Genomic DNA, 57,671 nt, shown 5'->3' with positions numbered 1-57,671 from the left:
ATATAAGTGTACAGGAAAACAAGATTGCAAAAGGACAGTTGTACCCCGATATCTTCTTGAGTGCGGATTACAGCATTTCAAATGGAGGCAGGTCCATAGCCATTCCTTTGGGCGATTTATTGAACCCCATCCATTCCAGTCTGAACGATATCAATGGAAACAATCAGTTCCCCACCGATCTTGAGAACGTTGATGAACAATTTTTGCCAAACGATTTTCACGATACAAAAGTGAGAATCGTACAGCCCTTGTTGAACACGGATATTTATTACCAATACAAAGCTTCACAAGCCAATATCTCCGCCACCAAGGCAAGAGAAGAATCGTACAAGGCCCAGCTCAAGTTTGAAATTACCAGGGCATATTACGATTATTTAAAAAACCTTGAACAGAAAAAGATTTTGGACAGCACCCAAATCCTGCTGAAAGAATTGGCGAGGGTCAACTTAAAATTTGTCAAATATCACATAGCCACTAGGGATATCATTTATAATTCCGAAAGTCAAATTTTTGATGTGGACGCACAAATAGCAACAGCCGAGAGGGAAGTCTCCACCTCCAAAATGTACTTTAACACCTTGCTGAATAGAAATTTAAATGATTCTATACTGGTGGACAGTGAAATGACAACAAATTTCACACTGACAGGAGATCTTGAACAACAGGCACTTGACAACCGCTCAGAAATAAAGGCTGTTCAGAGTTCCATCGATTCGTTGCAATACCATCTGAAAAAAGACAAGAGTTACTTGATTCCTAACATTAATGTCATAGGCGATTTTGGGTATCAGGGCTATGGATATCACTTTGATGGGGAGCAAGAATATTACATGGTCAACCTTCGTCTTACCTGGCCACTATTTAAGGGAAATAGAAACAGAGCGGAGATTAAAAAAACACAGTTTTACAGAAATCAGGTGGAACTTCAACTTCAGGACTTGAAAAATTCCATCAAACTCCAGGTCAATTCGGCTTTATTACAGTTTGCCGAGAGTCAAAAAGTGTTCGATGCACAATTGGCAGGTCTTAAAAGCGCAGAGGAAAATTTTAAGATCGTTCAGAGCAGGTATCGGGAAAACCTTGTGCCACTGGTCGAATTCAACGAAGCAAGGATCAATTATACAAATACACAGTTAAAGGTTTCGATTGCAAAGTATAATATAAAAATAGCCGAGGCCAACCTAAAAAGAACTTTACAACTCTAACAATGAAAAAATCAAATTATCTCTTGATCATAATAGGTGTCATAACCTTTTTTGGATGCAAAAAAGAATATAGGACTGCTGAAAAATCACTGAAAACGAACAAAAAACCTGTTAGGGTTATTTCGCTCGAGCAGTCAAGATCCATAGATCCGATAACGGCTTCGGGGGTGTTGGTTTCAAATGAGGAAGCGATCTTATCTTTCAAAATCGGCGGGGTCGTTCAATCCCTGAATGTTTCTGCAGGTGAGACGGTAAATAAAAACCAAAGGCTTGCCAATTTAAATTTATCGGAGATCAATGCGCAAGTGGAAAGTGCCAAATATACCTATGAAAAGTCCATTCGTGATTTTGATAGGGCCACAAATCTTTACAGGGATACTGTGGGGACTTTGGAACAGGTCCAAAATATGGAAACCCTGAGTGAAATTGCAAAGAGCAATCTTACCACGGCCCGGTTCAACCGTCAGTTTGCCATAATCAATAGTCCATATCGTGGCAATATATTGAAGAAGTATGTGGAAGTAGGTGAGATTGTTTCTCCAGGCCAGCCCATTTATAAAATTGGGACATCCGGTTTTGATGGTTCGCAGGTTGTACGGATAGGATTGGCGGACAAGGATGTCATAAGGATAAAACTGAGTGATATGGCATTGGTGTCATTTGATGCAGTCCCCAATGAACAACTTAGGGGAATAGTGACAGAAATAGCAAGTTCTGCCAATGCCAGTACAGGTTTGTACAATGTGGAATTGACCTTGGAAGGATTTCACGAAGATCTAAAAAACGGGTTTATAGGCAAGGTGGAACTCTATCCGGGAGCTGACAGCAAAAAATATAAAATCCCTATTGATGCATTGGTTGAAGGCAATGGAACAATTGGGAAAGTCTTTATATCGGAGAATGGTCTTACCGCTATCGAAAAAGAGGTGGAGGTTTCAAATTTTGGAAAGGATTATATGGTGGTGGATACGGAAAGTCTTCCCCCGAATGCTTCTGTTGTTATAGAAGGTGCCGCATATCTAAGGTCTAACGATTCAATACAAATAGTAAAATGAGATTACCCCATTTAGCCATTTCAAACAGGCTGTTTGTAATTACCAGTATAGTCCTTCTGGTCTTCATCGGATACAAATCTTTCAAGTCCATGCCAAGATCTGAAGATCCTTTTTTGGAGTTGCCCAAATATTCCATTATCGCAGTTTACCCCGGAGCTAGCCCAGAGGATATGGAAGAGCTTATTGTAGATCCCATTGAAGAATTGATTGACGAACTGGATGACATCGATGAAATAAAAACAGAGGTTACCAATGGTCTGGCCGTTATCAATGTTGATGCAGAATTTGGTATCGATTATGATGGAAAATACGATGATATAGTTACGGAAATCGGTAAAATAAGAAACGAACTCCCGTCCGGTATCTTGGAGCTCGATATCAATCAATACAAACCTGAGGATAGGAATGTTGTCCATCAATACGCACTGGTTTCGAAAGATGTGGAGTTCAGGACACTTTATGATTTGGCGGAAGACCTTGAAAAGGATCTTGAAAAATCCAACGTGGTAAAAAAAGTGGAGATTGAAGCTTATCCCCACGAAGAGATAAGGATAAGTTTGGATTTTCAAAAAATGTCCCAAGTGGGCATTAGCCTCAAACAGGTCGTCAATGTCCTGAAGTCCAACAATGCAAACATTCCAGGAGGTAGCTTAAAGTCCGGTAAGTTGACATTCAACATAAAATCATCGGGAAGCTATGAATCGCTGGATGAGATAAGGAACATAGCCATTACGTCCCAAGACAATCAAATTGTATATCTAAAAAATATTGCAAATATCAATTACGATTATGAGGATCCTAGATGGATTGCCCGTTTCAATGGCGAAAAGGCGATCTATCTGTCGGTTTATCAAAAAAAGGGGGGCAATATTTTAACGCTTTCAGAAGAAATCGGCCAAAAAGCGAAAGATTTCAAGAAAAAACTTCCGGCATCGATTCAATTGGAAACCCCATTTGAACAGGCTCCGGCGGTTAAATCAAGAATAAACGATTTTTTGAACAACCTATTACAGGGTGTGTTTCTTGTGGGAATCATAATCCTTGTTTTTTTGGGATGGCGACCTGCATCCATAGTGGTTACGGTAATTCCGTTGTCGATACTGATTGCCATAATCCTTCTTGATTTTACCGGATATGCCCTGCATCAAATAAGTATTTCTTCATTGGTGATAGCCTTGGGGCTTTTGGTGGACAACGCCATTGTGGTAGTGGAGAACATTATTCGGTTCAAAAAGGAAGGATTCGGTATAGGTAAGGCGGCTGCCATGGGTACCGCAGAAGTGGGCTATGCCATTGTAAGTTCCACCATTACCACGGTCTTGGCCTTTGCCCCCTTGGCCTTATTGGAAAGTGGGCCGGGCGTATTTCTTCGCAGTTTGCCCCTCACTGTCATATTTGTCTTGGTCGGTTCATTGGTTCTGGCATTGGTATTTACCCCAATTTTGGCCCAAAAACTGTTAAAGGACAAAAACACCACAAAGTCATCCGTTATTATTGAGAAACTAGAGGACTTTATAGAGAAAAAATATTCCAAGACGTTGGATTTTGCCCTCGAAAAAGGATGGTTGATCATGCTCATCGGAGTCCTTACCATGATCGGTTCCATACTATTGTTCCCAAAAATCGGCGTCAGTTTTTTCCCTACGGCCGATAAGCCCATGCTGTTACTGAGTGTGGAACAACCGTATTCCAGTAACATTGACCATACGGATGAAACCTTACGTTTTATAGAATCCGTTTTGGACACAACGGATTATGTGCAAAGTTACACAACCAATGCGGGGCATGGTAATCCACAGGTCTATTACAATAGGATTCCAGAGGAGTACAAAACATATCATGGTGAGGTATTGATCAATTTCAAGGAATGGGATGAGGAAAGGTTCCACAATACATTGAACGGTTTCCGAAAGGCTTTCAATAGTAATCCCAATGGGAAAATCTCTTTTAGGGAATTGCAGAATGGAGCTCCTTTCGAGGCCCCTGTGGAAATTCTTCTTATAGGTGAAGACCTCAAAACACTTAAAAGAATATCATACGATATAGAAAACCTGATTGCCGAAACACCCGGGGTCATTGATGTGGAAAATCCCCTGGCAAGGGCCAAAACGGATATCAAAGTTGATATAAACCGTGATAAAGCAGCAATGTACAATGTCTCATTGTTTGATATTGACCAAACTGTCCGGGCCAGTTTAAACGGACTGAGTATTGATAAAATCAAAATAAGCGAAGAGGATGAGGAATATCCCTTGGTATTGAGAATACCTTTTAAAGACAGGCCTTCCATCAGGGATTTTGGTAAAGTATCCGTACCAAACGCCAGAGGAGAGAATATTTTATTGAGTCAACTTGCTTCCATCAAATTTGATCAAGACTATGCAAAGATCAATCATTACAATACCGATAGGAATACGGCAATAACATCTAATGTGACGAATCCTGAGGAAACCAGAAAAATTACGGAATCCATAATAGAAAAACTCAAGGATTATAAATGGCCCAATGGCTATACTTACCATGTGGGCGGGGAATATGAAACCCAATCTGAAAGTTTTGGGGATTTGGGAACGTTGCTCATGGTAGCATTGATACTGATTTTTGCAGTGTTGGTTTTGCAGTTTAGGAGCATTCGACAGCCCCTTATCATATTCTCTGCAATTCCATTGGCCATAAGTGGGTCTTTCATTGCCCTTTTTATTACGGGATGGTCTTTTTCATTTTTTGCATTTGTCGGGTTTATCAGCCTTGTGGGGATTGTGGTGAACAATTCCATTATCCTTGTTGATTATACCAACCAACTCCTGAAAGAGGGGCTTTCCAAAATAGAAGCCATCAAAACTGCTGCAAAAAGAAGGTTTACACCCATCATACTTACAACATTGACAACTATTGTGGGATTGCTTCCCTTGACAGCTTCGGGAACATCGCTTTGGTCCCCTTTGGGATGGACACTGATCGGAGGAATGATTTCATCGACCTTATTGACCCTTTTGGTTGTTCCCATTTTGTACAAATGGTTGACCGTAACATATAAGCAAAGGATTTAATATGAAGAAGAACCAATTTGATATCATGGTAATAGGCTCGGGTCCAGGAGGATATGTCGCTGCGATCCGAGCCTCACAATTGGGCTACCGAACCGCAATTGTGGAGAAGTATGGTTCCTTGGGAGGCACATGTACCAATGTTGGTTGTATTCCTTCCAAGGCATTGTTGGATACTTCCAAAAAATTTTATCAAGCAAGGGGGAAGTTCAAGGAATTTGGAATAGACATCAATCCACCACAGCTAAATGTCGGGCAGGTGTTTCATCGTAAGGACAAGGTTGTCGATGCCAATACCAAAGGTATCGATTACCTCATGTCAAAAAACAATATTGAGGTGATCACGGGTAAAGCATCATTTTTAAACAATGAATCTGTGAAAATTGAAAACGATAAGGGCATTGTTACCATCCCATCATCCAGATTTATTATAGCAACAGGCTCCAAGCCCGCTTCAATACCCGGAGTTGTATTCGATAAGAAAAGAATTATTACTTCTACAGAGGCGTTGAGCCTAAATGAAATTCCTGAAAGTCTCATAATTATAGGTGGTGGTGTCATCGGCTGTGAAATGGCATCCATATTCGCAAGGTTCGGATCAAAAGTTACTGTTCTGGAGTATGCAGATTCCTTGGTGTCGGGCATGGATGGTGATTTGGGCAAAGGGCTCAAGAAGGTCTTGACAAAGGAAGGGGTACAAGTTTTGTTAGGGCAAAGAGTCAAAGAGGTCAAAAATGAAGGGGGCCGTACCGTTGTAATTTACCAAAACCAGAAAGGGGAAAATATAAGATCCGTTTCATCGTATGTTCTGGTTGCTGTTGGAAGAAAAGCCTATACGAAAGGATTGGGTTTGGAGAACACCAATGTTCAAGTTGATGAAAACGGTAGAATAAAGGTCGATGAAAACCTTGCCACACATGAGTCCAACATATATGCCATTGGAGATGTGATAAGAGGTCCAATGTTGGCACACAAAGCTGAGGAGGAGGGTGTTTTTGTTGTGGAAAGGATAGATGGTCAAAAACCGCATATCAATTACAATGCAATCCCCAAGGTGGTCTACACATGGCCCGAAGTGGCATCCGTGGGGCAAACCGAAGAGGAACTCAAATGGCGGAACATTCCTTACAATACAGGAAAGTTTCCTTTTTCGGCGAGTTCCAGAGCAAGGGCTGCAGGGGAAAAGGATGGTTTTGTAAAAGTATTGTCAGAGCCTGTATATGGCGAGATATTGGGAATACACATTATTGGACCAAGAGCGGCCGATTTGATTGCTCAAGCGGTAGTGGCCATGGAGTATGAGGTCACTGCAAAGGATATGTTTTCCATTTCGTATGCGCACCCCACCTATTCGGAAGCATTAAAAGATGCTTTTAGGCTCTCATATAATGATCAAGCCATCAATTTGTAAGTGAAGGATCGGTTAAGGGGGTGGGGTAAAGATTTTTTGGTATGGCGGTTTCGAGCCCCTATGGATTTTTAACTTGGTATATCATCATTCTTGTGCTGTTTAGAGGGAAATTCAATTCCCTCTTCTTTGATCAATTCATAGCCAAATTTCATGATGGTTTCAATAACAGGGATTGCTTGCATTCCTTTATCGGTAAGGCTGTATTCTACCTTTGGGGGAACTACGGCATAGACTTTTCGATTTATCATGCCCTTTGCTTCCAATTCCCGTAACTGGCTTGTGAGCATTTTATCCGTTATGTGGGGAATATCTTTTTTAAGTTCGTTAAAACGTTGGACAGATTCTTGCAAGCGCCATAAAATTGGCATTTTCCATGTACCTCCAATATGGCTCAACGCAAACTCTATTGGGGTATAATATAATTTTCTATCATGAAAAAATTCCGGCATACTACTACTTTTTATAAACAGCTATTTTATTGTTTTGAACGCAACCTACCCAGTATAGGTTATTGGCCTCCATGGCTACCGTGGCATTTGCAAAATCCGCACCACCTCCCTTTATCAACTCTTCAAATTTTAAGGTCTCGGGAGACATTTCCACAATACTAAAGTACATGTTTTTGATAGAAATTCCCTTGCTTTCAAAAACCTCGACAGGGCGGCCATTTTGGCCTGCAATCAAAAGATTGCCCTCTATGGACCAGCGGATATTGTCCGGTAAAAAACCAACTGTCGCCGATGCCGTAATATTTTTTTTCGCCAATGAGATTTTATGGACTTTTCGCCTTGCCCATTCAGATACATATAGGTTTTCTCCATTGGGCGAGATTGCTATGCCATTTGCTCCGGAAAAAAAGGTGGGGAGCAATGGTTGCCACTCAAGTTTTGTTTTGTGCCATTTCCATATTTGACCGGTAGGGTTCCCTTTATCAAATTTTTGAAGAAAATCACTTTCGGTCGGATCATACATACTTGTTGCATATATGCTTCCGTCTCCATCCACAACAAGCCCATTCGCCCAGACGTTTTTTGGAAAGTCGATATGCCTTTTCCATTTCAATTTTGGTAATTTATCGACAATGATCAAGTCAAAGATTTCGATTGCCTCCCTACTTCCATGATTGATGACATAAAGTTGGTAGTTGCCAACGGAAGATTGTGTCAGGTATATTCCATGGGGCGAAAAGTGGGTCAAACCATCATAATTGTCTTGTTCATTGATTAAGCGGAACAGTAGCATAATGGATTCGCTCTTTGTATTCAATGCAAAAATGGCTCCGGATGATTGTTTTGTGGAAACCATGGAACTAACAATTGCCCAATCGGTACCATTTACTTTTATTAAATCCTCCGGATTGTCGATGCCCTTGATGAAATAATCAGGGGCATTGTTGTTCTGGGAATAAAATTCGGAACTTAAGAGTAGGAAAACCACCAATAACAGGATGGTTAAAACAGAGAAGGGTTTCATTTTATTTTTTTGACAAATCTACGAGCATAACAAGGATGTTTTTCATACTTACAAAAAGGTAAGTATAGGACCAAAATGTAAGTATGGACAATTTCAAAACCCAAATTCCAATCTTTGTCCCAAAACTGGGAAAATGGAAAAAAACAGGATTTTGATCGCTTTGGCCGTGGGTGTTTTTGGAATCACCACAACAGAATTTGGCGTAATCGGAATATTGCCGGACCTGGCAGCCTACTTTAACGTGACCATAGATACGGCTGGACTGATGTTAAGTGCATTTGCCATTGTTGTGGCCTTTTCTGGTCCGTTCATGGTCCAATGGTTGTCATCTTACAATAGAAAAAACCTTATGATTTTTTCTTTGGTAATATTTGTTGTATCCAATTTGCTTTCGGTCATATCCGAACACTTTTATGTTTTGGTATTTGTACGGATGGTACCGGCATTTTTTCATCCGGTCTATTGGTCCATTGCACTTTCCATTGCGGCCCGACAATCAACTCATGGGGACTCTTCCAAATCGGTCAGCATGGTTTTTTCGGGTTTGACCATTGCAACCGTTCTCGGTGTACCCATGGCCACTTATATTTCCGATTTATTTGGTTGGCAGGCTTCCTTTTTGTTGTCGGCCCTAATAAATCTTGTATCTGTTCTGGGACTTTGGTTTTTCATGCCACCGATCGAGACGGAGAAGAAAGTTGCCCAAAAAAGGGATTTGGGCATTTTAAAGAACAATGTTCTATGGGTCAATTTTCTGATTACGTTTCTAATAATCACGGCAATGTATTCCACCTATGCCTATATGGCCGAATTTTTAGGGTCGGTTTCCAAGATGGATGGAACGGATATTAGCCTAATGCTTTTGGTGTTTGGTGCAATGGGGATATATGGTAACCGGTTGGCTGGAAAATATATGGGAAAATACCCAAAGAAAGCAACTGTCCTTTTTATTGTGTTATTGATCAGTGTACACCTTTTGGTGTATTGGTTTGGAATGTATTATTGGCTTATAGTCTTAATAACGGCTATTTGGGGATTGATCCATACGGGAGGGTTTGTGATCGGCAATTTAAATTTGACTTCTTCCATATCCGGTACATCCGAATTGATAAATAGCTTGTTTACCTCATGTGGGAACCTTGCAGTAACGATTGGTACACTACTTGGTGGGTTTTGGATTGCAAGTTACGGTGTACACAATGTAATATGGTCAAGTATTGTTTGCTTACTGATGTGCTTGTTCACGATTTTTATGAAAGTGAAATTTGTGAAAGAAATGCGAGTGTGAATTTCATGCGGTCAATTGGGCGTGGAAAAACTTAAAGCAACCATTCAATGGATAAGCCGGATAATCTGAGCCACCTATGCGGGATTCAAGTAACCTGGATAAATGAACTACTCGGATTTTTTTAATTCATAGCCAAATTTCATTATGGTTTTACTAATGGTCAATCTGTATTGATAAATAGTTTGTTTGCTCAAGAGGAAATCTTGCAAAAACAGTAAGTTCATAGCATAGCTGGTTGTATTTTGTATTACCTAATATGGTTTACTGTTTTTGCATGTTTCCCATTTGGATGAAAGTTGGAATTTGAGATGAATCAAGAGCCTTGTCTCATTGGATTTTACCCAAGATATGATGATTTGACTTGGTCAAACACAATGACTTGGCTAAGTCAATGTTGATTTAAAAGAAAAGCAATGAGTTCGTCAGGAGACAATTTGTTATAATCAATGATGATATCCGGTGTTACGGGTTCGGTGGTTTTCCCCCCATTGGGCCTTTCCAAATAAAATCGTGGCGAGACAGCTGTAAGTCCTGTGTTTGGCATCTTAAAGAATTGGATAGAACCTGTTTGCCCGCTCTTGCCTCCTGTTGGTTCTCCTACCAGTTGCCCAAACGTATAATCTTGAACAGTATTGGCGAACAAAATGGCAGATGAATAGGTATATGGGCCAATCAGTATGGATACTTTTCCTTTGAATGTGTTGGTTGCTGTGGTGTCAACAGGAATCAATGTATCTATTTCCCCTTCTTTAATGGAGCCAATGACCTCACCAGGGTCCCTGAATTTGGCAATAATTTTCTTTTTGTAGTTTGATCCCCAACGGTAGGGTTTGTCCGCAATATATCTTAATATGCCCTTCATCCAAAATTGATCATCACCGCCTCCGTTCTTACGTATATCGATTATCAAATGGGATATCCCATGGCTTTGAAGAGCGGAAAAAGATGTATCCATGAAGGAGTAATACCTTTCCGGGTCATCCCACCAAAAGCTATTGACTGTGAGCACCGCATTTTCATGGTCCAGGATCTTTAAATCAAAATTGTCTTCAAAGGTTTCTTCCCGATAAAGTTTGGGAAGGCCGCATATACCATTTATGGAAATCACCTGCGTTTTTTTATCATACAGTACTTCAATGTCGAACTTCTGCTGTTCTCCATACATCAACATATAAAATATGGAGAACTTTGTTTGCAATATGGCTTTCCGGTGCTCTTCTGAATCACCATTTATTCTTGACAATAGGGAAGATGTTATGGTCTCTATGGGAATGTTGTTGATTTTTACTATTTGATGTCCCATATATTCGGAAGGTTTTCCATCAATCAGAGAATGGATGACCAGATCGTCTTTGTTGAAGATGACTTCAAAAGGAAATAAATTTCCTCCATTTAAAATATAATCTTCAACAATGGTACTGTTGATATATCCAACAAATGTATGTCCGTCAGATAATTGACTGTTTAAGGGCGATATACGTTTCCAAAACTCTAAAATTTCCATAGGATGGATAATACTATCCCTTATTTGTGCCACACTTTGATATAACCTGTCTATATCTTTTACGGTATAGGATAAATCGGGGTGGGTGGCATGCAACCAATCAAACCAAGTGTCAATATCCGACTTTAGATCTTCGGGCGGCAACTGTGTCTTTAAATGTTCATAAGGACTCTTTTGTGCAGTTAATGGGGGAAAAGTCAAAACCATTAATAGTAACAGAATTGTTGATTTCATGATTGTTCTTTTAAGATTTACTAAACTTAGTTTTTGATGATGAATTCATGTATGGATATCTTTACATGAAGATACTTTGGTGAATATATTCAATTTTATCTTTATATAAAGATAGTTTTCTGTAATTTTAGTGAAATGGAGAATAAAAATGACATTATCGATACTTTGATTTCGGATTGGAATCGAGAACGACCGGATTTAGATGCTACTGCCATGCACATAGTCGGAAGATTACTGATTTTGGGTAAAGGCTTGGAAAAAAGAGCCAATCAATCTTTGGGTGAGTTTGAGATTCATTATACAGATTTGGATGTATTGGCCACATTGAGACGCAGTGGATCGCCCTTTGAATTGTCTCCCAAAGAACTCATGCAATCCGTCTTGATAACCTCAGGGGCCATGACCGCTTTACTTGATAGGTTAACCAAATTAGGTCTTATTTATAGATCTCCTGATGCAATGGATGGTCGGGTCAAGAAAGCTGGACTGACAGAAAAGGGAAAGGATATAATAGATAGAGCAATTAAAATTCGGTTCAATGAAGCAAAGGATTCCATCGCTTGCCTTACCAAAAAGGAGAAGGAAGCGTTTCTTCCATTGTTGAAAAAGTTGATGGGAACACTCAGCTAATTTCATAGGTCGGTTTTACACATTTCTAAAAGATGGTTGACTTTCATTAAATACTCAAAATTAAATGGATTATCCTAATAGGGTCCTTGTCATTACTTTTTGAGTACCTCAAAATAAAAGGTCACACTGGAGAACCCGGTAAAGATTCCCAGCCCATTTTTTACATTAGTGAATGGTTCGTACAGGTCACGGGAATCTTGACTGGTCGTCTCATACAACTGGGCATATTCCTCGTTTACATGGAAAAGTGTTACCCGGTGCAGGCCAAATTGATTATAGTGAACCGTGGCCCTTAAGGAAAAAATGTTGGATTGTGTTGGCGAACTGACATATTCAAAATTCTCCCCGATTCCCGCTAGGGCCTCCAATTGGTTGATTGGCTCTGGATTTGCTTCAATGTTTTCGATTAAAAGGTAGTGATAGTCATCATTTTCATTGTTCCATGTTATATCGATTGTTTCTTGAAAGGACTCGGTAAAATCCCTCAATTCAGATGGGGTGTCAATCAATGGAATGTATATTTCATCATGTGAAATATTACCATTTTCTGGAAGTGGGGGGATAGTGGTTTCTGCGTGAACGGTTTCTCCCTCATGCTCAAATTCAATTCTGTATGTCTCACCTATTTTGATCGTAAGATCATCTCCCGTGTATTCGTAACGACCTGCTTCCCCTGGCATCATGGATAATTCATAACTTTCACTATCAAGGATTATATGAACATTGGCATTGGTTAGGTAGGTTGTTTGATCATTGTCCTCCTCGTTGTATAAACTCGATTTTTTTAATATAATATCGTCAACTGGGTCACCTTCGTACAAGTAGGCTTCAATTACGGGTTCACTTTGTACCTTATAATCAGGGACATCCTCACATGCTGTTAGAGGTATAATCGACGTAATCATTATATATTTTAATAGTCTCATTGTTTTTGGATTAAAATTTAACATTGAAGAATATACTTGGGGTAAATCCAATATAGTTCACGTTGGTCTCGATGACATTGTCTTCTACCACCTCGAACTCTTTGTACCAAATGTTTGTCCTATTGTAAAGGTTGAAGAGGGATAGCCCCGCGTTTCCAGTGCCCCCTCCCAATTTAAAAGAGTAGGTGGCACTCAGGTCCAACCGGTGGTATGGGGGGAGGCGAAGCCCATTTTTATCACCTACACTCACATACTCATAGGTGGTGCCGTCCAATAAAGTGATGGTATATTCACCATCGGGGGCAGTATAGGGTTTACCACTGCCGTAGACCCAAGTGGCTCCGAGATCCCACTTTCCTATTTTTAACATGTTCACCCATTTAAGCTCATGGCGTTGGTCGTGCAGTGCATAATATGGATTGTCGCTGATATCGGGAAAGGTATGTACCACTTCGCTCAATGTATATCCCAACCAACCCGTATAGGCACCGACCTTTTTTTGAAGCAGGAATTCCACTCCACGGGCAATGCCCGTTCCTTCAAAAAAGTATTGGTCATCGGAACCAGATCTTAGTGCAGATTGAAACCGAAGGGAAAATTCGGACAGTCCGGTCATGTCCTTTTCAAAATATTCGACATCCAATAGCCAACCATCGTTTTCATAGCTTATGCCGAATATCCTATGTTCTGAGGAGCTAATGGGATTGGTCTCGTCATTGGCCAATAGCCAAAAATCCCTACTGCCCTGGGTAACATCTTCTCGAACTATTCGGTTTACAAATTGATAGTATTTGCCCCAAGCAGCTTTAAGTTTTATTTCATCGGACAATTGATATGTGCCTGAAATCCTGGGTTCATAGTAGATTTCTTCTGTAATATCAAAATGTGAAACCCTTATTCCTCCCAAAAGATCTAATTTCGAGGTTGCGCTCCAATTATCCTGAACAAATAAAGATGCCAAATTACCGTCGTTGTCCCGTGTAATGATTTCCAAAGAATCGTTCATGATATAATCGTACTTAACCTGATTGGAAGTGTACTGGCCGCCAAACTCCAACATATGATCGGAATTGATCTGATATTCGGCATGGAGGCGAGCCGTCAAGTCCTTGAGTTCGTTGTCCTCTATTATTCCCAGTACGCTGTTTGTGGTGCTGTCGGTGCGTTGTACGGTTACATCACTTAGTCTGTCCCTTTTGGAAAAATAATTGGAGTAGGCAACAATTGTTTTGGTATAGAGTTTTTCGTTCCATTTTCTTGCCCATCTGAGACTGCTCCCCAAATTCCCCCAATTCAACACATCACTTATGTTCGTGTCCACACTGCCTTCATTGTCTTGCCCAAAAGTGTTTTGGGATTCCCGGGAATTATCCAAATTGTCTTCCCCATTGTATAGGGATAGGGAAATAATATCTTGGTCACTTGGCCGATAACTGAGTTTTGCATTAAGGTCATAGAAATGAAAAGTGGGCTCTGTCTCGTTCCGTTGGTTTTGAAAATCACCTCCCATATTTTGGTCGTCCGATCCAAAGGAACTGTCATCGTTATAAAGGTCGAATATGTCCTGGTAGAGACCACTTTGAATGATGTCGGTATATGATCTCCTGCCCGCAATTAAAAGATTGGCTTTTTTCCCCAAAGGAATTTCCATGGCAATATTGGCACTCAATAAGCTTGCCCCTGCGGATAAAGTAAATTTATTGTTATTGCCGGTCTTTCCAGTGAGTTCCATTATGCTGGAAATTCTTCCACCAAATTCTGCTGGAAACCCGCCTTTGTAAAGTTGAATGTCTTTAAGCGCCTCGCTATTGAAAGCGCTGAAAAATCCATAAAAATGGTCCACATGATAAACGGTAAACCCATCTAACAGAATCAGGTTTTGATCGGGTGTCCCACCGCGCACATACAATCCCGCAGATGACTCGTTGGTCCCGCTCACCCCGGGCAACAATTGCAGGGCCCTGAAAATGTCTTTTTCACCAAGGTTCGGGATAGACGCCAATTCCTTGGGAGACAATGCCACTTGGCTGACTTTTTTGTTGAACCGAACCACCTGTTGTTCGGTTTCAGCGGAAAGTACAACTTCATCCAATTGTTCTGTGGTGGGTGTGAGGAATATTTCAATATTGGTATTGGCCATCGTTGACGCTACTTTTATGGTCTTGGCCTCATATCCGATGTATTTTACCCGAATGCTTGTGTTTTCAACAGGAACATCGAACAAGGTAAAATACCCATCAATATTGGTGGTTGTCCCATTGTTTGTTCCTACTACAAAAACATTTGCAAAAGGAAGTGTCTCACCTGTTGCTAGATCTTTGACAATACCGCTTATTGTTATTTTCTCCGGTGACCCACTTTGGTTGAATAGTCTTTTTAGTTCCAAACTGTGGGCATAAAACCCCATAAAAATGAAACAAAATAGGATTGCTGTTTTTTTCATGTAAATCGATAAGATTGATTTACTGCGAAAGAAATCCAAATACCCTGGGATTTTTGGGCTTTTCATGTGAAAGGGTCAATAATCTGATTGAAGCGGACTTTTTTATTCCCCCAAGTTTTTAATGGAAGGGTAGGAGTAGGTGTGCATCTTTAGAATTGGTATAGTCTGCAATTGTTATGGGTAAGTGATTGAGGTTTGAAGTTATTTCTGTATTGATTGAAAGGAATCCATATCTCTTTGGACTAAACTGAGAGTTGTTCACTAATTATTTAGCAATGAAGAGATTTTTATTGTTGGCTTTATTGATGATGGGAGCTTTCGGTTTTGCCCAAACCATGGATTACAATACCAAAAACGGATATGCTGTCCATGGATATGATGTAGTATCGTATTTTGGCGATAGGCCATTGGAAGGAAAGAAAGAGTTCTCCACAACCTATGATGGAGTCGGGTTTAAGTTTTACAACCAAGAAAATTTAGAAAAGTTCAGGGAAAGCCCATCCTCTTATCTTCCAAAGTATGGAGGCTATTGCGCCTATGCAGTGGCTACCAGCGGTAAAAAGGTAAATGTGGATCCAGAGACTTACGAAATCAGGGACGGAAAACTTTATCTGTTCTACAACAAAGGAAAGAATAACACCCTGCAGTTTTGGCTTGATGCCTCTCCAAATGATTTGGTTTCCGAAGCAGATAAAAACTGGGAGAAAATAAAGAATTGATTATTCTTTCTATCTTAATGCTCAAATTCATCGAAATACGAATTAAATAACCTATAACTAAACATCATGTTCAAATCTTCCTTGGAAACTTTGGAGCAGTTTAAGCAGGTACTGTCTGAACTATCCAAAGATTGTTATTCCCAACCATGCGAGATATTGTCCAATGCCACCATTGGGCAGCACACGCGACACATCATCGAGCTTTACCTTTGTTTGATCAAAGGGTATGAGCTTTCCGATGTTTCCTATGATCGCAGGGAGCGCAACCTCCAAATTGAGGAGGATTTGGCTTATGCATTGGATAGGTTGACATATATTCAGGAGCATTTGAACAAACCCAATAAGACCATAAAAATCAGTTATGAGCTAGCAGGAGAGGAAAACTGTATGGACTCCAATTACTTTAGGGAAGTGATGTACAATTTGGAGCATACCATCCATCACCAAGCTTTGATCAAAGTCGGGATTAGGCACCTTTCCACACAAGAAATCCCTGAGTCTTTTGGAGTGGCGCCATCTACCATACAATACAGAAAGGCATGTGCACAGTAAGTTTTATATCTTCAGGTGGCAAGCGGGTTATTACCTCCAACCGCGATGAACATATTTCAAGGCCTTTGGCCTTGCGGCCGCAAGAGGAAACCATAGGTTCGGTAAAGGTGCTTTTTCCGAAAGACCCCAAAGCAGGGGGCACATGGTTCGCTCTTAACGAGTACGGTTCGGTGGCCGTGCTCCTCAATGGTGGTTTTGTGAATCATGTTCCAAAGGGGAATTATGCCCGTAGTCGGGGATTGGTGCTTCTGGATGTTGTCGCATCCGAGCAACCTTATGATCTGCTTCAGGAAATGCAACTCCTGAACATAGAACCTTTTACCTTGATTTTGTTCAATGGTAAATTATTGGAGTTTAGATGGGATGGCCATCAAAAATATTTTAGACCGTTGGATGCGACAAAAAGCCATATTTGGTCCTCTGCCACACTTTATAAAGATGAGGTGATCGAACATCGAAGAAAATTGTTTCAAAAGTTCATGGACGGAAATTCCCAAATTTCCACAGGTGGGGTGGTTGACTTTCATTCCAATAACCATGATGATTTTGAGAACGGTTTTATAATTGATCGGGATTCTGGTCTAAAAACCTTTAGCGTTACCCAAGCTGTTTTGGATGACGAGGAAATTGTGATGCGCCACTTGGATTTGCTGAACGATAGATTTTTCGAAGTTCCTTTTTCGCCTAGCGAACTCACTTTGTAACTGAAATGGATGCACTGAAACTTATATGGCATCGAATCTCTCATTGGGAATATTGGCCGTTTTGGCTGATTTATTACCCCATGTTTCCCGTTTGGCTGTACTATTCCATCAAGGCGCGTTCCTTTTTCTTTTTTAACGCCGCCAATCCTGGAATGAAAAATGGGGGGATGGCCATGATTTCCAAAATGGAAATATACAATATGATTCCAGATCGGTTTATTCCCCAAACACTTTTTGTTGATAAAGATGAATCCCCTGAAATGGCTTTGGAACGGGTGCTGGATGAAGGTATCAATTTTCCTTTTATCGCCAAACCGGACATTGGAATGAAGGCCTTTGGGGTAGAAAAAATCCATAATAAAGATGAATTTCAGAAATATGTGAATTGGACGCCCTCGAACTTTTTGGTGCAAGAACTTATCCCATACCAAAAAGAGGTGGGTATCTTTTACGTTCGCAAGCCAGATGAAGCTCACGGCACAATTACAGGTATAGTGTCCAAGGAATTTTTGTCCATCACAGGCGATGGGCAGTGTACCATGTTGGAACTCATCAAAAGGAATCCTCGTAGCCACTTGCAGTTAAAGGTGTTGGAACAGAAGTTTGGCAGCCAGCTTCAAAATGTATTGGAAAAGAACGAAGAATTTGTCTTGGTGCCCTACGGAAGCCATACCCGAGGCGCCAAGTTCGTGGATATCAGCCATAAGATCAATGAGGAGTTGATGCAAACAATTGATCATATCTGCTCCCAAATGGAAGGTTTCCATTATGGCCGATTGGATGTTCTTTACAATACCATTGAGGAACTTTGTCAAGGAAAGAACTTTAGCATTATCGAAGTGAATGGAGCAGGGGGAGAGGCTACCCATATTTACGATCCCAAACATTCATTGTTTTGGGCTTGGCGAGAGGTTGCCCGTCATTGGGGCATGTTGTGCGACATCAGTATTACCAACAAGAGGGCAGGTTGCACGTATTTAAGTTTTAAGGATGGCAGGACCATGCTCAAGGAAACTGGGGCTTTGCAGTCTCGTTTAAAGGTAGTTTGAAGTGGTCAGAACCCTTCTGGCAGAAACAATGTCATATTCGCTATCTCCATTTCATCCAAATGTCCCATTTTGCTTAGGTCCTTGGTAATCAGGTGCATGTGTAAATAAGAATCATGATGGGTAAAGACACCTTGGTGTTTTGTGGAGAAGAACCCGATTACCTCTACCTTCTCATCAATTAGAGAGTAATTGGTCTGGCCTTGGTGGGCTTCTGCTGGGGAAGATACTTTGGTTCCCATGGGCAGATTTTGAATATGGATGATAGCATTTGAAATATCCCCCACCAATTTAAAGGCAAAAGGAGTACCCTGTTCTGTGGTCATGGAACTTAAGAAGTTTTCTACATCTTTAATGTCCTTTATATCTTGTGGTAGTTTTATTTGTTTCCATTCTGTAACATTGGTGTAAACGAAGAAAGGCGCGGAAACTTGAAAATTTCGTTCAACGGACATGGTGGAATCCGAAGTGACTTTGGACAAATAGCTCACACCATCATTAATCAATATTTCCCCGGTCAGAAAACTTTGAGGGCCAATTCCATAAAGGCCAGACTTGTTTTGTATGGAATCCAGTTCGATTTTGCCATCCAAATCACCACTCCACATTACATTTTTCATGGCACCGACTATTTGTAAATTTGTCGGGTTGTTTGGGGTCTCTTTTTGTGGTGATTTACATTGAATGAATAAGAAAATCGTCAAAGCCCATAAAATTCTATAATTGATCATCAGCGATATGATTTACCTAGATTATTTTTAGGATAAATGCCTCCATTTTGGCAGGTTCTGTGGTCGGCGCAAACCGTTTTACAGGCTTACCGGTTTTATCAATGACAAATTTTGTGAAGTTCCATTTGATTTTACTCCCCAACAAACCACTTAATTCCGATTTCAGGTACTTGAAAATAGGATGGGCATCGCTTCCGTTGACATCGATTTTGGCAAACAAGGGAAAGCTGACACCATAATTGACTTGACAAAATTCTTGAATATCATTGGTGGTTCCAGGTTCTTGATTGCCAAATTGATTGCAGGGAAATCCCAAAACCACTAATCCTTGCTCTTTGTATGTCTTATAAAGTGATTCCAGACCTTCATATTGAGGTGTAAGGCCACATTTGCTGGCGGTATTGACCACGATAATTGTTTTGCCCTTGTATTTTTCCATGGATTCAGGAGTACCATCCAATCGTTCTGCTTCAAAATCGTAAAAGTTCATTTGGGAAAGTTGTTTCTAGGATGATTTAGAAATGTAAAATAGTATGTTGAGATATGTACCCATTATAAGATAAGCTTATCTATTGATTTTTTGGGGTTTCAGCTCCTCAAAAAAGAAATCGTCATTGGGTACATCAAAATCAAAACCGGTCACATTTAAATTGTTGTCCGTTTCAATCTTGATGGTTCCAAAACTGAACCATGCATGGGGGTGGTCCCAGTGGATTTGCCATACATCAAAATTCCAATGCGTCAAGGTGGCAGAGAGTAACGGCGAATGGGAGAAATCCAACTTCAGCTCATTGTTCTTTTTCAAAATATCGATTTTGCCGTAGACTTTGGATTCATACTCGCCTACGAAATCCTCTGGTTTGATGATGGGCTCGGTATTTAAAACCCTGTTTTTCTTCCTGTCGGCAATGCGGGTATCCTTTTCCTGGGCTTCATCTTTCAATTTCAGATAATCTGCGGACCAATCCTTTTCAGTGGTTACACCCAAAAAATTGTCCAAAGCGTAGTATGTTGCTGCCATAATGGGGCTTTTGGGGCCGTTGGTCAGAACAACAACGCCCAATTTTTCATCTGGAATCATGGTGATGGCCGTAATCATACCATCATATCCACCGGTATGACCGACCTTTAATCGACCTTGATAATCGCTCAAGCCCCATCCTAGTCCATAAGCGTTAAAATGTTGGTTGAAGTCGTTGGGGACGGTATGGTCCACATAATGATTGTTGTGAGGGGTCCAGACCATATTTCTTGTACGTTTTGCCAAAAGCGTATCCTTCCCGATTATTCCATGGTTCAAATTGAAGATCATCCATTTGGAAATATCGGAAACGCTGGAAATCAGTCCGCCTGTTGCCGCTACATTGTCCCAATTGGCCCATGGGATGGCGTAGTTTTGATTGTCTTTTCTGGCGTGTGGGGTTGCATAATTCCCTTTACTGTCCAAATCATTGATGGATGAAATGGTCCGATGCATTTTCAGAGGTTCCAAAATACGTTCTTTCACATTGGTTCCCCAGCTTTTTCCGGTAACGGTTTCAATGAGTTCTCCTGCCGTAATGAACATTAAATTGGAATACCCATAGCCAGCCCTGAAATCGTATGCCTTTGGAACATATTTAAAATGCTTTATGAGTTCTTTGGCGGGCAAATTGGATTTGTACCAAATATTGTCACCACTATATGTGCCCAAACCAACCCGGTGGCTCAGAATATCCCTGATTGTGGTATTGTCGCTGACCCAAGGATCATACAATTCAAAATAGGGCAAATATTTTTTAACCTTGTCGTTCCAATCCAACTTACCTTCTTGTACCAGCATCCCAATAATAGCTGTGGTAAAAGCCTTGGAATTGGATGCGATGGCATATAGGGTGTTTTCGTTGGGTTTTTCGCTTTCTCCAACTTCCAGTACGCCGTAATTTCCCGTAAAGACCAGTTGACCGTCTTTAACAATTCCGATGGATGCACTCGGCACATCCCAATCCTTTACCATTTTGGCAAAATAGGCATCCACTGCCTCTAGGTCGACATTGGTGGTCGATTGAGCCTGTGTGTAGTGGAAAATCAGGAAAAGGGCAACAAGGGAAAATCTAATTTTAAGCATGGGAGTGAATTTATGAAAACCGGTACCTTTCAGGTGGTTTGATTGTTTTCATAAATATAGTGGATAAATTCCCAGTTTCCGCAATCAAATGATTTCCAGATGTATTGTTTGGGTATATACGATTGGTCCGTTACAGTTTTTTCTGCTTGATGGCTTTCATGATAATGGGGGCATGAATGCGCGAGTTTTCGATAAACCATTTATGGGTTTCCATACCTCCGCAGATGACACCTGCCAAAAATAGACCGTCTACATTGGTCTCCATGGTTTCAGGGTCATAGTTGGGCAATCTTTTGGAATCGTCCGACAATGTGATGCCCAGTTTTTCCAGAAAAGCAAAATTGGGTTTGTAGCCTGTTAGTGCCAGCACAAAATCATTTTCCAAGGTCACTTCCCCTTCTGGTGAATTGATGACGATTTCATGAGGTTTTATTTCCTTGACGGTTGAATTGTAATACACTTTGATGCTACCCTCATCAATACGATTGATGATATCTGGTCGTACCCAATATTTTACGCGTGGCCCCACTTCAGGACCACGAATCACAAGGGTTACCTCTGCGCCTTTCCGCCAACATTCCAAAGCGGCATCTATGGCAGAATTACTGGCGCCGACCACTACCAATTTTTGACTGGCATAAAAGTGTGGGTCATTATAGTAATGGGATACCTTTGGTAGATTCTCACCTGGAATATCCATGGTGTTGGGCAGGTCGTAGAATCCGGTTGCAACGACTACGTTTTTGGCCTGGTATTCATCTTTATCTGTCTTGACCAAGAAGTTTTCTCCTTGCTTTTCGGTATCCAGCACTTTTTCAAAAAGATGGATGTTGAGCTGGTTTGAGGTCACGATCCTACGGTAATATTCCAAGGCCTCGTTACGTTTCGGCTTGGCCTCTTTACTGATGAAAGGGATTTCGTTAATCTCCAACTTTTCGGAAGAGGAGAAGAACTGCATGTTCACGGGATAGTTGAACAAGGAATTTACAATAGGTCCTTTTTCAATAATGATATAAGAAATGCCCTGTTTTTTGGCTTCTAGGCCACAGGCGATTCCGATGGGGCCACCCCCAATGATGACAACATCAAATTGCTGCATTATGCTATCTCTTCTTTTAATTTTTTAATGGTTTCGGTCGGGTTGTCGCTTTTAAAAACAAAACTGCCGGCAACCAAAACATCCGCTCCATGATCCATCAATTTTTTGGCATTGTCCGCATTTACGCCACCGTCAATTTCAATTAATGTATTTGCATTTTTTCGATTGATGAGCTCCTTTAGGTCGGCAACTTTTTGATAGGTGTTCTCGATAAAAGATTGACCTCCAAAACCTGGGTTAACGCTCATCACGATAACAATGTCAATATCCTGAATGGTATCTTCCAATAATTTTATGGAAGTATGTGGGTTGATGGCCACCCCTGCTTTCATCCCCTCTGCTTTTATAGCTTGAAGGGTTCTGTGCAAATGGGGGCATGCTTCGTAATGAACGGTTAAATGATCTACTCCCAAATTGGCGAAAGTTTTAATGTACCTGTCCGGGTCAACAATCATAAGGTGGGTGTCCAATGGCTTTTTGGCATGCTTGGCGATAGCTTGTATCACTGGCATTCCAAAGGAAATGTTCGGAACAAAAACACCATCCATGATATCCAAATGAAACCAATCGGCATCACTTTGGTTCACCATTTCTATTTCTTGTTGAAGATTGGCAAAGTCGGATGCCAAGAGCGAAGGGGCAATCATTGATTTGTTCATAGTACAAAGTTAGCCAATTACAGCCATCCTTAAACGAAAAAAACTCCGGTAATCAGCCGGAGTTTATTCATCAATCAAAAAACGAACAGTCATGATAAACTGTTATATCTTACTAAATTACAACTTTCCTGCCAAAAATCAAATTTAAGGATAGTTTAACTGTAATTTATGGAGTGTTTTTCACACTTTATCCCAAATATGTTTTCAAAATCTTACTTCTGGAAGTATGTTTTAACCTACGGATTGCTTTTTCCTTGATTTGACGAACTCTTTCTCTGGTAAGATCAAAAGTTTCACCGATTTCTTCCAAGGTCATGGAATGTTGACCCGCTAAACCAAAGTAAAGCCTGATGACGTCAGCTTCTCGAGGGGTAAGGGTTTCCAATGCACGCTCGATTTCAGTACGAAGGGAATCGTGCAAAAGTTCCTTGTCCGGGTTTGGAGATTCACCACTGCGCAATACATCATAAAGGTTGGAATCTTCACCATCGATTAAAGGTGCATCCATGGATACGTGGCGACCTGAGTTTTTCAAGGATTGCTTCACGTCTTCCACTGTCATGTCCAATTCTTTGGCAATTTCCTCTGCGGATGGTGGACGCTCGTGTGCTTGCTCCAAGAAAGCAAATGTTTTGTTGATCTTGTTAATGGAGCCGATCTTGTTCAAAGGCAAACGAACAATACGGGATTGCTCTGCCAAAGCTTGAAGAATAGATTGACGAATCCACCAAACAGCGTATGAAATAAATTTAAATCCACGGGTTTCATCAAAACGTTGTGCTGCTTTGATAAGTCCCAAGTTTCCTTCATTGATCAAATCAGGAAGTGTCAACCCTTGGTTTTGGTACTGTTTTGCCACAGAAACAACGAACCTAAGGTTGGCTTTAGTTAATTTTTCCAAGGCTACTTGGTCTCCCGCTTTAATTCGCTGTGCCAATTCCACTTCTTCATCAGCGGTAATCAAATCCACTTTACCGATTTCCTGCAAATACTTGTCCAACGAAGCGGTTTCCCTATTGGTAACCTGTTTTGTAATCTTTAACTGTCTCATCTAAAAAATCCCTTCAAATTAAATTTGTGAACCGGAGCTCATTAGGTTATACGTTCAAAAAACCGAAAAGTTACATTTTGGTTACATTTTTTTTAAAAACAAAACCCCGAGGTGTTTTCCCGGGGTTGTTTTTATAGTGTGGGACTGTGTTGAAACTAATCCCTTCTTGGCTTTCTGTCTCGGTTGCCCCCTCTACGGTCGCCACCACCTCTGCGATCACCACGGTCACCGCCTCTATCATTTCTAGGAGGACGTTCTTTGTAACCTTCAGGTTTTGGCAACAAGGCTTTTCTTGATACTTTTTCCTTTTTGGTTCTTGGGTCAAGACCAAAGTACTTTACATCAAAAACATCTCCCATATTCACTACATCGGAAACATTTTCGGTGCGTTCCCATGCCAATTCGGATACATGAAGCAATACTTCATTACCGGGTGCCTCGGTGTATTCCACTACGGCTCCAAAGTCAAGCATCTTGATTACTTTCACTTCGTAAACACTTCCAACCTCAGGCTTGAACATCAAAGCATCGATTTTGGCCAATACGGCATCGATACCATCCTGATCTGTACCAAGAATTTCCACGATACCTTCTTCGGTTTCAGGATCCTCGTTGATAACAATCGTAGTGTTGGTTGTTTTCTGGAGCTCTTGAATCACTTCACCACCTTTTCCAATAAGTGCGCCAATATATTCGCCAGGAATAATTCTGGTCACAATTTTTGGAGCATAAGATTTAACTTCTTCTCTTGGCTCGGCAATCGTGTCGGTAAGTTTGCCCAAAATGTGCATTCTACCGTCTTTGGCCTGCATTAAAGCTTTTACCAAGATCTCATACGAAAGACCTTTTACCTTAATATCCATTTGGCAAGCTGTGATACCATCTGCTGTACCGGTAACTTTAAAGTCCATATCTCCCAAGTGGTCTTCATCACCCAAGATGTCGGAAAGAACGGCATATTTTCCGGTTTCCGTATCGGTGATCAATCCCATTGCGATACCAGACACAGGTTTTTTCAATTGAACACCGGCATCCATCAATGCCATGGTACCAGAACATACGGTAGCCATGGAAGAAGAACCATTGGACTCCAATACTTCGGATACGACACGCACGGTATATGGACAATCCTCAGGAATCATCCCTTTAAGGGCACGTTGTGCCAAGTTACCGTGTCCTACCTCTCTACGGGAAGTACCACGGATTGGTCGTGCTTCACCAGTTGAGAAAGGAGGGAAGTTGTAGTGCAAATAGAATGTTTCCTCACCTTCGTAAGATGGCATGTCTATTTGGTTTGCTTCTCTAGAGGTACCTAAAGTTACGGTTGCCAAAGCTTGCGTTTCACCACGAGTAAATATGGCTGAACCGTGTACAGATGGTAAATAATCAGTTTCACACCAGATAGGTCTAACATCTGTTGTTTTACGACCGTCTAAACGAAGCCCTTCTTCCAAAGTAAGGTTTCTAACTGCTTCTTTTTCAGCTTTGTGGTAGTATTTGGAAACCAAGTCGCCTATTTCTTCCAATTCCTCTTCGGAGAAGGACTCCTTGATTTCTTCTTTGATAGCAGCAAATGCCTCGCTGCGTTCTTTTTTGGATGAACCTGCTTTGGCCACTTCATATACCTTATCGTAGGCCATGTCGTGTACTTTTTTCTGAAGATCTTCATCCTCAGCTTCAGGTTCGTACTCACGAACTTCTTTTTTACCGAAAGCTTCGGCCAATTTTTCCTGTGCAGCACATTGTACTTTAATGGCTTCGTGGGCAAATTTGATGGCTTCTACCATTTCCTCTTCGGAAATCTCGTCCATTTCACCTTCTACCATCATTACAGAATCTGCTGAGGCACCGATCATCATATCAATGTCGGACTCTTTCAATTGTTCCCTTGTTGGGTTGATGATGAACTCACCGTTTACCCTACCTACACGAACTTCGGAAATAGCACATTCGAATGGAAAATCCGAAAGTTGAATGGCAGCCGAAGCAGCCAATCCGGCCATAGCATCAGGCATAACATCTTCGTCATGCGACATCAACTGAATCATTACCTGTGTTTCGGAATGATAATCTTTAGGGAACAAAGGTCTCAACACCCTGTCCACCAAACGCATGGTCAATACTTCGCCATCGCTTGGTCTTGCCTCTCTCTTAAAGAAACCACCTGGATAACGTCCAGCAGCAGCAAATTTTTCGCGATAATCCACAGTAAGTGGCAAAAAGTCCACATCTGCAGCTTTGTAATTTGAGACAACTGTACACAATAGCATACACTTGCCAGATTGGACAACAACAGAGCCATGGGCCTGTTTTGCCAGTTTTCCGGTTTCGATAGAAATCTCTCTACCGTCACCAAGGTCTATGACCTCTTTGAATGTCTTTGGAATCATAAAATTAATCTTACCCAACCCTATTGGTCGGGTCGTTAAACATTTGGTCTACCGCCATCCGGGCGGTCGGGTTGTGTTGTTGTTGTGTGTGCCCTGGGGCACTTGACCAATGAAAAACTATTTTGTAGCTTTTTGTGTTTGCCCAGTTTATGCCGGGACTTTTTGTTGAAACACGTTCAACCAAAACAAAGGGGAAGCCAATGCCTCCCCTTATGTTTTTATTTTCTGATACCTAGTTCCTTGATTAAGGTACGGTATTTTGCAATATCTTTTTTCTTTAGGTAATCCAAAAGACTACGTCTTTTACCTACCAATGCCACCAAAGAACGCTCAGTGTTGTAATCTTTGTGGTTCTTTTTAAGGTGTCCTGTCAAGTGGTTGATACGGTGCGTGAACAAGGCAATTTGTCCTTCCGTAGAACCGGTGTTGCTCTCAGAGCCGCCGTGTTTCTTGAAAATCTCGGCTTTAACTTCTTTTGTTAAATACATTCCAATATTATTTAAATGATTTTTATGTATTGATTGTCCTTCAATCAGCGTGCAAAGATAGTTTTTTATTTGAAACCAAAAGACTTATTGGAAATAAACTTTGGATGCTGGTGCGATGTGTAATTTTCTTACTCAACAAAAAAGCCCCGAATTCGGGGCTTTTTTTAATTTCTTACAGGTTGATTGGTAATCAAATCTATATATAGATTGATTTTTTTCTTCAAGTCCCTGCGATGGGTTATGAAGTCCAAAAAGCCGTGTTCTTTTAAAAACTCAGATGTTTGGAAACCATCGGGAAGGTCTTTCCCTGTCGTATCCTTTACAACCCTTGGTCCGGCAAAACCAATCAGCGCACCGGGTTCGGCAATGTTGATGTCCCCCAACATAGCGTACGAAGCGGTGGTGCCTCCTGTGGTTGGGTCCGTACATAATGAAATGTATGGTATTTTTGCTTCGGCCAACTGCGCTAATTTAGCGGATGTTTTGGCCAACTGCATCAAGGATAGGGCGGCTTCCATCATACGTGCACCTCCTGACTTGGAGATCATGACAAATGGGACCTTCTTTCTTTTGGCCACATCAATGGCACGCGATATTTTTTCGCCTACCACGCTTCCCATCGAGCCTCCAATGAAGGCAAAATCCATACAGGCCACAACAATGTCCTTTCCTTGTGATTTGCCAACTGCGGTTCTCACGGCATCTTTTAGCCCTGTTTTTTTCTGGGCTGCTTTTAGACGGTCGGAATATTTTTTGGTATCCTCGAACTTCAAAGGGTCCTTGGATGTCATTTTTGTGTCAAGTTCGCGGAACTTGTTGTCATCAAAAAGGATTTCAAAATATTCTTTACTGCCTATGCGTACGTGATAATCATCTTCTGGACTTACATAGAAGTTTTTGGCCAAATCCTCGGCTTCGACAATCTTACCGGTCGGGGATTTGTACCATAGCCCCTTGGGGGTGTCTTTTTTCTCCTCGGTAGCTGTCTGTATTCCTTTTTCCTTTCTTTTAAACCAAGACGACATGCAATCAATATTTAGTTAGACTAAAGGCTTACAAAGTGTTTACGTTGTTCAGGTCTTCGAAGGCTTTTTTCAAACGGGCGATGAAAGTTTTTTCGCCTTCGCGAAGCCAAACACGTGGATCGTAGAATTTTTTGTTGGGTTGGTCATCCCCATCAGGATTGCCAATTTGTGTCTGCAAATAATCCGCTTTACCTTGGATATAATCCCGTACACCTTCCAAGAATGCATACTGCAAATCGGTGTCGATGTTCATTTTGATGACACCGTAACCAATGGCTTCCCTAATCTCTTCCAAAGTGGAACCGGAACCTCCGTGAAATACAAAATCGATATGATTGTGCTCCACACCATATTTCTCGGTAATGAACTCTTGGGAGTTCTTAAGGATTTTTGGAGTCAATTTTACGTTACCTGGTTTGTATACCCCGTGAACGTTACCAAATGCAGCTGCGATGGTAAATTTTGGACTAACTTTTGAAAGTTCTTCGTAAGCGAAGGCCACTTCTTCGGGCTGGGTGTACAATTTGGAATCGTCAACATCGGTGTTGTCAACACCATCTTCTTCACCTCCGGTGATTCCCAATTCAATCTCCAAAGTCATGTCCATTTTGCTCATGCGCTCCAAGTACCCTTTGCAGATTTCAATGTTTTCCTCGATCGGCTCTTCGGAAAGGTCGATCATGTGCGAACTGAACAATGATTTGCCAGTTTCTTTATAATGCTTTTCACTAGCGTCCAATAGCCCGTCGATCCAAGGCAATAATTTTTTGGCACAGTGGTCTGTGTGAAGGATTACGGTTGCTCCGTAAGCTTCGGCCAATTGATGGACATGTTTTGCGCCGGCAACTGCTCCCAAGATGGCAGCTTTTTGATTTTCATTGGAAAGTCCTTTACCTGCGTTGAACTGTGCTCCTCCATTGGAGAATTGAATGATTACGGGAGAATTCAATGTGGCAGCGGTTTCCATTACGGCGTTGATACTGTCCGAGCCAATTACGTTCACGGCCGGAAGTGCATATCCGTTTTCTTTTGCGTGGTTGAAGATTGTTTGTACTTCATCACCGGTAGCAACCCCGGGCTTGATATTGTGGGACATAGTTATATTGGTTTCAAATTAAATAGGAGACAAAAGTAATAAAATATTTGCTCTAGAAGGGATAATTGATACCTATGTTGAAGACTGCCTGTTTGAAGCTGTAGCCATCGAACCAGCGATTGGACCCGACTTTGGCAGGATTATAGGTCTTGAAGCCTACATCCAACCTGAAAACAAAATATGTAAAATCGTACCGAAGCCCAAGTCCAGTGCCCAATGCTATGTCGCCCAGTGAGGAAAAACCACTGAATACGGCCTCCGGATTTGTCTCATTATCGAATACGTTCCAGATGTTGCCGGCATCGGCAAATAGAGCACCTTTTACATCCCCAGCTATTGGGAATCGGTATTCGAGATTCATAGCAAGCTTTAGGTTGGCTTCGTTAAAATCATTGATGTTGTCCGTACTTCCCGGCCCTAGTTCGTAGGCGTTCCAGGCACGATTATCGTTGGACCCTCCTGCAAAATAACTGCGAACAAAAGGAACGTTGTCGGAGTTTCCATAGGGAATGGCCAATCCGGAGAAGCTTCGAAATGCAATTACCTGTCCGCCGCCTATGCTCCAATGACGGATATAGTCGAACTCTGTTTTTACATATTGCGAATATGGAACGCTGAAGACCAGATTTTGTCCGTTGGGGTTTTTGTTGAAAGGTATCACATTGGTCAGTAGGGAGAGCATGCCCCCGGCACTTTCCAGTTTTATACGGTATTGATAAAAATCAAGGTCGTTTATCCCTGACTTGCTGTTTTTGGTATGGGTAAAATTGGTGGCGAAAATGAGGTTGTTCTCCGTTAACCTTATACGTCTTTCTTCAATGCTGTTCACCAATTCCTTATCTTCCGGACTCACGGGAATTGAATCATTCAAAACATTTCGAACGAAATTATTTGCTCCTGTGGGGATGCTCAATCTAGGGTCTTCCCCTTCCTCTTGAATAGGCTCAAAATAGGAGGAATATTCGGGATCATCCTGAAAATCATCCGCAATTTCATCCAAGTTGGAAAAAGTGTTTCGGTACACATTGTAGAAATTGTTGGTGTTTACATTGCGTACAAATTCGACGTTCAACAGTTCAATATTGTTCTTGAGCCTTGTTGTGGGAGACCAATTATAGGATAAAATGGAGTTCAGCGACTGTTTATCCAATCCAATGTTCCGCTGGAAGTTGGTACCTACGGACAATCGGCTTTGGGGAAGCATATAATAAGGTATGATGCGTTCCGTGCTGAATGGTAACCAAATCCGAGGGAATGTGATGTTGATGTCCCCACCGAGCTCGGAAGTGAATGTTTCATCCGATAGTGACGCATCGCTCAAGAGACCAATGGACCCCCTGGCCGAAACATTCAATGTTTCGGCTCCTCCAAAAACATTCCGTGTAATGACAGAGGCACTAAAGGCTGTGCCTACTTGTTGGATATTGGAGTGGGTAACATCGAAATTCAAGTTCAGCGAATATTTGGGTTTTGCGGCCAAATAAATGTTTGTCTCCAGTTTTGTTTGTGTGGAATCGGGCACAAAATCAATGTTGGGGTATTTAAAGGTATTGAGGTTGGTGATTTGCCTATAGGTTCGAATCCTATCCAAATCACGGTATATGCTGTCTTTCTCAAAGAAAATGGCATCGGTAAGTGCCTTGGGCCTATACCTGAGTTTGCCGCTGTAGTAAATATTGTAATTTTCGTGCTGCACGCTTTTCAAAGTGTCCGTGGCTCCATTAATGTCATAATCTGCATAAATGTTGATTTGCTTATGTCGGGCCACTTTGTAGGGCATGTTGGTATCCGTACTATCATTCGTGCTTCGGAATTTTTTGATGTTCAGTTGTACATCCATCAATTGATCGTCCGATGCGATGGTCGTATCCCTGAGAATGGTATAGTTGATGGAGCTTTCCTGAAAATTATAAACCCCCGAGTTCCTGAACAGGGTTGTAAGGCGCTCCCGCTCCATGGTAAATTTCTCCAAGTCAAATTGTTCGCCTTGCTTTACAAAGCTTTGCCTGTTGGCTTGGTCGTAAATGGAGTCCAACTCCGGGGATGTGATGTTCTTTTGGATGGTATCCACGATGTAGGGCGAGTTTAAGGTAATATTGTACTCGATTTGTGCCCTTTTCTTTCTTTTGCCGTTCACAATTTCATATGCTCCGGTATTGTTGAAGTATCCCTTGGTGTTATAATAGGATTTCAGTTTGCTAAGGGATTTATTGGTTTCCGAAGTATCGATGATTACAGGAGGTTCCCCGATTCTTTTCAGAAATTCGCTGTATCCTTTTATAAGGAATGATTCACTTAGCCTATTGACCTGCTTCTGCGACAGTAAGTTGTTCAATCGTTTTTCCCTTTTTTCTTTTTTGTGCAGCCAATCTTGGAAAGATGAATCGGGATTTTCTTTGGCAAGATTATAAAGGTTCAGTTTTAGAGGATAACCCAGAACACTGCTGTTGGGTTTTTGGGATATTAGGCCTTTTACTTCGCTATCGGTAACCTTTTCGTCATTGATCAAAATGGTGTTTTTGGTGAGCAATAATTCATCCTCCCCAACCTTTTTTAAGGTATTGCAACCCAAAATGCTTAGCAAAAGCAACAATAATCCTATTTTTGCCCAGTTGCATGTTACACCAAAAGAACCATTCATAGAAGCCAAAAATACACGATTTAGATGGTTACAAAAAACCAAATTAAACTAGTTGTTAGCCTAAAGCAAAAAAAGTACCGATCTCAACATGGGCTCTTTGTGGTCGAAGGAAAAAAGGTGGTAAATGAATTGTTGGGGGCGGGAATGAAGCCCTTTAAGGTCTTTGTTGATGATGTTGGGCTTTCGGAGAGTATCAAAGAAGCGGAAGTCATATCCAAAAAGGACTTGAAGCAAATGAGCAGTTTAAAACAACCGAACGGTGTGTTGGGGGTTTTTCATATGGTCGAACCCAAGGAAGACATAGTCGATGATTGGGTAGTGGTTTTGGATGCCGTTAGGGATCCAGGTAATTTGGGAACCATCATTCGTCTTTGTGATTGGTTTGGGGTAAAACAACTTGTATGCTCGGCAGATACTGTGGACTGTTATAACCCCAAAGTGCTTCAGGCCACCATGGGTTCCATTGCAAGAGTACATATCCCATATTTGGATTTGGAGGAGTTTTTGGGCAATACGAAGCTTCCTATCTATGGGGCCTATATGGATGGCGAACCGGTTTATAAAGCTGATTTGGGTGGAAAAGGAATTTTGGTAATGGGCAACGAGGCCAATGGGATTTCCGATCGGGTCGAAAAATTTATCTCTGAAAGGATTTCCATTCCACAATACGGATCAGCTACTACGGAAAGTCTCAATGTGGCCACAGCAACCGCAATCTTACTGAACGAGATACGCAGGGGATAGTTTATTCAAAAGTGAAATTGATGAAAATGCCCCGGGTACGCATGGCAGCGATGTTTCCTGTCCAAGGACTGTTTGGGTCCACATCGGGAACCAATTCGTCCGTAAGGGCAAATACCCCTCGTATGGATGGGGTGAACTTGAAATATTCGGTATAAAAATCGATTCCAAAGCCAAGTTCGTAGCCATAAACATTCTGCTTCATCCTAAATTGGCCACTGCTATTGTCGTCCAAGCTATCTTCGTTGCTTCCCAAATTGATGGATGTATAAACTCCACCGATAATAAAAGGCTTCCAATTTCCTATTCTGCGGGTGCTGGCCTTGATCAGAAATGGAAAACGGATATAGGTGGAACGAACTTCCCGCAAGGCATCGACCTGAGTGGTAAACCCAGGAAAACCCAAAGTCCTGGAGGTGTAGAGTAGACCTGGTTCAAAACGGGCGTCCAAAAACTCGTTGATTCGGAGTTCGCCGATCAGACCCACATTGAAACCCAAGCTTTTGTCGACCAAAATATCTTGACCTATATCATCCTTGTACTCAAACTGAAAGTCATATTGGTTAAAACCGAGATAATACCCCCAGTTCAAAAATTTCTTATCCTCGTTCTGAAGGTTTAAAATGGGGTCCCCACCAAATTGGGCTAGGGCAGCGGTGTTTGACAATGCTAGAAGTCCAAAAAGGATAAGGAGATTTTTCATCAATCTATTTTGAAGCGACGTAAATGGATGCTACACCCATGGTCTGTGGTTTGTTCTCTACACCTATAAACCCAATTTTCTTCAAAATATTGTTGAAAGCCTCCCCGTGAGGGAAAACTGAGGCGGATTCACTCAAATAATTGTAGGCGGATTTATCCTTGGAAAAAACTTTGCCAATGGCTGGTAAAATATATTTTGTGTAGAGCTTGTACCCTTGCTTAAAGGGTGTTTTGGTCGGAACCGAAGTCTCAAGAACCACAAAATGCCCTCCAGGTTTCAGTACTCTGTAGATTTCCTCGAGTCCTTTTTCCAGATTTTCAAAATTCCGTACCCCGAACGCCACAGTAATGGCATCAAATGAATTGTCATCGAAAGGGAGGTTTTCACTATCGCCCAACACCATTTCAATGGTGTCTTGGAGGCTTTTGTTGGAAACCTTGGTTTTGCCAACTTCCAACATGCCAGGGGAAAGGTCCAGGCCGACTATCTTTTCGGCACCAGTCTTTATCATCGCAATGGCAAGGTCGCCTGTCCCGGTAGCTATATCCAAAATGGATTCAGGGGATTTCTCCTTTAAAAAGGCCACTATTTTTTTGCGCCATTTTACATCCGTTCCCAAGGAAATAACCCGATTGAGACCATCGTAATTGCCGGAAATGTTATCGAACATCTGTTTTACCTGCTCCTTCTTGCCGAGCTCAGACTCTTTGTAGGGCGTTACCTTTTTTGACATCGCTTCAATTTGCTGGCAAATATACAACTTAGCTAAAGGGATGCAGACAAAAATATTTGTGTAATTTTGCCCTCCAAAGGGATTTATTTTCCGTATTTGGTTAAAAGTATGGAGTTTAAGTATAGCGTACCATTCTTAGTGTCATTTGTAGCGTACAAATGGAGTTTATTTAAGAACACATCCTATTCTAATCAATGAGAATCATTATTGCAGGTGCTGGTGAAGTGGGGTTCCACTTGGCGAAATTGTTGTCCTACGAAGCACAGGAAATCACTTTGATTGATACCGACAAGGAAAGATTGTCCTATGCGGATAACCATTTGGATATTCGGGTGCTTCGAGGTGATGCCACATCCATTCAGGTATTGCAGGATGCACAGGTGGATAGCTCCGATCTTGTTATAGGGGTCACTGCTTCGGAAACCACCAATTTGACCCTTTGTGTTCTTGCCAAGCAATTGGGTTGTAAACGTACCATGGCCAGAATCTCCAACACGGAGTTCATGGACAATCGTGAACTTATCAAATTTGATCAGTTGGGGATTGATGAATTGATTTCCCCAGAGCGACTCGCAGCCATGGAAATCCAGTTGATGCTCAATCAGTCGGCTTTTAACGACACCTATCAATTTGAAGAAGGATTATTGACCATGTTCGGGGTAATTCTGCCTAAGACCGCTCCTTTTGTAGGGAAGATGGTCAAAGAGGCCGCGAGAATTTTTCCCGAACTCAATTTTATGCCCATTGCCCTTCAGCGAACTGGAACCCAGTTTACTTTAATCCCAAGGGGGGATACCATTTTTAAAGAGGGCGATCAAGTGTACTTCATTACTTCCGATAAGGGAGTTGAGGAATTGTACAAGCTTTCAGGAATGCAAAAGCAGGACATCAAGAATGTGATGATCCTGGGAGGAAGTAAGGTCGGCTATAAAACAGCACGGGACCTTTGCAACAAAAAGTTCAATGTGAAATTGATCGAAAAGAACAAGGAAAAAGCATTCGATATCGCGGATGAACTGCCCCATGCGCTTGTGATTAATGGGGATGGACGGAATGTGGAGCTGTTGGAAGAGGAAAACTTGGAGGCCATGGATGCTTTTATCGCTGTAACGGGAAATTCAGAGACCAACATTATGTCTTGTTTGGTGGCCAAAAACAAAAAAATCAAGAAAACCATTGCTTTGGTGGAAAACATGGACTATTTCCAGTTGTCCCATTCCATTGGGGTGGATACACTCATCAATAAAAAACTACTTGCTGCCAACAGTATCTTTAGGTATATCCGAAAAGGAGAGGTACTTGCCCTGACCCGTTTGAACAATTTGAACGCTGAGATTTTGGAGTTTGAGGTAAAAGCATCCTCACTTGTCAATGGTGAAATCATCAAAGAACTCAATTTTCCAAGGGAAGCAAGTATCGGTGGCGTGATCAGAAACGGGGAGGGTATCATTGCCTTGGGGGATTTTAGGATTGCCGAAGGGGATAAGGTCGTGGTCTGTTGCTTGCCCAAGGCCATACCAAGGATAGAAAAGCTGTTCCTCTAATGAAACTCAATACACGAATCATCATCCATATCATGGGACTCTTGTTGCTTTGCAACGGCTCTTTTATGCTATTGGCGGCACTTGCCAGTGGCATTTATAAGGATGGTGCCACTATGGATATCATGTTAGCTGCCATTGTGACCATGCTTTTTGGGATGATGGCCATGTTCTACACACGGGGACATAAAAAAGAAGTCAAAAGGAAAGAAGGATACATTGTTGTGACCTTTGGTTGGATCGTGATGTCCATATCAGGAATGTTGCCCTATCTTTTTTCTGGTTCGATACCTTCCATTACTGATGCTTTTTTTGAAACGATGTCGGGCTATACCACCACGGGAGCTTCCATTTTAGATGATATAGAAGCACTGCCCGAAGGAATTCTGCTCTGGCGAAGCCTTACCCATTGGATCGGTGGAATGGGGATTATCGTGTTGGCCATTGCCATTCTACCACTTTTAGGTATAGGGGGAATGCAGTTGTTCGCAGCCGAGGCACCTGGCCCGGGAGGGGATAAGCTCCACCCAAGGATTACGGATACCGCCAAAAGGTTATGGCTTATCTATTTTGGATATACGGTTTTGGAAACCTTATTGTTGAAGTTTGCGGGCATGTCGTTTTTTGATGCCATCAACCATGCTTTGGCAACCATGTCAACCGGAGGATTCTCCACCAAAAATGCAAGTTTGGCTTTTTGGAACGATCAGCCATTGATTCAATATATCATCATCCTGTTCATGTTTTTGGCGGGAAGCAATTTCGTACTCAGTTATTTTGCCTTGACAGGACGGGTAAAACGTGTTTTTAAGGACGAGGAGTTCAAGTATTACTTCGGATTTATAGTGGTTTTTGCCATTATTGCTGCACTGGGCGTTTATTTTAGGGCCGATGTTCCTGTGTCGGATTTTCATCCCATGGTTTTGGGAAAAGCGGAAAGTGCCTTTAGGCACACCTTGTTTCAGGTCATCGCCGTGATTACCACAACAGGCTTTGTTTCGGCTGATTTTACCTCATGGACCCCCTTTTTGACCGTGTTCTTTTTTGGTTTGATGTTTTTAGGAGGGTCTGCTGGTTCAACAGCCGGTGGGATCAAGGTAATGCGTCACCTGCTGATTATCAAAAACGGTATTTTGGAATTTAAACGAACCTTGCATCCCAATGCGGTGATTCCCGTCCGTTACAATCAAAAAACGGTAACGGAACATATCGTGTACAACGTGGTGGCTTTTTTCGTGCTGTACATGTTGCTTTTTATCATTGGGTCTTTGGTTCTCGGATTCTTGGGCTTGGACTTTGTGTCGGCCGTTGGTGGTTCTGCCTCTTCGTTGGGTAATGTGGGACCGGCTTTGGGTAGTTTGAACCCTGTGAGCAATTATAACAGCCTTCCCGATGCAGGAAAGTGGTGGTGTAGTTTCTTGATGCTTTTGGGGCGTCTTGAACTTTTCACTGTACTGATCGTACTTACCCCATATTTCTGGAAAAAGACGTAAAAAAACCTCTCAAAGTAAACTCCAAGAGGTTTTGCATTTATTATCAGGAGATGCTGAAACAAATCCAGCATGACTTGTAATTTTTATGGATTAAAGAACGGCCTTTATTCTCGAAATGGCTTCTTTCAATTCTTTTTCTGATGCCGCGTAGGATATACGAATGCAATTCGGGTTTCCGAATGCTTCGCCCGTAACCGTGGCCACATTGGCATGTTCCAATAAATACAATGAAAAATCAGAAGCATTGTTAATGGTAACACCGTTCAAGGTTTTTCCAAAGAATGCCGAAATATCGGGGAAAACATAAAATGCACCTTCGGGCACGTTGAGGTTAAATCCTTCTATTTCTCCCAAAAGACCAAGGACAAGGTCCCTTCTTTCGTGAAACTTATCGATCATGAACTGGATTTTGCTCACGGGAGCCTCCAATGCGGTAATAACGGCACGTTGTGCAATGGCATTGGTGCCACTGGTAACCTGACCTTGTAATTTGGTGCATCCTTTGGCAATCCATTCGGGGGCGCCAATGTAGCCGATACGCCATCCGGTCATGGCAAAAGCTTTGGACACCCCATTCACGGTAACGGTTCTATCGTACATGCCATCGATGCCGGCGATGCTTACATGACCGCCTGCAAAATTGATGTGCTCGTAGATTTCATCCGATACCACATAAATGTCCGGGTGTTTTTTAAGTACCTCGGCCAAACCTTCCAATTCCTCCTTGCTATATACGGAACCACTGGGGTTACAAGGAGAACTGAACCAAAGCATTTTGGTTTTAGGCGTAATGGCCGCTTCCAATTGCTCTGGCGTCATCTTAAAATCGGTATCGATTTGCGTAAGAACTTCAACGGGAACTCCTTCTGCCAATTTTACGATATCGCTATAGCTTACCCAATAAGGTGCAGGAAGGATTACTTCATCACCTGGGTTGAGCACTACCATGGCCACATTGAAGAGCGATTGTTTCGCCCCCGTGGAGACCACGATCTGGTTCGGGCCGTAATTAAGATTATTGTCTCTTTTGAACTTGTTGGAGATAGCGGTTTTGAGCTCTGCGTAACCATCAACAGGTGTATAGCTGCTATAATTTTCGTCAATGGCCTGTTTTGCGGCCTCTTTGATGAAATCAGGAATGTTGAAATCGGGCTCCCCCAAGCTCAAACCGATAATATCCTTTCCTTCGTTTCGTAATTCCCGTGCTTTGGCGGCCATGGCCAAAGTTGCTGACGTGGACATGTTCTTGATCCTGTCAGATAGATGGTTGCTCATTGATATTTCGTTTTTACTGATACTGAAGCGCTGGGTTTTTACCTAGCTCTTTTAAGTGTTTGAAGTGCGAAATTATGGCTTTTCTGGTAGTTTTATATTCGTGATAAGGTAAATTGAACTCCTGCGCAGTCTGTTTCACAATTTTTGAAATATTTGTGTAATGAATGTGACTGATGTTCGGGAAGATATGGTGCTCTACCTGATGGTTCAATCCGCCGGTAAACCAGTTGACGATCCTGTTCTTAGTGCCAAAATTCACAGTGGTGAACAGCTGGTGGATGGCCCAGGTGTTTTTCATGTTTCCTTCTTCGTCGGGCAACGGTGTCTCTGCATGGTCCACGATATGCGCCAATTGGAATACCACACTTAGGATTACCCCGGCAACATAGTGCATAATGAAGAATCCAAGCAATACTTGCCACCAAGCGATATCAACAAAAATCAATGGTAGCACGATCCAAATGGTCAAATAGATGATTTTGGTAATCACCAAAGTGCTCCAGTTGATCACAGGGTTTGGAAGTTTTCCGTAGCTCAATTTCCTTTTCATGTAACGGTACATCTGTTGGAAGTCCGTTGTGATGGCCCAGTTGAAAGTCAATAGACCGTATAGGAAAATAGAGTAGTAGTGTTGGAACTTATGGTGTTTTCTCCACTCTGCATGTTTGGAGAATCTTAGGATTCTTCCTGCTTCCATATCTTCATCGTGCTCGTGGATATTGGTATAGGTATGGTGCAGCACATTGTGTTGTACTTGCCAGTTGTAAACATTTCCTGCCAAGATGTAAATACTGCTTCCCATGAGCTTGTTCACCCATTTTTTATTTGAGTATGCACCATGGTTCCCATCGTGCATTACGTTCATCCCAACTCCGGCCATCCCAACTCCCATGGTAATGGAAAGTAGTAAATAGCCCCAGAAAGGCAGGTTCAAGGTCAACATTAAAAAATAAGGGGTCAAAAAAATGGCAAACATCACCATGGTTTTCAAGTGAAGTTTCCAGTTCCCGGTTTTCTTAAGGTTGTTTTCTTTGAAGTATTCGTTTACTCTTTTGTTCAACGTTCTGAAAAATTGTGCGGAATCTCTTCTGGAAAACCGGATGGTATTCTTATCCATAAAAAAAGTTTTTACAAAGGTAACTAAAATGCTTCTTTAGAGTTAACAAGGTTTTGTTAGAACGGTGTTAAGGTCGTCAAAAGTATTAGCTTTGTCAAAAATAATGTTTGGAACATGAAAGCGGAACTTATCTTTAAATATTTTACGACGCTCAACGACGAACAGAAAGCCCAGTTTATAAAGTTGGAAACGTTGTACCAAGATTGGAACCAAAAAATCAATGTGGTTTCCAGAAAGGATATTGATGAGTTGTATCTGCGCCATGTGCTTCACTCTCTGGGGATTGCCCGAATACAGGTGTTCAACGAAGGTTCTGAAATTTTGGATGTTGGAACCGGTGGTGGATTTCCTGGTATTCCGTTGGCTATCTTGTTTCCAAACGTGAAATTTACCCTTGTTGATGCCATAGGTAAAAAAATAAAAGTGGTCAATGAGGTGGTCGAAGGCTTGGGGTTAACGAATGTCAAAACCTATCATTCCCGTGTGGAGGAAATCCCCGGACAGTTTGATTTTATTGTGAGCCGTGCGGTTGCGGCTATGCCCACATTCGTACATTGGACCAAGGGGAAAATCAAAAAGGAGTCTGCGCATCAGCGCAAAAACGGCATACTTTACCTTAAAGGTGGAGACCTTACGGAAGAACTGAAGGGATACGAAACCGTTCAGGTCTTTGATTTGAACGAGTATTTTGAAGAGGAATTCTTTGAGACCAAAAAAGTTGTCTATTTGCCCCAGAAGTACAAGGGCTAAACTATATGCTATACATGCGCTTATACACCAATCTACACTTTCTAGCGTAGTCCTTGGCATATTGCCATAATTGCTGATATTTTTTAATCATCAATTTCCTCCATGCATTGATTCGGACTGTCATAACTAACTGATTTAATGTAACAAATATAATTATGTTACATTTAGTTTACAATTAGTTAACGTTAAATTTACATATAAATTATGTTTTGATTCTTTTTTAGGTTGTTAATCTATTGGTTTTCAGTGATTTATTTGCTATTTATATATATTTTTCATGTCAGCCTCGGCGATATCCACTAATAGCTGTCCCATTTTGGCACAAACCAGATTGAAGAACACTTCGCCTTTTTCCTTGGAAGCTTTGCTCGGGTCCCCAACTCCAGTGTCCTTGGTTATTTTTGACCAAGGTCGTTCCGTCCAGGCCCAACCTTCGGAAAAGGCTTTTATTTTGTTTTTGAACTCTTTGCCATCGCCCCAATCTTCTCGTGGCAATACCAATTCTGGAGTTAAATGTAGGATAAGACTGGTCTCCATTTCATCGGCATGGTCACCCAGAAGGTCAAAAACACCTGATTCACTGCCGAGTTTGAACCAATTCGTGACGCAAAGGAACATATCGGGGAAAAGTAGCCCCAGTTCCCTTACAATGGCCTTCCAGTTATTTCCTCCATGGCTGTTCAAGATCACAAACTTTTTTACGCCTTGACGGTCCAATACGGTAATCAGGTCTTTCAATATGGCGAATTGTGTGCTCGGGTTTAGGTTCATGTCCAGATATATATCCGATTGCCCGGTGTTTACTCCAAAGGGAATGGTTGGTAGTACCACTACTTTGCTTCCTTGTTCCCAGGCTATTCTGGCAGATTCTTCAGCTATTGAAGTACCTTCTATAACATCGGTGGCGTAGGGGAGGTGATAGTTGTGGGCTTCGGTGGCTCCCCAGGGCAAAACGGCCAAATCGAAAGATTCATCCTTGAGGTGTTTCCAGTTGGTTTCGGCCAAAATATAGGGTCTGGGCATGGGTTTGTGGGTTAGGTTAAACAAAAAAGCCATCATTTAAAAAATGATGGCCTTTAATTTAGTTGTTTTGATTTTATCCCAAAAATGGATATCTGTAATTTTCTGGGGTCACAAAAGTCTCCTTGATCAATCTCGGGGAGACCCAACGCAAGAGGTTCTGCATGGACCCTGCCTTATCGTTGGTTCCCGAAGCTCTTGCACCACCAAAAGGTTGCTGTCCCACAACGGCACCCGTTGGCTTGTCATTGATGTAAAAGTTGCCAGCAGCATTCTGTAAGGCTTTGGTCGCCTCATCAATGGAGTAACGATCTCCGGATAAAACAGCACCTGTGAGCCCGTATTCCGATGTGCTATCCAGTAATTTCAAAGTATCGCTCCAGTCCTTGTCCTCGTACACATAAACGGTGACCACTGGACCGAAAAGCTCGGTATACATGGTCTCGTACTGTGGGTCGGTGGTCAAAATCACGGTGGGCTCCACAAAATACCCTTCGGATTTATCATAATTGCCCCCAGCGATGATTTCGGCCTCATCGTCGGCCTTTGCCTGATCGATGTACTTGGCCAGTTTATCAAAAGACCCTTCGTGAATCACTGCGGTAATAAAATTGCTCATGTCTTCTGGGGTACCTGGCTTGTTGAAAGAGGCAATGTCTTTTTTGACCAGTTCCAGAATCTCATTGGCAGTGGACTTGGGTAGATATACCCGTGATGCCGCACTACATTTTTGACCTTGGAACTCAAAGGCGCCTCGGCTGATCGCCGTAGCTACTTGTTGAGGTTTCGCAGTAGGGTGGGCTATGATAAAATCCTTACCTCCAGTTTCGCCCACGATTCGTGGATAAGTTTTGTACTTATGGATGTTGTTTCCAATCTGTTTCCAAAGATTCTTGAACACCGTGGTGGAGCCAGTAAAGTGTATTCCCGAGAAATCAGGACTGTCCAATAGGGTATCGGATATCATGACTGGGTCACCGTAGACCACGTTGATCACACCATCTGGCAATCCGGCCTCCTTGAGCACATCCACGATCACTTTCGCGGAATACACCTGACTGTCGCTCGGTTTCCAGACCACAACGTTCCCCATCATAGCGGCACTGGTGGGAAGGTTCCCTGCAATGGCCGTAAAGTTGAAGGGGGTAATGGCGTAGACAAAGCCTTCCAATGGACGGTATTCCACACGGTTCCACACTCCCTCGGAAGATTCAGGTTGCTCGCTGTAAATCTGGGACATGTACTCCACATTGAAACGAAGGAAATCCACGATCTCACATGCAGAATCGATTTCGGCCTGATAAATATTCTTGGATTGGGCAAGCATGGTGGAGGCGTTCATCTTTTGGCGGTAAGGCCCGGCAATAAGGTCCGCTGCCTTCAGGAATACAGCGGCACGCTGTTCCCAAGTCAGGTTGGCCCATGCCTCCCTGGCCTCAAGACAGTTGGCGATGGCCTTTTCCACATGTTCCTTTTCCGCTAAATGGTAGTGTCCCAAAATATGTTTGTGGTCGTGCGGAGGGGACATGGTCCTGGTGTTGCCCGTTCTTATCTCTTCGCTTCCAATGTAAAGTGGGATGTCCACATTGTCATTGTAATACGCTTTATATTGTTTTAGTACTTCTTCACGTTCAGGAGAACCCGGGGCATAGCTCAGAACGGGTTCATTGTATGCGGTTGGAACTTGAAAAAATCCTTTTCCCATAGAAATGTTTTTTAATGATTAAAAATTCTATCAAAGATAGGGAAACCTATATCGAATTTAAAATGATGTGGATTAGTTTATGGCAAAGGGCGCGGCAAACTTAAAAGTGGGTATTTCCACCTCGAATTCTTCGGCATTGGTAAAGTTTACCATATAATAGTGACCTCGCATGGCCCCGACAGGCGACGCCAAAAGGCAGCCCGAACTATAAGTGTGGGATTTTCCCGGTTTTATCACTGGTTTCCTTCCTATGACACCTTCCCCGTCAATGGTTTCCATATCCTTGAGGGCGTCAAATACATCCCAGTGCCTAGCAGTAAGCTGTACGGTATCCTTGCTAAGGTTCTCAATGGTTATGGTGTAGCCAAATGCATAATGCACTTTGTAGTTTTTAAAAAATGTGCCTTCAAATGAGGTGCGTACCGATACTTTTATTCCTTTGGTTACCTGTGTAAACATAACTATCAATAGGTTAAACCGCTTCCTGTAAACGTAACTACGATGGTAATAAAGGCCAAAATCATAAATATCGTGTTCAGAAAGATGTATTTCAAAATGGTTTTAAACCTTCCCTGTCCATAAAATTTGCGCATTGCCTTGTACAGGTATATGCCAAAAATCAGTAGAAAGATTCCTGAGCTGTTAATATTGAATATCATATCCAACGTGAGGCTAAGGATGAGCAAGATAAATAAGAGTGACTGATTGTGAAAGCTAAAAATAAGATGATCGGTGTAGGTGTAATTTTTTCTGATGTACACCAACCAAATGAACAATGTGAACACTGGCATAAAGAAAAATATGACGAACGGGAGCTTGGATATGGTGCTATTGACCCAACTCCCGGGTTCCTTGATTACTTTCAAGGTGCTGTTCGCGGAATTAAAGGCCATTTTGTTGGACCAGGTTTTGTTGATTTTATATTTGGTCATGGCTTGGTCAAAATTGAAAAGGGTATCTTTTTTGATTACGTGCCCAAAAAACTCTGCTTTGCTGAAGAATTTCCCCATGCCCGATTCTTTGTCCAGACTTTTAAAGTAACCTGTTGGGTCGGCATTCATGAAAGAATCTTTTCTTTTTTCTGCTTGGCTTATTCCTTTCATGAATATTCCCAAAGAATCCAAATAATCCAATTGGTTGGACAATTCTTGGTCTGTACCTTTTACGGAGTCGAACTTTTGCATTTCAGTCAAAATACTTGGATTTACTTTTTTTATGGAATCCAATGTCTTTTTTACATCTTCAGATTGCTTTTCAAGGGCGATGCTATCCACGACAAGACCTCCGGAGTCCAGATTGAATTTTAACGGGGAACCATTATAAATGGTGCCGTCAAAGTTTTTGGCTGATTCATCCCAAGCATCGAACTTACTGTTGTAGGTAAACATCAAAAAGTACAGGAAGGCCAAGCTCAATAAAAACCGAAACGGGTTGGTGTAGGTAACCCTTTTGCCGTTTATGTAATCCTTGGTTATTCTCCCGGGTCTCAATAACAGGGCGGAAAGTGTTTTTAACAGCTTGGAGTCGTAATTGATGAGACTGGAGAAGAATTCATCAAAAAAAACCTTTAAGGTAAGTTTCTTGGTACTGTTGGCCTGCGAGCAATTGGGGCAATACTTGTCGCTGATGTCCAAAGGGTGTCCACAGTTGAGGCATTTTACACCTCTGAACTTTAATTCGTAGCGACCCTTGGTGATCAAACCATCTTTTTTGCCCATACCTTTTAAGGATTAGGGTTTAAAGATAAATTAATTACTGATATTTCTGGAATTGGCGGAGCCTATGCCTATGATACTGTCGTACATATCCCCGAAATCCCGATAATAGACCAAGATGAGATAGTTGTTCTCTGTAAAATGAAAATTCCCGCTTACCAAATTGGGTTCTAGGGTCCCATCATCTTTTTGTACAACATACTTATAATTGTAGAATCCTTGCTTCATCATAAGTGTGGCTTCGAACTTACCGTTTTCCTCATTAAAGATCATTCTGTTCTCATCCGTCAAGGCGTAGTTGTTGAACTTTCCGATCACATAAACATTGTTCAGTCCTATCTGGTTGGTGTAGGGCAAGCTAAAATGTACTTTGGAGTACTCTGCTTCCCTCGAAACGTCTTCTCCTTGTAGTGTTCTGACCACAAAATCCCCGTTGATGTCCGGAAAATAAGTGTACTCTTGGTCAAATCTATATTCGTTGGTAAACAGATAATGGTGGTATACATCCCTTATTTCAATGTTTGATATGGCAAATGTCGGTGAGCGAAGGTCCTTGGTATCGAAGTAGAAGTATTCGTTACCACCAAGAAAACTGGTTTCCTCGTTGTATTTGTAGACGAGTTCGGTCCCAATGGTAAATTGGGGCTTGATGTTGTAAAGGGCCGTGGGCCATTGATGATTTTGTATAATGGCGACTTTTACCTCCCGTTTTGGATTGACCACATTAAAGCCGGCCGTGTTTATATTGAATTGGACTACTTGTTTTGTGTTGATGTAATTAAAATCCCTAGATCGTTTTACCACGCCAGAAACGGCTACGGCATCCCGATATACTACAAACCTTCTGGAGAATTGAAGGTCGCCATAACTATTGTGGATTTCCAGTACATAATTGCCGCTTACCCTTAATTTAACATTCTGGTTAGGGATGGTAAGACGGTAGTTGGAATAGGGTTGTAGGGTAGTGTAGCTGTTTTCGTAGTCTATGATACGCTGATTGTCCGCTCCATCCAAATATTGGGATTTCAGTAATTGGGAGGGAGTCCAATCGTAATCGCAATGCACTATTTTATAATAATAATCCTGTTCGTTGGCCATAAGGTCATCAAACTCCAAAGTCATGGATTCCCCGAGCCGTATCACGGGAAATTGGTCATCTGTAGGACCTTTGAAAACAATTGATTTGATGTTTTCTGGAGGGTTGACCTCTTCCATGATTTGACCAAAAGCCGAAGGGGCCAACAAACCCATTAGTAGCAAAATGTAGGTATAACGTATCAAGGGCGTGAATTTGACGTAAAGGTAAACAAAAAGTATGCCCAGTAAATTAAGCTCGGTATAATCCCATATTTTATGGTTAATTATTATGAAAACAATCCTTTTAGTGCTATTTTTGCGTCCGATTTTGATAACAAAAGGTCTACAATAATATGTCTAAAGACATCCGGATTAAAAAGGGGTTGGACATCAACCTCGTCGGGGCGGCAGAGCAGACTATTTCCAAAGCCGTTACAAGTAACGTATACGCCCTGAACCTAGATGATTTCCACGGAATCACTCCAAAAATGTTGATAAAACAGGGGGAAGAGATAAAAGCGGGCGAGCCCCTCTTTTATAACAAGAACAACGAAGAAATGCACTTTGTTTCTCCAGTAAGCGGTGAACTTGTGGAAATCGTAAGGGGGGCAAGGAGAAGAATCTTAACACTGAAGGTCCTTGCCGATAAAGAACAAAATTACGTGATAAACAAGGTGCCGGATTTGGATACGGCAGATGCTGATACCATCAAAACCTACCTGTTGCAGTGTGGGGGGTGGCCTTTCATCAAGCAAAGACCTTATGATGTGATCGCTGATCCAGAGATGACACCGAAAGCAATTTTTGTCTCAGCGCTTGCTACGGCTCCATTGGCGGCAGACCCTGATTTTGCCTTAAGGGACAAAGAACAGGAGATTCAAGCAGCGGTTATGGCGCTTAGTAAGCTTACTCCCGGTAAAATCCATGTTTCCGTAGGATCGAGCAGATCACCCTTCAATGATATTAAAGGTGTGGAGTTGCATAAGGTTTCTGGTCCCCATCCAGCAGGTTTGGTGGGCACGCAAATCAATAAAATCGATCCCGTGAACAAGGGAGAAGTGGTTTGGACACTGTCCGCTCAGGATATGGTAATGGTGGGTGAATTGCTTTTGACAGGTAAGTTCAATGCCGAGCGAGTTGTGGCCTTGGCTGGATCTGTGGTGAAAGAGCCAAAGTACTACAGGACGAAAATCGGAGCGGAAATCTCAACCTTTTTGTATGCAAGTGGCGTAAAAGAGGATAGGTTCCGATTGATCAACGGAGATGTGCTTACAGGAGTAAAAACGCATACCGAAGGATATCTTGGTTTCTACAATAATACGGTCACGGCCATTCCGGAAGGCGACGATTACGAACTTTTCGGGTGGAACAAGCCGGTTTTCAATAAAATATCATCCACAAGGGCTTTGACCTTTTCTTGGTTGCAGCCCAAAAAGAAGTACGATTTGGACACCAATACCAATGGGGAGCACAGGGCTTTCGTGGTAACAGGTAGGTATGAGGAGGTTTTTCCTCTGGACATATACCCGCTTCAGTTGTTGAAAGCCTGTATGGTGAAAGATTTGGATGAAATGGAGCAATTGGGCCTTTACGAAGTGGCTCCCGAGGATTTCTCTTTGACGGAATTCATATGCATATCAAAACAACCACACCAACAAATAATCAGGGAAGGATTGGATTTGTTGCAAAAAGAACTTGGATAATATGGGCATGAAAGAAAAATTACATCAGTTAAAACTTAAGTATCAGGGCAAAAAAATGGCTCCTGCCTTCAATGCGCTGCATACTTTTCTTTATATGCCGAACGAGACCACCCATTCGGGGGCACACGTTCGAGCTGCAGATGATTTGAAACGTACCATGAACACAGTCATCATGGCCTTGGTGCCTTGTCTGTTGTTCGGGATGTTCAATGCAGGTTACCAGCACTACTCCGCAATCAATGGTTTTCCAGAGAATTTTTCCCTTTTCGATCATTTCTTGACTTGGGAAAACTTTTTGGTGGGAATCACGACCGTTTTGCCATTGGTAATCGTGTCCTACGGGGTTGGTTTGGCGATTGAATTCTTGTTCGCCGTAATCAAAGGCCACGAAGTGGAAGAAGGTTATTTGGTAACCGGAATGTTGGTTCCATTGATTATTCCCGTTGACACACCACTTTGGATGTTGGCCATTGCCGTTGCCTTTGGTGTTGTTATCGGAAAAGAGGTCTTCGGGGGTACGGGAATGAATATTTTGAACCCTGCACTGACCATTCGAGCATTCTTGTTCTTTGCCTATCCAACTTGGATGAGTGGTGACAAGGTTTGGGTTCACGAAGGTGTTCAGAGAGCTGGAACTGCGGATGCCATTTCAGGAGAAACCGTTCTTGGTTCCTTGGCTCAAGGTTCAGATTATGCATACTCCTTGTCCGATATGTTCTACGGGTTTATTCCTGGTTCTGTTGGCGAAACATCAACTTTGTTGATTGTGTTGGGCGGACTTTTCTTGATTTTTTCAAAAATAGCTTCTTGGAGAATTATGTTGAGTGCCGTAGTCGGAGCATTGGCCATGGGACTTATCTTCAATGGTATCGTGGATGCTGGATGGTTGCCCGAGTACAGTAAATTCTATACATTGATGAGTTTCCCTTACTGGCAGCACTTGTTGGTGGGTGGATTGGCCTTCGGTATTGTATTTATGGCCACTGACCCTGTAACCGGGTCACAGACCAATAAGGGTAAATGGTACTACGGATTCTTTATCGGATTCCTTTCGGTAATGATCAGGGTGTTCAACCCAGGGTATCCAGAAGGTGTGTTTTTGGCAATTCTGTTGATGAACGTGTTTGCACCTACCATTGATCACTACGTTGTGAAAGGTAACATCAAGAAGAGATTAAAAAGATTTAAGACAGCAACCATATATCCAAAGGCTTCGGATGAGGTTGATTCACTAAAAACTGAAACAGCTTAATTATGGCAATCAATACAGAAAAAAATAGCTACACTGTACTATTCGCAGTTTTAATGGTTATTGTTGTAGGGTCGCTATTGGCTTTCGTTGCATCTGGCCTTAAGCCAAAAATTGATGAGAACGAACGCTTTGAAAAGCAACAGAACATCCTATATGCCATGGGAGTTAACAATAATGAAGGTGAGGGAGATGTTGCCTTCATTCCTACGACAGAGGTGGAAGACGCATTTTCACAATATATAACGCAACAATTGGTGTTGGACGGTTCTGAAGCAGTTGAAAAGGAGAACGCATACCTTATCGATGTGCAAAAAGAGCTTGCTAAAATCAAAAGTGGAGAAAAAGCAGAGCTTCCCTTGTTGATTGGTGAAAAAGACGGAGAAAAATTCTATATCATCCCTATGTATGGTAAAGGACTTTGGGATGCTATTTGGGGGTATATTTCCTTGGATGATAATATGGAAATTAAAGGGGTTTACTTTGATCACAGAGGAGAGACTCCAGGGCTTGGCGCCAATATTAAGCAACGCTTTTTTATGGATGACTTCAAAGGGGAGTCCATTATGGATGGCAATACCTATACAGGTGTAAATGTAGCCAAAGGGAACAACGATCCCTTGAACAACGATAAAGAAGACAACGCTGTGGATGCATTGGCAGGGGCTACCATTACAGGTAATGGGGTCACTGCAATGATCAAAGAAAGCCTCAAGCTATACAAACCTTATTTACAAACTATTAGAACCAATTAATATGGCGCTACTATCAAAAAAAGATGCAAATCTGATAAAGGATCCGTTGGCGGACAACAATCCGATTACCATTCAGGTATTGGGTATCTGTTCGGCACTTGCGATTACTGCGGAGCTTAAAGCTTCCGTGGTTATGGCAATATCTGTATTGTTCGTATTGGGTGTGGGTAATGTGGTCATATCGCTTATCCGTAATATGATCCCTTCAAAAATTCGAATCATTGTTCAGTTGGTCGTAGTTGCCTCCCTGGTAATTATTGTGGACCAAGTGCTGAAGGCCTTTGCTTATGAACTGAGCAAGACCCTCTCGGTATTCGTTGGATTGATCATTACCAATTGTATCATTATGGGACGTTTTGAAGCGTTTGCTTTGGGTAACGGACCATGGAGATCTTTCTTGGACGGTATCGGTAATGCATTGGGATATGGTGTGATTCTTGTAATCGTTGGTTTTTTTAGGGAGCTATTGGGTTCAGGAACACTTTTTGGAATAAAGGTATTGGGAGACCCTGTGACCAAAACAGGTCTGTACTCCATCGGATATGAGAACAATGGCTTTATGATTATTCCCCCGGCCGCATTGATCGTTGTGGGAATCATCATTTGGGTACAACGCTCAAGGAATAGGGCATTAATTGAAGAAGCATAAACTGAGGAAGCATGTTAGAGCATTTAGAACTATTTTTTAGATCAATCTTCGTAGACAATATGGTGTTTGCGGTCTTTTTGGGAATGTGTTCCTACTTGGCCGTATCCAAAAAAGTTTCCACGGCCGTAGGTTTGGGGGCCGCTGTAATATTCGTTTTGGGTGTTACCGTGCCATTGAACTGGTTATTGGATAAATATTTACTGCAAGATGGAGCCTTGGTCTGGTTAGGTCCAGAATATGCGGATTACGACCTTAGTTTCCTATCCTTTATTCTGTTTATTGCAACCATTGCTACAATGGTGCAGTTAGTGGAGATTGTGGTGGAAAAATTCTCTCCATCACTTTATAACTCATTGGGTATTTTCTTGCCTTTGATCGCTGTAAACTGTGCTATCTTGGGTGGTTCACTGTTTATGCAGACAAGAGAGATACCAAACATTGGGTTGGCGCTCAATTATGGAATCAGTTCGGGTATTGGATGGTTCTTGGCTATTTTGGCCATTGCCGCCATTCGTGAAAAAATCAGATATTCCAATGTTCCAGCGCCATTGCGTGGTTTGGGAATCACATTTATAATCACAGGTTTAATGGGAATCGGTTTCCAAAGTTTTGGAGGTATGCTCACAGGTGATAATGAGCCGCCAGAGGATGAACAGAACACAACCGTTGAAACCCAGGAAGAAAAAGAAATCAAAAAAGAGATTGACGATAAAGAAAAAGCAGTCTCTTATAACGACGCCATAAACAAATAGAAGATGATATTAGCCGCAAGTACCGGAGGTACTATCTTAATTACTGTAGTTGCATTTCTTGTTTTGTTGTTACTGTTAGTGGCACTTTTGCTGTTCACTAAGGAAAAGCTATCCCCGTCAGGTCCCGTGACCATTACCATAAATGGCGAAAAGAAATTGGAAGTCGGATCGGGAGGTTCCTTGCTGTCAACTTTGGGTAACCAAAAAATATTCCTGCCTTCCGCTTGTGGTGGAGGTGGAACCTGTATCCAATGTGAATGCCACGTACTTTCAGGTGGAGGTGAGGCATTGCCGACCGAGACTCCCCACTTCTCAAAAAAGGAGTTGGGCGAAGGTGCACGTTTGGCCTGTCAGGTTAAGGTAAAGCAGGACATGGAAATCACAATTCCAGAAGAGGTGTTCGGTATCAAAAAATGGAATGCCAAAGTGGTACGTAATTACAACGTAGCCTCTTTCATCAAAGAATTTGTGGTGGAGATTCCAGAGGATATGAACTATAAGGCAGGTGGATATATTCAAATCGAAATTCCACCATGCGAAGTGAAATATTCTGATATTGACATTACGGCTCACCCAGAAGAGCATGAAACCCCTGACAAGTTCCAAACGGAGTGGGACAAATTCAACTTGTGGCCATTGGTCATGAAGAACCCAGAAACTGAGGAAAGAGCCTATTCCATGGCTTCTTATCCAGCAGAAGGAAGGGAAATCATGCTGAACGTTCGTATTGCAACCCCACCATGGGATCGTAATAAAAACGGATGGATGGATGTAAACCCAGGTATTGCTTCTTCTTATATCTTTAGTTTGAAGGAAGGTGACCCAGTAACCATTTCTGGGCCATTTGGTGAATTCTTCATCAACGAGTCCGATGCTGAAATGCTTTACGTTGGTGGTGGTGCCGGTATGGCCCCGATGCGTTCCCACTTGTACCACCTGTTCAAAACCTTGAAGACCGATAGAAAAGTGACTTATTGGTACGGTGGTCGTTCCAAGAGAGAGTTGTTCTATATTGATCACTTTAAGGAATTGGAAAGGGAATTCCCTAACTTTAAGTTCTACATGGCACTTTCAGAGCCTCAGGAAGAGGATAACTGGAAAGTGAAGAAGGATATCAATGATGAAGAAGGAGATGGTTTTGTTGGGTTCATCCACAACTGTGTTATTGATAACTATTTGAACCATCATGAAGCACCAGAGGATATCGAGCTATACTTCTGTGGTCCACCATTGATGAACAAAGCAGTGGAGAAAATGGGTCAGGATTTTGGTATTCCAGATGAGAATATCAGGTTCGATGACTTTGGAGGATAAAACCAAAATAGCGAATCACCTCGAGCATTGTCGAGAGGTATGAATAAAACCAAACCGATGCTCATGCATCGGTTTTTTTGTTGCCTATGGGAAGAGAACTAACAGAACAGGAACTGCACAACTTGGCGATGAACATCGTGGGTCGCGAGCTGGAGGCCAATGGTTTTGAATTTATGGCCATCAACAGTAAGCTCAAAAAGAACCCACAGTATGTATGTCTCAAGGAAAAGATACTGCACTTTATTGTGGTGCGCAATGTGGAATTTCCCTTGAATCCAAGGGAATATGATGAAGAATTGATGCGTACCTTAAAGAACCATGCGGAGAAATTTGAGGCAAGGACCTATTTTGCAGGGGTCGGTCTATCCAATGCATCGGACAGGACGGAGCCGTTGTATTTGAATGAGGAATATGTAGTGGACTATCAAGGTTTAATCGAAATATAAATGAAGCATAAAATACCCATAAAGCATTTAGATACCATTATGGCTAAAAACCGTCAGTTCGAGTTTTTTCAGAAGGAAAAAGTATCGAGAACAAGGTTTATATTTAAGAAAATTCTTTTCTCGATACATTTTTTTGACCTTCAGTTCAAAAAACCACTCGAAATGACGAATTTTTCATCAAAATGCACTGCGAGTTATAAAGTATTGTTATTGGGATTGGTCGTATTGTTTTTGAGCTGTACGCCAAAGAAAAGTGTCAAAAACCAAACTTGGGGAAATGCCTTGGGTACTACCTATTCCATTATTTACATTGCGGATGAGGAGTTGGACTACCAACAGGAGATAGATTCTGTTTTTCAGGTGCTCAATCAGTCCATGTCCACCTACATCCCTTCTTCTGATATTTCCAAGATCAATGAAGGTGACTCCACCATTGTAGTCGATGAGATGTTCAAGGAAGTTTTTGATGTTTCCAGCGAGGTTCACAAGGCCTCAAACGGCTATTTTGACCCTACCATAGGCGTTTTGGCCAATGCATGGGGATTTGGGCCGGGAGAGCAGATAGAGCTTGATAGCCTTCGCGTGGATAGTTTACTGGGGTATGTAGGATGGGATAAGGTAAAGTTGAATTCCAATAACACCATATCAAAGACGCATCCCTCCATCCGATTTGATTTTAATGCTGTGGCCAAAGGCTACGCCATAGATCGATTGGGAGCTATGCTGGATGAAAAAGGGATCAAGAATTATTTGGTGGAAGTTGGCGGAGAAGTATTGGCCAAAGGAACTAATCTGGATTCTGGAAAACAATGGTCTGTTGGAATTGACGACCCCCAAGTGGAAACAGGTCGTCAACTGAAGCAGATCGTATCCTTGGAGGATATGGCCATGGCCTCATCTGGAAACTACAGGAAGTTTCGGGTAGATCCAGAGACGGGAGAGAAGTACGTGCATACCATCAACCCCAAAACAGGATATACCAAAAATTCCAATGTTCTCGCGACAAGTGTGGTGGCCAAGACCTGTGCCGTTGCCGATGCCTTTGCGACTTCGTTTATGGCAATGGATCTCGAGGATACAAAACAAGTGCTCGAAGATCATGACGAGTTGGAAGCCTATATCATTTACTTGGATGAAAATGGGGAGACACAAGAGTTTTTCACTCCAGGTTTTGAAGCTTTGGTAAAGGAGTAATGGTATTTATAATTTAGTTATTGGAATCGTATAAAATTTTATCATTTTTTTTGATTCTTATATTTTGAACCAAACCTGTTCCTTCAAAGAAAAAACCAACACCTATTATTTTACTTCTAGTTTCTGCAACATCAAAAGTATAAGCATGATTTCCATTGATTGTAATAACCATTTTTTGGTCTTTTGAGATGCATTTTAATTGAATGGGGTCAGTAGGTTCCACACCGAAATTCGAAAGATCGTTTTTCTTTCCGCTTATTTGTTTATCAAAAGCAAACAAGGAAATTTCTGAAATGCAACCTTTGTTGCACACAGGGATTGCAATTGGCCCATCTTCATGTATAATTGTCAGTTGGGCTACTTGGCAAGGAGTATTCCCAGATTGAAAGTTGTTTTGAAAAGAGGTCGTCAGTTCAAATTCATCAGTATATAGTTCCCCAAAATCCCTTACTTGATAAAGCCCCACAATGGTTTTGCTGGTATGCGGGTTTATCCCATGGACTTTTAACATATCAACGTCTATGGAGAGTTCATTTTCAAGATGTAAGTATACGGGTATGGAATCTGTTTCGATAGTGGCCAACCAACCATTGGATGGGATAAAAACATCTTTTTCTTTAACAATGGAATCATTGACCACCAGTTTTGATTTAAAAAAACCTGGTCTATAATAGATACTGGTCAGGATACTGTCATTTTTGTTGACAACCACTCTTTTTCTTTTGTCCCAGTCCTGTTGAATTTCAATTTTGTCCTTTTCATCTGCTATGGAGGCATTGTATTTGAAGACTACAGAATTTGGTAATCCTGTAGCTACGGATTTAATGGAAAATGCAAAATCATTTGGACTATAATATTTGGCACGGTTCCGTAAAAGTGAATGGGAAAAAACAACCGAAATCAGGAATATAATAGCTGTGCCGTATGTGAGGAATGTGCTTGTTCCAATTGTTTTTTTGTCTTTTACAACAACTGGTCCAGCAGGTTCAAAGCTATTTGAAAAAGCCCTCCAGTGATCATATCCAATGTACTTTGCCAAAGTATCCAAAGTACTGCTGTTAGGTCTTGATTTATAATGTATGCGTCCGCCTAAACGCTTTAGTGTGGAAATACTCAATAGAATACCCGTTTCTTCCTGTATGGATTCACACAGAGCCTGAAAGTCACGGGTGTCCCATGATTTTATGGGACCTCGAGATAACTTATTGGAAATCAATAAAAAGCAATGATCGATATGTTTCTTGTAATCTTCCAATTCAGAAGTGTTCATAATGATGAATGAACTTGAACAAAAATGAACAAGTCTGTTTGCATTTAGAGGATTGTTCAATAATACATTTGAAAAATCATCGATCAATAGTAATTAAAAAAGATCATATAATGAGAACAAAAATCTATATGTTATTACTTTGCGGCACTTTATTCTTCCAAACTTCATGTGCACAAAAGAAGAAAAAAGACAACCAAGTACAAGAACTGCCTTTTGCCCAGTTCCAATGGAATGTTGTGGACAAAGAGGGTAACGAACAGCCCATTGATACGGTAGAGTACAATGATAAAATGGCGCTTCACTTACCTAAGGGGCATATTGCTTACCTCAAAAATAAAAAGTTTAAAGATTTTGAAATTAAATTTGATGTGATTGGATTTGTGATGCCGGGATTGGGATTCCGGGGACAGGACAAAGAAAACTATGAACTGATCTATTTGAGGGAAAATTCAAGTAATAAAAAAGATGCACTTCAATATATACCCATTTTTAATGGGAGTTTGCCGTGGCAATTGTACAACTATCCAAAATATGAGGCAAGTGCCACCTTTACGGAAGAGAAGATAGCATCATTCCCATTATCCATCGAACACTATTTGGAAAAGGGGGTAATAAGCAATAGTCTACGCTTAAAACTGGAAGAAAAAGGAGTGAGATATTCCCCAAATGCCCAAGTGCAATTGGTAAATGAAAGAACTTGGGGTATTGGTGATGCAGAGCAGTATAAAGGAAGTTTTTTGAGGGAAACTGCTACGAATTGGGAATTGTGGGATCCAAACGTATGGTCGCATGTCAAAATTATAGTTGTTGGGGACCGAGCTTCTGTTTATGTCCAAGATATGGAGATTCCAAGAATGACCGTGGATTTGAAACGAGATGTTAAAACAGGGGATATTAGCCTGCGAAATCAATTTTTTGATGCTTTTTATACCAATGTTTCAATAAAGGATCTGGGAGATGGTACTTTGTCAATTAAGAACAATAGAGAAGAAGTGCTTTCTGATAATTACATTAAGAAATGGCAGATTTCACCAAAATTTATTAAAAATGAAAATGGAATTCTTTCCCAGTTGGATTCTATTCGAGAAAATGGTGCCACATGGAAATATGTGGAAACCGATGTTGATGGATTGCTCAATATCAGTAGGTTTATTAGCCAAATGAATGGTAGTGTTGCATTGAAAACGATTATTCATTCAGAGACCAAACAGGATGCAAGTATGCATATTGGTTATGCGAAGCATTTAATAGTGGTATTGAACAATGAAGTTGTTTTCAACAAGGAAATGGATATGAAAAAAGAAGAGGGAAGGGTGTTTGTGGATAACGAAAACTTGAATCTTAATCTATTGCAAGGGAAAAATGAATTGTTCATGATACTGACAGGAGATGAACAATATCAACAAAACTGGGGTGTAATTGCCAAACTGGACAAATTGAACGGAATACAAATTAATTAACCTTTACAAACAAAAGGAATAATCTCCCCCTTAGCCAATCTATATTTTTCAACTGTCTCCTTTGGAAGTGTATGGGTATAATCCACTTCTTCCACAGTGAAACCTATACTGCGAAGCTTATCAAAATAATCCCTTCCGTAGATGCGGACATGATCGTACTGACCAAAAATACGGGCGCGCTCCTTTCGGTCGGTAATGGTGTCGTCCTCGAATGTTTTTTCCCTTTTCAGGTCTTGCGGAATTTGAAATATGCCCCATCCGCCTGGTTTCATGATGCGGTAGAGTTCTTGCATGGCCTTGGTGTCATCGGGGATGTGTTCCAGTACGTGGTTGCACAGAATCACGTCAAAAGAATCATCTTGAAAGGGTAGATTGCAGATATCCGCTTTCACATCAGCTAAAGGAGAATTGAGGTCGGTAGTGGTGTATTCCAAATTATCCAACTTTTTAAAGCGCTTGTAAAAAGCCTGTTCGGGAGCAAAGTGGAGTAATTTCATGGGCTCGTTGAAGAACTCGGTTTCATTCTTTAAATACAACCATAATAAACGGTGCCGTTCCAAGGAGAGGGTAGAGGGGGAGAGTACGTTCTCCCTTGGGTTCTCATAACCATAGGGCAAAAAGCTCCTGAAGGATTTTCCATCTATCGGGTCTGTGAACTTGTCTCCCTTTAGGGAAAAGGCAATCAATGGACGTACCCAATAGCTTAACCGGATGAGTAATGGTCTAGGGATTAGATTGAGGAAGTATTTAAATATTTTTGACACGAATAAAATGATTAATGCCTGTTGTAAACCTAGAGGTACCTATGCGTCAAATAAAATGTCAGTTCGAGTTTTTTCCTTATGGAAAAAGTATCGAGAACTGTGGATTGAGTACTGCTTTTTCCAATTCTCGATATAATTTTTGTACGTTTCACTCCCAAAAATCACTCGAATTGACGAATTTTTATCAGAACTACTTACTTAAAGCACCAATTTCTCGCTACGGAACTCATCTTCTTCGTCGCTGCTAATCCCTAAAGCTTCATAAATATATTGGAACGTGGACAACAGTTCCGGTTTTCCATCCACTAGGGCTACATCGTGTTCAAAATGGGCACTTGGTTTGCCATCGGCGGTAAGTATGGTCCAACCGTCCCTAAGCTGTTTGATTCGCCTAGTACCCATATTGATCATGGGCTCGATGGCCACAACCGTTCCGTTCACAAATTTTTTGCCACGTCCACGTTTGCCGTAGTTGGGCATTTGAGGGTCCTCATGGAGCTCACGTCCCAAACCATGACCTACCAATTCACGTACCACACCATATCCGTGGTCTTCAGTGTACTTTTGAATGGCATAGCCCACATCGCCTACACGGTTGCCTAGTTTAAACTCCCTGATTCCAATGTACAACGATTCTTTTGTGACCTTGAGGAGTTTTTTGGTTTCCTCGGCTACTTCGCCTACTTCAAAAGTATAGGCATGGTCGCCGTAGAAACCATTT

Annotated in this window: 51 protein-coding genes (2 of these 51 running past the window's edge); 23 read left to right on the top strand and 28 right to left on the bottom strand. The window is 41.7% G+C overall.

Features of this window, described 5'->3' with window-relative positions; translation table 11 throughout:
• The 4 genes in view from PY092_RS05690 to lpdA are tightly spaced (at most 2 nt apart) and all read left to right on the top strand, a layout consistent with a single transcriptional unit that may run on beyond the window.
• Nucleotides 1–1,205, top strand: partial view of a TolC family protein gene (locus tag PY092_RS05690; protein ID WP_275614878.1) — the 3' portion only. 157 nt of this gene lie to the left of the window's left edge; only the last 1,205 of its 1,362 coding nucleotides appear in the window; its start codon lies off the left edge, out of view; it ends in the stop codon at nucleotides 1,203–1,205.
• 2 nt (nucleotides 1,206–1,207) lie between these two features.
• Entirely contained in the window at nucleotides 1,208–2,260 is a 1,053-nt protein-coding gene (locus tag PY092_RS05685; protein WP_275614877.1) for an efflux RND transporter periplasmic adaptor subunit, read from the top strand.
• Nucleotides 2,257–5,310: an efflux RND transporter permease subunit gene (locus PY092_RS05680; RefSeq protein WP_275614876.1), complete on the top strand. Its 3,054-nt coding sequence runs from the start codon at nucleotides 2,257–2,259 to the stop codon at nucleotides 5,308–5,310. The genes PY092_RS05685 and PY092_RS05680 overlap by 4 nt, the downstream gene beginning before the upstream one ends.
• Nucleotide 5,311: 1 nt before the next feature.
• Nucleotides 5,312–6,718 (top strand): dihydrolipoyl dehydrogenase, encoded by a 1,407-nt coding sequence (gene lpdA / locus PY092_RS05675; RefSeq protein ID WP_275614875.1) that lies wholly within the window; start codon nucleotides 5,312–5,314, stop codon nucleotides 6,716–6,718.
• A gap of 68 nt (nucleotides 6,719–6,786) precedes the next feature.
• Here the strand turns inward: lpdA and PY092_RS05670 are convergent, their stop codons facing one another.
• Both PY092_RS05670 and PY092_RS05665 read right to left on the bottom strand, forming a co-directional pair.
• Nucleotides 6,787–7,167 (bottom strand): winged helix-turn-helix transcriptional regulator, encoded by a 381-nt coding sequence (locus PY092_RS05670; protein WP_275614874.1) that lies wholly within the window; start codon nucleotides 7,165–7,167, stop codon nucleotides 6,787–6,789.
• 4 nt (nucleotides 7,168–7,171) lie between these two features.
• Nucleotides 7,172–8,191, bottom strand: a complete 1,020-nt coding sequence (locus PY092_RS05665) for an SMP-30/gluconolactonase/LRE family protein (RefSeq protein WP_275614873.1) — start codon at nucleotides 8,189–8,191, stop codon at nucleotides 7,172–7,174.
• A 133-nt stretch (nucleotides 8,192–8,324) separates the two neighbouring features.
• Between PY092_RS05665 and PY092_RS05660 the strand changes: the two genes are divergently transcribed.
• Nucleotides 8,325–9,479: an MFS transporter gene (locus tag PY092_RS05660; protein WP_275614872.1), complete on the top strand. Its 1,155-nt coding sequence runs from the start codon at nucleotides 8,325–8,327 to the stop codon at nucleotides 9,477–9,479.
• Nucleotides 9,480–9,867: 388 nt separating this feature from the next.
• Here the strand turns inward: PY092_RS05660 and PY092_RS05655 are convergent, their stop codons facing one another.
• Nucleotides 9,868–11,217, bottom strand: coding sequence for a S41 family peptidase (locus PY092_RS05655; RefSeq protein WP_275614871.1), 1,350 nt, complete (start codon nucleotides 11,215–11,217; stop codon nucleotides 9,868–9,870).
• A gap of 135 nt (nucleotides 11,218–11,352) precedes the next feature.
• Between PY092_RS05655 and PY092_RS05650 the strand changes: the two genes are divergently transcribed.
• Complete coding sequence (locus PY092_RS05650; protein ID WP_275614870.1) at nucleotides 11,353–11,847, top strand: MarR family winged helix-turn-helix transcriptional regulator; 495 nt, start codon at nucleotides 11,353–11,355, stop codon at nucleotides 11,845–11,847.
• A gap of 92 nt (nucleotides 11,848–11,939) precedes the next feature.
• Here PY092_RS05650 and PY092_RS05645 read toward each other — a convergent pair whose 3' ends face one another.
• Nucleotides 11,940–12,773: a DUF4249 family protein gene (locus PY092_RS05645; RefSeq protein ID WP_275614869.1), complete on the bottom strand. Its 834-nt coding sequence runs from the start codon at nucleotides 12,771–12,773 to the stop codon at nucleotides 11,940–11,942.
• 10 nt (nucleotides 12,774–12,783) lie between these two features.
• Nucleotides 12,784–15,216 (bottom strand): TonB-dependent receptor, encoded by a 2,433-nt coding sequence (locus PY092_RS05640; RefSeq protein WP_275614868.1) that lies wholly within the window; start codon nucleotides 15,214–15,216, stop codon nucleotides 12,784–12,786.
• Between the two features lie 275 nt (nucleotides 15,217–15,491).
• Between PY092_RS05640 and PY092_RS05635 the strand changes: the two genes are divergently transcribed.
• The 4 genes from PY092_RS05635 (at nucleotide 15,492) to PY092_RS05620 (ending at nucleotide 18,240) form a co-directional block, all read left to right on the top strand.
• A complete protein-coding gene (locus tag PY092_RS05635; RefSeq protein ID WP_275614867.1) occupies nucleotides 15,492–15,935 on the top strand; it encodes a YHS domain-containing (seleno)protein in 444 nt (147 codons plus the stop codon).
• A 66-nt stretch (nucleotides 15,936–16,001) separates the two neighbouring features.
• Nucleotides 16,002–16,487, top strand: coding sequence for a DinB family protein (locus PY092_RS05630; RefSeq protein WP_275614866.1), 486 nt, complete (start codon nucleotides 16,002–16,004; stop codon nucleotides 16,485–16,487).
• A complete protein-coding gene (locus tag PY092_RS05625; protein ID WP_275614865.1) occupies nucleotides 16,475–17,191 on the top strand; it encodes an NRDE family protein in 717 nt (238 codons plus the stop codon). The genes PY092_RS05630 and PY092_RS05625 overlap by 13 nt, the downstream gene beginning before the upstream one ends.
• Before the next feature lie 5 nt (nucleotides 17,192–17,196).
• Entirely contained in the window at nucleotides 17,197–18,240 is a 1,044-nt protein-coding gene (locus tag PY092_RS05620) for an ATP-grasp domain-containing protein (protein ID WP_275614864.1), read from the top strand.
• 5 nt (nucleotides 18,241–18,245) lie between these two features.
• Here PY092_RS05620 and PY092_RS05615 read toward each other — a convergent pair whose 3' ends face one another.
• The 11 genes from PY092_RS05615 to tamL form a co-directional block, all read right to left on the bottom strand.
• Nucleotides 18,246–18,857, bottom strand: a complete 612-nt coding sequence (locus PY092_RS05615) for an acetolactate decarboxylase (protein ID WP_275614863.1) — start codon at nucleotides 18,855–18,857, stop codon at nucleotides 18,246–18,248.
• Nucleotides 18,858–18,984: 127 nt separating this feature from the next.
• Nucleotides 18,985–19,458: a glutathione peroxidase gene (locus PY092_RS05610; protein WP_275614862.1), complete on the bottom strand. Its 474-nt coding sequence runs from the start codon at nucleotides 19,456–19,458 to the stop codon at nucleotides 18,985–18,987.
• A 75-nt stretch (nucleotides 19,459–19,533) separates the two neighbouring features.
• Nucleotides 19,534–21,075 carry a serine hydrolase gene (locus tag PY092_RS05605; RefSeq protein WP_275614861.1) on the bottom strand — a complete coding sequence of 514 codons (1,542 nt, stop codon included), beginning with the start codon at nucleotides 21,073–21,075 and terminating at the stop codon, nucleotides 19,534–19,536.
• Nucleotides 21,076–21,205: 130 nt separating this feature from the next.
• Nucleotides 21,206–22,174, bottom strand: coding sequence for a YpdA family putative bacillithiol disulfide reductase (locus PY092_RS05600; RefSeq protein ID WP_275614860.1), 969 nt, complete (start codon nucleotides 22,172–22,174; stop codon nucleotides 21,206–21,208).
• The gene (gene rpe, locus PY092_RS05595; protein ID WP_275614859.1) at nucleotides 22,174–22,833 is read right to left on the bottom strand and encodes a ribulose-phosphate 3-epimerase; all 660 of its coding nucleotides are present in this window, start codon (nucleotides 22,831–22,833) and stop codon (nucleotides 22,174–22,176) included. The genes PY092_RS05600 and rpe overlap by 1 nt, the downstream gene beginning before the upstream one ends.
• A 187-nt stretch (nucleotides 22,834–23,020) precedes the next feature.
• Nucleotides 23,021–23,884, bottom strand: a complete 864-nt coding sequence (locus tag PY092_RS05590) for a sigma-70 family RNA polymerase sigma factor (RefSeq protein WP_100817395.1) — start codon at nucleotides 23,882–23,884, stop codon at nucleotides 23,021–23,023.
• 155 nt (nucleotides 23,885–24,039) lie between these two features.
• Entirely contained in the window at nucleotides 24,040–26,274 is a 2,235-nt protein-coding gene (locus PY092_RS05585; protein ID WP_275614858.1) for a polyribonucleotide nucleotidyltransferase, read from the bottom strand.
• A 218-nt stretch (nucleotides 26,275–26,492) separates the two neighbouring features.
• Nucleotides 26,493–26,762, bottom strand: coding sequence for a 30S ribosomal protein S15 (gene rpsO / locus PY092_RS05580; RefSeq protein WP_100817397.1), 270 nt, complete (start codon nucleotides 26,760–26,762; stop codon nucleotides 26,493–26,495).
• A gap of 164 nt (nucleotides 26,763–26,926) precedes the next feature.
• Nucleotides 26,927–27,787, bottom strand: a complete 861-nt coding sequence (gene accD / locus PY092_RS05575; RefSeq protein ID WP_275614857.1) for an acetyl-CoA carboxylase, carboxyltransferase subunit beta — start codon at nucleotides 27,785–27,787, stop codon at nucleotides 26,927–26,929.
• A gap of 28 nt (nucleotides 27,788–27,815) precedes the next feature.
• Nucleotides 27,816–28,883, bottom strand: a complete 1,068-nt coding sequence (gene fbaA, locus PY092_RS05570) for a class II fructose-bisphosphate aldolase (protein ID WP_275614856.1) — start codon at nucleotides 28,881–28,883, stop codon at nucleotides 27,816–27,818.
• Between the two features lie 52 nt (nucleotides 28,884–28,935).
• The gene (gene tamL, locus PY092_RS05565; protein ID WP_313790204.1) at nucleotides 28,936–31,476 is read right to left on the bottom strand and encodes a translocation and assembly module lipoprotein TamL; all 2,541 of its coding nucleotides are present in this window, start codon (nucleotides 31,474–31,476) and stop codon (nucleotides 28,936–28,938) included.
• A 72-nt stretch (nucleotides 31,477–31,548) separates the two neighbouring features.
• Between tamL and PY092_RS05560 the strand changes: the two genes are divergently transcribed.
• Nucleotides 31,549–32,268 carry a TrmH family RNA methyltransferase gene (locus tag PY092_RS05560; RefSeq protein WP_275614855.1) on the top strand — a complete coding sequence of 240 codons (720 nt, stop codon included), beginning with the start codon at nucleotides 31,549–31,551 and terminating at the stop codon, nucleotides 32,266–32,268.
• Between the two features lies 1 nt (nucleotide 32,269).
• On the opposite strand, the gene porT is transcribed toward PY092_RS05560, so the two are convergent.
• The gene (porT, locus tag PY092_RS05555) at nucleotides 32,270–32,968 is read right to left on the bottom strand and encodes a type IX secretion/gliding motility protein PorT/SprT (RefSeq protein ID WP_275614854.1); all 699 of its coding nucleotides are present in this window, start codon (nucleotides 32,966–32,968) and stop codon (nucleotides 32,270–32,272) included.
• Nucleotides 32,969–32,972: 4 nt separating this feature from the next.
• Nucleotides 32,973–33,701 (bottom strand): bifunctional demethylmenaquinone methyltransferase/2-methoxy-6-polyprenyl-1,4-benzoquinol methylase UbiE, encoded by a 729-nt coding sequence (gene ubiE, locus PY092_RS05550; RefSeq protein ID WP_275614853.1) that lies wholly within the window; start codon nucleotides 33,699–33,701, stop codon nucleotides 32,973–32,975.
• A gap of 194 nt (nucleotides 33,702–33,895) precedes the next feature.
• Here ubiE and trkA point away from each other — a divergent pair, with 194 nt between their 5' ends.
• On the top strand, nucleotides 33,896–35,245 hold the full coding sequence (gene trkA / locus PY092_RS05545; protein WP_275614852.1) for a Trk system potassium transporter TrkA: 1,350 nt from the start codon (nucleotides 33,896–33,898) through the stop codon (nucleotides 35,243–35,245).
• Nucleotides 35,245–36,735, top strand: a complete 1,491-nt coding sequence (locus tag PY092_RS05540) for a TrkH family potassium uptake protein (RefSeq protein WP_275614851.1) — start codon at nucleotides 35,245–35,247, stop codon at nucleotides 36,733–36,735. Before trkA ends, PY092_RS05540 begins: the two co-directional genes overlap by 1 nt.
• A 90-nt stretch (nucleotides 36,736–36,825) precedes the next feature.
• Here PY092_RS05540 and PY092_RS05535 read toward each other — a convergent pair whose 3' ends face one another.
• Nucleotides 36,826–38,010: a pyridoxal phosphate-dependent aminotransferase gene (locus PY092_RS05535; RefSeq protein WP_275614850.1), complete on the bottom strand. Its 1,185-nt coding sequence runs from the start codon at nucleotides 38,008–38,010 to the stop codon at nucleotides 36,826–36,828.
• Between the two features lie 13 nt (nucleotides 38,011–38,023).
• On the bottom strand, nucleotides 38,024–39,127 hold the full coding sequence (locus PY092_RS05530) for a fatty acid desaturase family protein (RefSeq protein ID WP_275614849.1): 1,104 nt from the start codon (nucleotides 39,125–39,127) through the stop codon (nucleotides 38,024–38,026).
• A 114-nt stretch (nucleotides 39,128–39,241) separates the two neighbouring features.
• Here PY092_RS05530 and rsmG point away from each other — a divergent pair, with 114 nt between their 5' ends.
• Complete coding sequence (rsmG, locus tag PY092_RS05525) at nucleotides 39,242–39,877, top strand: 16S rRNA (guanine(527)-N(7))-methyltransferase RsmG (protein WP_275614848.1); 636 nt, start codon at nucleotides 39,242–39,244, stop codon at nucleotides 39,875–39,877.
• Nucleotides 39,878–40,135: 258 nt separating this feature from the next.
• Here the strand turns inward: rsmG and PY092_RS05520 are convergent, their stop codons facing one another.
• The 5 genes from PY092_RS05520 to PY092_RS05500 form a co-directional block, all read right to left on the bottom strand.
• A complete protein-coding gene (locus PY092_RS05520) occupies nucleotides 40,136–40,900 on the bottom strand; it encodes a creatininase family protein (RefSeq protein ID WP_275614847.1) in 765 nt (254 codons plus the stop codon).
• A 73-nt stretch (nucleotides 40,901–40,973) separates the two neighbouring features.
• Nucleotides 40,974–42,602 (bottom strand): L-glutamate gamma-semialdehyde dehydrogenase, encoded by a 1,629-nt coding sequence (pruA, locus tag PY092_RS05515; RefSeq protein WP_275614846.1) that lies wholly within the window; start codon nucleotides 42,600–42,602, stop codon nucleotides 40,974–40,976.
• A gap of 72 nt (nucleotides 42,603–42,674) precedes the next feature.
• Nucleotides 42,675–43,061, bottom strand: a complete 387-nt coding sequence (gene apaG / locus PY092_RS05510; protein WP_275614845.1) for a Co2+/Mg2+ efflux protein ApaG — start codon at nucleotides 43,059–43,061, stop codon at nucleotides 42,675–42,677.
• Between the two features lie 5 nt (nucleotides 43,062–43,066).
• On the bottom strand, nucleotides 43,067–44,320 hold the full coding sequence (locus tag PY092_RS05505) for a DUF3667 domain-containing protein (RefSeq protein ID WP_275614844.1): 1,254 nt from the start codon (nucleotides 44,318–44,320) through the stop codon (nucleotides 43,067–43,069).
• Between the two features lie 30 nt (nucleotides 44,321–44,350).
• Complete coding sequence (locus PY092_RS05500; RefSeq protein ID WP_275615004.1) at nucleotides 44,351–45,595, bottom strand: type IX secretion system plug protein; 1,245 nt, start codon at nucleotides 45,593–45,595, stop codon at nucleotides 44,351–44,353.
• Nucleotides 45,596–45,747: 152 nt separating this feature from the next.
• Here PY092_RS05500 and PY092_RS05495 point away from each other — a divergent pair, with 152 nt between their 5' ends.
• The 8 genes from PY092_RS05495 to PY092_RS05460 all read left to right on the top strand — a co-directional run bounded on the left by PY092_RS05495 (nucleotide 45,748) and on the right by PY092_RS05460 (nucleotide 53,456).
• Nucleotides 45,748–47,097 carry a Na(+)-translocating NADH-quinone reductase subunit A gene (locus PY092_RS05495; RefSeq protein ID WP_275614843.1) on the top strand — a complete coding sequence of 450 codons (1,350 nt, stop codon included), beginning with the start codon at nucleotides 45,748–45,750 and terminating at the stop codon, nucleotides 47,095–47,097.
• Between the two features lies 1 nt (nucleotide 47,098).
• Nucleotides 47,099–48,349 (top strand): NADH:ubiquinone reductase (Na(+)-transporting) subunit B, encoded by a 1,251-nt coding sequence (locus tag PY092_RS05490; protein ID WP_275614842.1) that lies wholly within the window; start codon nucleotides 47,099–47,101, stop codon nucleotides 48,347–48,349.
• A gap of 2 nt (nucleotides 48,350–48,351) precedes the next feature.
• On the top strand, nucleotides 48,352–49,101 hold the full coding sequence (locus tag PY092_RS05485; protein WP_275614841.1) for a Na(+)-translocating NADH-quinone reductase subunit C: 750 nt from the start codon (nucleotides 48,352–48,354) through the stop codon (nucleotides 49,099–49,101).
• 1 nt (nucleotide 49,102) lies between these two features.
• Nucleotides 49,103–49,750, top strand: a complete 648-nt coding sequence (locus PY092_RS05480) for an NADH:ubiquinone reductase (Na(+)-transporting) subunit D (RefSeq protein ID WP_275614840.1) — start codon at nucleotides 49,103–49,105, stop codon at nucleotides 49,748–49,750.
• 11 nt (nucleotides 49,751–49,761) lie between these two features.
• A complete protein-coding gene (gene nqrE, locus PY092_RS05475; protein ID WP_275614839.1) occupies nucleotides 49,762–50,502 on the top strand; it encodes an NADH:ubiquinone reductase (Na(+)-transporting) subunit E in 741 nt (246 codons plus the stop codon).
• 3 nt (nucleotides 50,503–50,505) lie between these two features.
• Complete coding sequence (gene nqrF, locus PY092_RS05470) at nucleotides 50,506–51,816, top strand: NADH:ubiquinone reductase (Na(+)-transporting) subunit F (protein ID WP_275614838.1); 1,311 nt, start codon at nucleotides 50,506–50,508, stop codon at nucleotides 51,814–51,816.
• Nucleotides 51,817–51,902: 86 nt separating this feature from the next.
• Complete coding sequence (locus PY092_RS05465; protein ID WP_275614837.1) at nucleotides 51,903–52,262, top strand: Na(+)-translocating NADH-quinone reductase subunit F; 360 nt, start codon at nucleotides 51,903–51,905, stop codon at nucleotides 52,260–52,262.
• On the top strand, nucleotides 52,263–53,456 hold the full coding sequence (locus PY092_RS05460; RefSeq protein WP_275614836.1) for an FAD:protein FMN transferase: 1,194 nt from the start codon (nucleotides 52,263–52,265) through the stop codon (nucleotides 53,454–53,456). It begins immediately after the preceding gene.
• 13 nt (nucleotides 53,457–53,469) lie between these two features.
• Here the strand turns inward: PY092_RS05460 and PY092_RS05455 are convergent, their stop codons facing one another.
• Nucleotides 53,470–54,726, bottom strand: coding sequence for a hypothetical protein (locus PY092_RS05455; RefSeq protein ID WP_275614835.1), 1,257 nt, complete (start codon nucleotides 54,724–54,726; stop codon nucleotides 53,470–53,472).
• A 110-nt stretch (nucleotides 54,727–54,836) separates the two neighbouring features.
• On the opposite strand from PY092_RS05455, the gene PY092_RS05450 reads away from it, so the two are divergent.
• Nucleotides 54,837–56,186 carry a family 16 glycoside hydrolase gene (locus tag PY092_RS05450; protein WP_275614834.1) on the top strand — a complete coding sequence of 450 codons (1,350 nt, stop codon included), beginning with the start codon at nucleotides 54,837–54,839 and terminating at the stop codon, nucleotides 56,184–56,186.
• Here PY092_RS05450 and PY092_RS05445 read toward each other — a convergent pair.
• Together PY092_RS05445 and map are read right to left on the bottom strand one after the other, a co-directional pair.
• Nucleotides 56,183–56,950 (bottom strand): class I SAM-dependent methyltransferase, encoded by a 768-nt coding sequence (locus PY092_RS05445; protein ID WP_275614833.1) that lies wholly within the window; start codon nucleotides 56,948–56,950, stop codon nucleotides 56,183–56,185. The two genes, PY092_RS05450 and PY092_RS05445, sit on opposite strands and share 4 nt — an antisense overlap.
• A gap of 198 nt (nucleotides 56,951–57,148) precedes the next feature.
• A protein-coding gene (gene map, locus PY092_RS05440; RefSeq protein ID WP_275614832.1) for a type I methionyl aminopeptidase crosses the window boundary here: on the bottom strand, nucleotides 57,149–57,671 show its 3' portion. It continues 296 nt past the right edge of the window; the window shows 523 of its 819 coding nt (coding positions 297–819); its start codon lies beyond the right edge, outside the window — the gene reads right to left on this strand; its stop codon occupies nucleotides 57,149–57,151.

The organism is Flagellimonas yonaguniensis (assembly GCF_029193885.1).
In the GTDB taxonomy this organism is placed as follows: domain Bacteria; phylum Bacteroidota; class Bacteroidia; order Flavobacteriales; family Flavobacteriaceae; genus Flagellimonas; species Flagellimonas yonaguniensis.
The sequence above is the reverse complement of the archived record's forward strand: the minus strand, read 5'-3'. Positions and strand labels throughout refer to the sequence as shown.

Bases quoted from the DNA above. Each gene is read 5' to 3' on its own strand.
- PY092_RS05465 (WP_275614837.1), top strand. From the start codon at position 51,903: ATGGGAAGAGAACTAACAGAACAGGAACTGCACAACTTGGCGATGAAC.
- PY092_RS05665 (WP_275614873.1), bottom strand. From the start codon at position 8,191: ATGAAACCCTTCTCTGTTTTAACCATCCTGTTATTGGTGGTTTTCCTA.
- PY092_RS05645 (WP_275614869.1), bottom strand. From the start codon at position 12,773: ATGAGACTATTAAAATATATAATGATTACGTCGATTATACCTCTAACA.
- PY092_RS05685 (WP_275614877.1), top strand. From the start codon at position 1,208: ATGAAAAAATCAAATTATCTCTTGATCATAATAGGTGTCATAACCTTT.
- PY092_RS05625 (WP_275614865.1), top strand. From the start codon at position 16,475: ATGTGCACAGTAAGTTTTATATCTTCAGGTGGCAAGCGGGTTATTACC.
- PY092_RS05530 (WP_275614849.1), bottom strand. From the start codon at position 39,127: ATGGATAAGAATACCATCCGGTTTTCCAGAAGAGATTCCGCACAATTT.
- lpdA (WP_275614875.1), top strand. From the start codon at position 5,312: ATGAAGAAGAACCAATTTGATATCATGGTAATAGGCTCGGGTCCAGGA.
- porT (WP_275614854.1), bottom strand. From the start codon at position 32,968: ATGAAAAATCTCCTTATCCTTTTTGGACTTCTAGCATTGTCAAACACC.
- PY092_RS05600 (WP_275614860.1), bottom strand. From the start codon at position 22,174: ATGCAGCAATTTGATGTTGTCATCATTGGGGGTGGCCCCATCGGAATC.
- PY092_RS05640 (WP_275614868.1), bottom strand. From the start codon at position 15,216: ATGAAAAAAACAGCAATCCTATTTTGTTTCATTTTTATGGGGTTTTAT.
- rpe (WP_275614859.1), bottom strand. From the start codon at position 22,833: ATGAACAAATCAATGATTGCCCCTTCGCTCTTGGCATCCGACTTTGCC.
- PY092_RS05540 (WP_275614851.1), top strand. From the start codon at position 35,245: ATGAAACTCAATACACGAATCATCATCCATATCATGGGACTCTTGTTG.
- trkA (WP_275614852.1), top strand. From the start codon at position 33,896: ATGAGAATCATTATTGCAGGTGCTGGTGAAGTGGGGTTCCACTTGGCG.
- PY092_RS05520 (WP_275614847.1), bottom strand. From the start codon at position 40,900: ATGCCCAGACCCTATATTTTGGCCGAAACCAACTGGAAACACCTCAAG.
- PY092_RS05585 (WP_275614858.1), bottom strand. From the start codon at position 26,274: ATGATTCCAAAGACATTCAAAGAGGTCATAGACCTTGGTGACGGTAGA.
- PY092_RS05495 (WP_275614843.1), top strand. From the start codon at position 45,748: ATGTCTAAAGACATCCGGATTAAAAAGGGGTTGGACATCAACCTCGTC.
- PY092_RS05620 (WP_275614864.1), top strand. From the start codon at position 17,197: ATGGATGCACTGAAACTTATATGGCATCGAATCTCTCATTGGGAATAT.
- fbaA (WP_275614856.1), bottom strand. From the start codon at position 28,883: ATGTCCCACAATATCAAGCCCGGGGTTGCTACCGGTGATGAAGTACAA.
- PY092_RS05560 (WP_275614855.1), top strand. From the start codon at position 31,549: ATGGTTACAAAAAACCAAATTAAACTAGTTGTTAGCCTAAAGCAAAAA.
- PY092_RS05505 (WP_275614844.1), bottom strand. From the start codon at position 44,320: ATGGGCAAAAAAGATGGTTTGATCACCAAGGGTCGCTACGAATTAAAG.
- PY092_RS05490 (WP_275614842.1), top strand. From the start codon at position 47,099: ATGGGCATGAAAGAAAAATTACATCAGTTAAAACTTAAGTATCAGGGC.
- rpsO (WP_100817397.1), bottom strand. From the start codon at position 26,762: ATGTATTTAACAAAAGAAGTTAAAGCCGAGATTTTCAAGAAACACGGC.
- PY092_RS05660 (WP_275614872.1), top strand. From the start codon at position 8,325: ATGGAAAAAAACAGGATTTTGATCGCTTTGGCCGTGGGTGTTTTTGGA.
- PY092_RS05450 (WP_275614834.1), top strand. From the start codon at position 54,837: ATGAGAACAAAAATCTATATGTTATTACTTTGCGGCACTTTATTCTTC.
- PY092_RS05480 (WP_275614840.1), top strand. From the start codon at position 49,103: ATGGCGCTACTATCAAAAAAAGATGCAAATCTGATAAAGGATCCGTTG.
- accD (WP_275614857.1), bottom strand. From the start codon at position 27,787: ATGTCGTCTTGGTTTAAAAGAAAGGAAAAAGGAATACAGACAGCTACC.
- PY092_RS05650 (WP_275614870.1), top strand. From the start codon at position 11,353: ATGGAGAATAAAAATGACATTATCGATACTTTGATTTCGGATTGGAAT.
- PY092_RS05635 (WP_275614867.1), top strand. From the start codon at position 15,492: ATGAAGAGATTTTTATTGTTGGCTTTATTGATGATGGGAGCTTTCGGT.
- PY092_RS05605 (WP_275614861.1), bottom strand. From the start codon at position 21,075: ATGCTTAAAATTAGATTTTCCCTTGTTGCCCTTTTCCTGATTTTCCAC.
- PY092_RS05590 (WP_100817395.1), bottom strand. From the start codon at position 23,884: ATGAGACAGTTAAAGATTACAAAACAGGTTACCAATAGGGAAACCGCT.
- rsmG (WP_275614848.1), top strand. From the start codon at position 39,242: ATGAAAGCGGAACTTATCTTTAAATATTTTACGACGCTCAACGACGAA.
- ubiE (WP_275614853.1), bottom strand. From the start codon at position 33,701: ATGTCAAAAAAGGTAACGCCCTACAAAGAGTCTGAGCTCGGCAAGAAG.
- PY092_RS05680 (WP_275614876.1), top strand. From the start codon at position 2,257: ATGAGATTACCCCATTTAGCCATTTCAAACAGGCTGTTTGTAATTACC.
- PY092_RS05455 (WP_275614835.1), bottom strand. From the start codon at position 54,726: ATGAACACTTCTGAATTGGAAGATTACAAGAAACATATCGATCATTGC.
- nqrF (WP_275614838.1), top strand. From the start codon at position 50,506: ATGATATTAGCCGCAAGTACCGGAGGTACTATCTTAATTACTGTAGTT.
- pruA (WP_275614846.1), bottom strand. From the start codon at position 42,602: ATGGGAAAAGGATTTTTTCAAGTTCCAACCGCATACAATGAACCCGTT.
- PY092_RS05630 (WP_275614866.1), top strand. From the start codon at position 16,002: ATGTTCAAATCTTCCTTGGAAACTTTGGAGCAGTTTAAGCAGGTACTG.
- PY092_RS05610 (WP_275614862.1), bottom strand. From the start codon at position 19,458: ATGAACTTTTACGATTTTGAAGCAGAACGATTGGATGGTACTCCTGAA.
- PY092_RS05655 (WP_275614871.1), bottom strand. From the start codon at position 11,217: ATGAAATCAACAATTCTGTTACTATTAATGGTTTTGACTTTTCCCCCA.
- PY092_RS05615 (WP_275614863.1), bottom strand. From the start codon at position 18,857: ATGAAAAATGTAATGTGGAGTGGTGATTTGGATGGCAAAATCGAACTG.
- nqrE (WP_275614839.1), top strand. From the start codon at position 49,762: ATGTTAGAGCATTTAGAACTATTTTTTAGATCAATCTTCGTAGACAAT.
- PY092_RS05670 (WP_275614874.1), bottom strand. From the start codon at position 7,167: ATGCCGGAATTTTTTCATGATAGAAAATTATATTATACCCCAATAGAG.
- PY092_RS05535 (WP_275614850.1), bottom strand. From the start codon at position 38,010: ATGAGCAACCATCTATCTGACAGGATCAAGAACATGTCCACGTCAGCA.
- PY092_RS05460 (WP_275614836.1), top strand. From the start codon at position 52,263: ATGAAGCATAAAATACCCATAAAGCATTTAGATACCATTATGGCTAAA.
- PY092_RS05485 (WP_275614841.1), top strand. From the start codon at position 48,352: ATGGCAATCAATACAGAAAAAAATAGCTACACTGTACTATTCGCAGTT.
- apaG (WP_275614845.1), bottom strand. From the start codon at position 43,061: ATGTTTACACAGGTAACCAAAGGAATAAAAGTATCGGTACGCACCTCA.